A 53,863-nucleotide genomic window follows, 5' to 3' on the forward strand; every position below is an offset into this window, starting at 1 on the left:
ATTGAAGAGAACTAGAATATCAAAGAGGGATCTGCTCAAGCAGATTCTTTTTTTTTTGTTTATTTATAAATAAATTAATCAATAATTGTTTACACTAGAATATACTGTGGTATACTTAAGATAATATAAAAACTAAGGGAGCGATAACATATGGTACACGATCTGTACGATTACTTAAAACGGAATCTTGAAAAGATGGATGATAAGCAGCTTAGAAAAATGGAACGAGAACTACAAGGAATTGTATTTCTGATTAAACAACAAAGAGCTAGTTAATAAATTATACGATAGGGAGTGTGATTTGGGAATGTCAGCAGAAAAAGTTGTAAGGTTAACTAATGAGAAGTTATTTGACGATATAAATTCATTTTTTGTAGAACTTGATATGAATAAAAAAGAAGGAGAAAAGCATTCAAGTACACGAGTGTCATATGAAAGTACTATTAGACAATTCTTTAAGATAATGACACCAGCTAAAAAGGATTTAGAACATTTAACAGAAGCTGATCTAAATTTCTCTAAAGCTGATATCAAACATTACAGAAGTCATATGAAAGAGAACCTGGGATACAGTAATTCCACAATTAATAAGAAGATGACTACCATGAAATCTTTATATGAAGAGTTGAGATCAATTGATTACGATGTTAATCCGTCAATATTTAAACTAAAAAGACTTAAGACGGTAATTAATAGTTACGGTGAGTTATCTCATACAGAAGCTGATCGTTTTGCTGAAGCTGCGTTATCTGAAGCTAAATTAGGATATTTAAAGCATTGTATGATTTTATTTGCCACTAGAACAAGTTTTAGACTGAATGAAATACTCAATATCAAATGGAGTGACTTTGAACTTGAGAACGGAGTTTATAAGGTTAAAACAGTTTTAGCTAAAGGAAACAAAGAAAGAACAACTTCTATATCTGAGAAATTATATAACAAGATATTAATTTTAAAAGAAGAGAATGAGAAATTCGAACAAACTAAACAAAGTGAATATGTATTTCCAATCTCTGAAAAATCAATAAACAGAATGATGACAAGATTAAAGAATGTTTTAAATGTTAGTCCTGAAAGAAATGTAGTATTTCACTCATTTCGGGCTGTAGCCATTGATTTTGCTTTCGAAACAGAAGGGGTTGAAGCAGCCATCAAACATAGTGGGCACAGCAATTATGACGTTCTCATCAAGCATTATATCAAGAATAAGAAGGACTATACACAAACACCTGGAGTAAAAATGGATGAAGAAATGGATTGGAGTTTTATGGATCAAATGAGTGTGGAAGATTTTAAGGAATTTTTTAAACAATCAAATCAATATAAATTGTATACAGATCTGAAGAATTTCAAAAGACTCGACAAATAGTGGTAAAATAATCCAAACTTTTTAGAATAAATTTATCAAAAATTGTTTACAATTTAAACAAACATAATTAAAATTGAAATTAGATAACTGGAAAGGTGAGATATGAATGATTAAAGAAAGAGAAATTCTTGAAGAGAATTTGATACAAGTTTTAGATTCTATAAAAACTAAAAGAAAATTGGTAAATCAAATTAAAGAAGAACTTTCTCAATATGACATTATGCACGGTGAAACTCAAGGATATATTGGGAATGCAAATGAAGTGGTTCCAGAATTAGAAGTCTCAATATTAGCTTTATTAACAGAAGCTGTTTACAAAGCAACAAAATCTCATTCTATATATCCCAAAGAGTATTTTGGTGAGTCAGAATTAAAACAAGCAAGACAATATGATGCTTCTTTAGAAAGACCTAGTGATCAAGTTACACTTCCTTACACAATTGAAGGAGCAACACAAGTTGGTAATAATGCATACTTAGTAACGATGGACATTAGAGAGATATATAAATTCATTCCTAGTCTTTATTATAATTTTGAGGTTCAACGTGAAGCATCTTACATGAGAAAAAATGATGAAATTATTCCAACACAAACCGTAAATATGCAGAATGTTAAAGAGATTGCTGAGCATTTAAAACAAGGTACGTTAGTGCCGACTGTATTGGTCTGGAATTGCGCGACTAGAACGGCTAATAGTAATTTAGGTGAGATAGTTTTTAATGCAAAAAAAATGACAATTGAAATTCAAAGCGGTACTAGAATTGATATTGTTGATGGTTATCATCGTATCTTAGGATTGCAAAAAGCATTAGATCTAAACCCTGATTTAGAATTCAGGTTTGGGATTTTAATCACAAATTATTCACAGAAAAAAACGGCATCTTATCAAGCTCAACTCGCTAAACAAACACCCATCAGCAGAACTCGTGTTCAAGAACTTGAGGCAAATCGTTTTAGTGACACAGTTGTGCAGCAACTGAGAGATGAATCTGATTTAAAAGGAAAAATCTCACAAACCCACCGAATTCACTCTTTAAATAGTGAAGTAGTTACTTATAATGTTTTAGCAGATACGATTGATGAAGAATTTGGGAAGCAAATGAAAACCAAAATGGATGCTTTGGATGTAGGTGATTGGCTTACAAAATATTTTGATTATATAGTAGGCTCATTTCCACAACAATTTATTGAGGATGTGCCTGGTAGTAGAAAAACATCATTGGTAGCAGACAATAACTTTTTTATAGGCTATATAGTTTTGGCTCGTAGAATGATGACTAATAATATTGATCCAAGTAAAATAAGAGATATCTTAAAGGGAATAGATTTTAATAGAGATAATCCAAAATGGAAAGAACTTGGAATAGTAAATGAAGATAATACACTAAATAATACAAACACAATAAGAAAAATTATTAAGAAGTATTTTGAAGAAATTGATATAAATTAATTATTTATAGAGGAAGTGATTGTAATGAATTCACTATACAACGAAGATATTAAACGTAAATTCCTTGAAACTTATGAAAATGAACAAACTAGAACAACTATTGAATATATTTTATATAAAGCACAACCTATGGAAGAAATATTAGGTAAGGACATCTACGACTTTACTCGCAGCGAACTCGGAGTTGTCATTCAGAATACCGATCCTTTAAATTTAACAGTAGCTAGATCAACAGGTAGACATTTAACACAATATATAACATGGGCAATGAAATATAGAACTAGTTCAAGTAATTTAAATCCGTTAAAAAGTGCAGATGCAGAATGGTACGAACAATTTGTAAGCAAGAAGAAATTATATATGTCATTTGAAGAGTTAAAGGAACTTGAAAACAAATTAGTAAATGCACAAGATGTAGCACCAATGATTTTATTATTTGAAGGCGTAAATGGTCAAGGTTCATCTGAATTACTAAATCTCCGCAAACAAGACGTTGATGCTAAAACAAATGTATTGCAATTAAGAGAAACAGATAAAAATGGTCAACTTATTAAAGAACGTGAAGTTACTGTATCTGATTATTGTATGAGAATATTACAACAAGCAATGAAAGAAACAACTTATAAGAATAAGAATGGTAACGCTATTCGTGGTGGAGAAGTAGAACTTGTAAATAATGAGTTTGTTATTAGATCAGTGAACAGAAGAGTTAAAGATGTAAACGCTCCAGCAGACAAACACGCTATATTTAGACGTTTAACAGCTATTAGTGAAATGTTTGACTTACCATACCTTACACCTAAGTCTATAGAACGTTCAGGAATGATTTATATGGCTAAAGAGCTGTATGTAACTGAGGGTGAACTTGAGAAGGATCAATACTATAAGATATGCGAACAATTTGGAATGAAGAAAGCTAAAGTAGGAGATTGGATAGGATACAACCTGTCATTCATGAAAGAATACGTAAATATGCAAAACATTACAGAATTATACAAGTTAGATATTGCCAAATAAAATCTATTAAGTTATACTCTATTTAAGCCAAACGTTTGTACTGGCTTAAATAAGATTACATAAGTAAAATACACAATAGTTCCTGTTATCGAAACATAAAATATTGGAATTTTTTCAAATAGATAATATACCCTCATAAAAACAATTTGAAACACGAAATATTATAAATTTGAAAAAATACTACTATTCGACAAAATTAGTCAAAGACAACCATTGATTTATGGTATAAAATGTTATAGTAGTAGTTTGTTTAGTACAACAAATAGTGTACTTATAGGTAGGACAATAATCCTAAAACTATTGTCCCGATGCCTACTTTACTTGATTGTCATAGAATACAGATCACTCATGTCACATTTTAGTACGAAAGCAATTAAATAGGCTGTGCTAAACGACATTTTTCGAGTGCCACGTGTATAATCTGATATTTGGGATTTAGCGATTCCAGTCTTATCAGCGAGCTGGAGTTGTGTCCATCCCCTACTATCAAGTAGATCTTGGAGTAAGCATCGTCCGATGATGGCTTTCATTAAATCGGATACCTCCAAACTACTCAAAGTATATTAATAATAGCAGATAATCAGAAAAAATGGAAAGATTTACACGTTGACATGTCATATTTAAGCAAATTTAATGCTAAATTAAGTCAAATAAAAATAATTTCCATTAAGCTAGTATTTCCAGTATGTACGTTATATAATAGATTTACGAACAGACGTTCCTATTTCAAGGAGGTGAAGATCTAATAATGAAAGATACAACGTATGGGGTTTGGGGAACAAATAATGAGGAGTGTGTTGTAATGAAACAATATGAAGCAACTTTTGATCTGGTAATGCCTGTGACAATGAGGTTTAATGCTGAAGATATGGAAATGGCTGAAGAATTTATGAGCAACCTTCAATATAGAATTTTGCACGAAGGAACTAGCTTTTTAAAAATGATTGAAGGAAGTGTACATAAGGTACAGCATATAAGCGACCCAGAAGTAGATGTTAAGGATATAGAAGAAATAGAAAAAGTCGCTGATCTTTTGGGGAAGACCAACGACAAAAAGTAAGGATATGTAATTTGGTATTTGTTTGACAAACTTATAATAACATAAAGACAATGAGAAATGCTATCACTTGTTTACTTATTTTACACAAATGTAATATTTGTTTCGAAATAAAAGTGATAGCATATTTACTGTCGTCTGACCTCTTTATATCTTCGATATACTCTCAAATGCTCTTATTCTTACAACGAATATTCAGATAAAACATCTATTTTACATTAATTAAAATAAATTATTCAAAAGTGTTGACGTGGGATTGATAGTGGTTTAATATCAAAGTATAAACATTAAAGATAATAAATGGAAAGGAGATAACGATGGATTTAGCAACAAAGAAGATACATAGTGCTATGGAAAGTTTACAACTGGCAACAAACAACTTAGAGAACGGTAATAAACGTTTATGTGTTGGTGATCTGGATTTTGCAGAATCAAAAGTATTTGCAGCTAAGATGATACTTATCAATCAGGTTAAGGATGAAGAAGGGAAATTTTAAGGAAGATTTGAGACAAAATGCGACATAAAGGGGATGTGAATTTATGAAGAAAAAAGAATTGGAAGATATTCAGCAACATTATAAATGGGAGAACATTACGACTTTCCCAAGAATGAATGATGATATAAAAAGAAAGCTTGAATATGGAGATTATTACTCAAGATACGCTATAAAAAGAATTACGGAATTAGAAAGTTCTGTAGACCAAACTTTTAATAAATTACAAGACCTAGCAGACAAAGATTTAATAAATTCGAAAGTATTGAATGAGATTTCTCAATCACTGTGTAGGGTTGATTAAGATGGAAAAAAAGTATTTTTATAGCAATTGTTTCTTGGAATCTGTTAAAGCCTGGGTTAAACAACCAATGAATATAACAATCAAAAAAAGAGGCACTTGGAAAATGCTATATCGAAAGAAAAAGTTCCCTCATTTTTATTGGTTAGACAAACAAACAGGAAAACATTACGATTTTGCAAGAGATAAAGAGTTTCTAACCTTTAAGGAACAACTTTTATTCAAAGGTTTTGTAAGAGAAATAAGATACATGATGTTTTTTGGTCATTAAGGAGGATTAGTTTATGTTTGGACTTAGAATTGAGTTTAGGCACGAAACACAAAAAGCATATGGTAAGTATTGTTCTCATACTCGTGGCAACGGAAAAGAACCTATCCCTTATCATTTGTTTTCGGATTATTATTCAAAAGGTCTAACAATTAAGGAAATTTTTCAGAAAGTGAATGTAAGATAAATTTTTTGTTATTACGCAGTTCGAAGAGAATCTGTCATAGGAGGTTTTAAGATGGATTACTATTTTGATGAAGATTTTACAAATACATCATTATCACAAGGCTGGGAAATTTGGATTGATGAAAATGGTAATACATTAATACCAGTTGAAGGTGCTTTGCATTTCTAACACAATAAAAGTTAAATTTTATTCAAAATATGGGTGATGGAAAACAAGAGGAAAACGGAGATATACGAAGAAAATAAAAGTTGTGACAAATTAGAAATGAGGGATTAAGATGGGATACATTAGACACAACTCAATTATAGTTACTGGAGGTGGTTATCCAGAAGCAGATGAAAAGTTTTATCAGGCTCACAAAAAAGCAAGGGAGCTTTTCGATTCTTTAGTATCAGAAATAATCGAGGGATTAACAAATGGTTATAAATCATTTTTTGTAGCTCCTGATGGAAGTAAGGAAGGCTGGGAATTATCAAATCATTATGATATTAAGAGGCAAGAACTTTATTCATTCATTGATCTACAACAATATGGAGATGGTTCTAATCCAACTCAATTTGTTGATATTGGATTTGATGAATGTAATGAAGTAGAAGTAGACAGAAAGAAACGTAATCTACGTAAATGATGCATCTTTTACATTGAAATGAGTTTTTATTTATATGATAATTATAAAACGAATATGACTTAGTATTATTGAAGGAGGATTAGGTTTGTATTATGTTTATGAAAATCATTTAGACGGTTCATTTTATATAAGTGACCAGAGTTATAACTTTGAAGAACTATATTGTGACAGATGTGGAGATTCAGACAGGTTGATTGAAGAATTTGATAGGGAAGAAGAAGCATTAAAATTTGTAAACAATGAGGAGGATTTATAATGGACAAAGAATTTAAAGAGCAGTTATAATGCTCATTTTTTGAATGATCATTATAATATTGAAGTACTGGACAGTGAATATGTTCAATCTGTCGTTCAAAGACTTTATGATGAAGTTATTGAACTTAACCGAAGACTTGAGGACGTTACTCTTCAAAGAGATCAATATAGGAAAGAACTAGTTATAATGGAATTTAGAAGGAATCCTTCTAAAAAATATTAGACAAAACACTTTTTGTAGGAGGTTTAATAGATGAAAGAAACAAAATATGATGCAACCTATAAGTTAGGTAATACAACAGTTAACATAGTTGCACCAAAAAATCAGACCAAGGAACAGATTGATAAAGTGTTAGAAGAATATTATTCAGCAGGTAGAGCTATTGTAAAAGAAATGCAGGAGAGAGAATATGCAAAATATCTCAACAGCAAAAAGTAATATTGGATTCCTGTTAAAAAAGATTAGAGGTAAGGATTCACAGTTAAGAGTATCAATGAAATTGAAAGATGTTCTTAACTGTGAAATTTCAAGAGAAGCAATATCTGCATATGAAAATTATAGAGCAATCTTACCTTATGACATCTACATGGCTTATGGGCAATTATATGGAAATACTCAGTTAATTAAAGAATTGGGGCAACTACTGGGATATACTGATGAGACGTTTAGCAATCTTTGTATCGGAGATAGAGTGGCAATTAAGCAGAATGATAAATACCGTATAGATGTTGTAAGCAAGATTAATGAGCGCAAAAGTATTATATTAAAATTCTCTAAGTTAAGTTTTAATTTTAACGGTGTTCTAGTCGATAGTAATAGTCAAGGCTTAATGATTGTCCCTGTTACAAATGAAGTATTAGATCATATTAAATACGAATCATTGCTGAAGACAATTGAGAATTTTGACTTTAAGAAACTATCCAAAGAGAAACTGAAAAGAGTAATGGAAATAGTAAACGAGTGAAGTGTTTGGATGTTTTTTATAAATAAACGGAAATTCAAATAAATTAGACAGAATGGAGGAAATAAGATGATTTACTTATTAGCAATAGCTGCTGGTGCAATCTTGCCTAAATTCCTTTTCCCAAAAGTACCTTATTTTTGGGAAGAAAATGGATTTACTTATAAACCAAGACATTCTGCAAAAGAGGACGTTCATGAATAGATTAAAATTTAGAGCATGGGGTCAAGAACGTCACGATTTGTACGGTAAAGGTATATCGTATTCTAATCTAGAACTGATGGATGATTCAATTCTGTTTAGATTTAATCATTTTGAAACAGACGAACCCATTATCATGCAATTTACTGGAGTTTACGATATGAATAACAAAGAGGCATATGAAAACGATATTGTAATTGTTCATCATATGATGGTTGAAAACATACCCTCTTATAAGGCTGAAGTAGTTTGGGATAAATACAGATTCGCTTTAAGAAATTTGGAATATGATAAGTTAAATGTAAACAATACTGGATACGGTTTATTCGGAGGTATTACAACTTACGCAAATTTAGATTTATTTGGGGTTAACTTAAATATTATCGGCAATAGATATGAAAATCCTGGATTATTAAAAGAAGGTGATTTTAATAAATAATCTAATTGAACGAGCTAGACAATTGAAGACTGGGGATAAGATTACTATAACTATGAAAGATATTCTAGGTGATTATTACACTGAAAAAATCACAATCGCAAGAGATGGAATTGAACATCATGGTTATATATCTGAAACTGGTGGATCATGGGGCTTATATCAAGTAGGTGAGACTAAAATCCCTTGTTATGAGGTCATCGTTAGACGTTATCGGAAACAGAGTCGCACAAAGATGAGACTTAATTATCATGTATATGATTTTAAACATGGATGGGAGGAATAAAACATGGAAAATTATTTAGATCTTCAAATAAAAATTGAGATTTATGAAGAAGCACTTGAAAAGTTAAATGAATTAGCAATATATTATGATTCTAGAGGATGGGCTCTAAACCCTGATAAAGTCGGAGAGATTGTTGCTAATGCATTAAAATTTAAAGATTAATAAATTAGAGGCACTGCAAAATTGTTAGTAATTTAATAAAAAACGGAGGCGTTACAATTGAAAATTAAAGTAGAAAAGGTAGAATTTAAGCAAGCAAACATGGATGGTGTAAACGTTCAAGAGTGTGCAGATATTTACTTTTATGTTAATAAAGAAAGACTTAGATTTAGCGGAGTCTTTAGAATGAGCTTAGAAGAGTATAAAGAGGAAATTGAATGGATAGAGAAGAAAATTGAAAACGCAATATTTATCCGAGAAAAATAAAATATTGAGACAGGCATCCATTTAGAAAAAAAAGAATAGGAATAAATTAAACAAAAATAAGGAGGAATTAAAATGAATCAAGAGCAAATTAATGAGTTAATAAAAACACAGGAGTTTAAATACAAAGAAACCTATGACAAGTTTGAGATTGGGGGATCATGTAGAGTTGTTGATGTCTAGTAGTTATGAAGATACATTACCAGTTGGTGTAGAAGGAGTAGTACTTGATAAAAGTTATAATAAATTCGGATGCGATTTGAGAGTAGATTTTGAAGGATATGAAACTTGAGGGGACAAATGTCAGTCCCCTTCTATATGACTTTTATATAAATTAATCTATAAACTTATTCATTTGTGATAGTAGGTGAAGGTTTGCATACATTATTGATACTAATTATGATATACATATTATTAGGTATTATTACAGTTTTATATTTAATAAAAAATTCCAGAGATGGATGTTGGCTTTTAATTCCGATTTTCTTTTTGGTATCCATTGTTTGTTTCCCATATATGATTTATTACTATATTCAAGAAAAAAGAAAATACAAGAATGGTTGATTAACTGAATAAAAGCATTCTTTTAAAGAAAGGAGAAGAATTACATGGGTAGAGAAAAACGAAATCAAGAGGATTTGTTCAATGATATTGTATCGTTAAGTTATCAAGTAGGTAGCTTAAAAGGAATTGTTCAGAACGCTGGAGTACCAGTGGAACAAGAAGAACTTTATCAATGGTCTGAAATGGTCAATGATGCAATCAATAATCTCAGTTCGCTCAGAGAAGATGTAATTAGATTTTACCAAGATTGAATAAAGCATGGATTTTAAGCAGAGTAAATTAATTAAAAGGGAGATGAAACATTTGGATATAACTTTAGAAGAGATAGTAACACGAGGCTGCATGACATGCGATCTAATGGGTGATGACTTTATCGGTGTGAAATTCGTTGGGGAGGATTCTCAGTTTTGGAACAATTTAATCCAGGATAAGACTAACACAATGGAATGGGATGACATTATTGACTTCTTCACCTTAAAGAATCTGCAAAATAAATTCAAAGTGCTTGAGTATGATTATGATACTTGGAATCAAGCTGATTAGATAAAAACAATACTTTACTTTAACTCAGGAGGTGAATAGCATAGCTAAAACTGATTTAACAACTCAACTGGAAAGACAGATTTATTCAGCCACCTCCAAACAAGGAACATTCGGCTGCTTTGAGGTTACAATTGGTTGGTTTGGTAATGAACGTGTGGACTATATTACATATGATACAAAAGGAATATGGAGATGTTTTGAGGTTAAAGTGTCTAAAAGCGACTTTTATAGTAAAGCAAAGAAGACATTTGTTGGTCACTTTAATTATTTTGTCTTACCAGATAAGGAATTGTATGAACAAGTTAAAGATGACATTCCAAAGCATATAGGTGTTTACATAGGTAATTGGTGTGTTAAGAAACCAAAGAAGCAGGAGTTACTAGTTGATGAGCAGGTTTTGAAAGATTCAATGATTAGATCATTAGCTAGAGAATTTGACAAACAGTTTAGAAGTGGAAATCCTAATGTTGTAGATTCTCTTAATAGGCAAATTAATTATGAAAGAAAAGAGAAGGACACCTATAGAATCAGGTATCAAGAAATGCACAATAAAATATATGCGAAATACGGTAGAGATTGGGATAGGGATATTCTATAAAAGTAAAATAATTAAAAGGAGATAATCATATGAAAGTAAAAGCACTAGGAGTAAACGGAGCATTCACTCAGTATTATCATAATAATTTTGTATTTGAATTAGGAGATAGGAAGCTATTAGTCGATGCTGGTACAACTTTACGATACAGCCTGAAAGCATCCAAGTATAAAGAAACAGACATTACAGATGTATTTATCACACATTTACATAGTGATCATGTTGGTGGGTTAGAAGAATTCGCTCAACGTTGCAAGTGGGTACACAACCATAAGCCTAACCTATGGATTCGTGCTTCAATGAAAGAGAAGTTTGAAGAAGTAGTTGGAAAAGGATTGTTTACGGATGGATTAACACTTGATGACTACTTCAATGTATATCCTGTTGAGGTTGGATATAAGAACGCTTTTAAGATCGGTGATTATCTCATTGAACTGATTGTCACCGATGAATTACATGCTCAAAATATGATGTCTGTAGGACTTAGAATTGATTCACCTGACAACAAGAACATTATCTACACAAGTGACATTGCTAAACATGAGCAAGCAGCATTTTATGGCTTGATTGATTCAGAGACAGTTGCACTATTCCATGATGTTTCAATGATAAAGAACCCTGTTCATTCTTATATTGAAGATGTTGTTGACCATTATAAGAACTGGATTTCACTTGATAAGATTTATGCTATGCACTACCAGGATGATACTAACCTATTTGAAGCAACTGACAAGTACGGTATCAATTTTGTTGAAGAAGGTTTCTATTACGAGTTTTAATTAAAAGTAATTTTTTATTCAGAAAGGAGAAGTAGCATGAAAGACTATGAAAAAGTTTACGATGAGTTCTGGAAAGACCTAGTTGAAAATGAGGATGGTAGCCTAAACTTAGATCAAGTAAAAAGAGAATTAGCCGACTTCAGATTATTAATTCAAGAAGTACCAAAGGTATATGAAGAACTAACAGGATTAAGTAAACCACTGACACGAGCTGAAGCGATTTTGAGTATTGTAAATGATAAATACATAAGGAAAGAATACATGCTTGATGATATTTATGATATGGCTGATGAAGATGGAAAAGTAAGCGTTGAAACTCTACAACATTATTTAAAGTAAAAGGCACGATTTATCCAGTTATAGGAGGTGTTAACGGTGAAAGGAATTGAATTACCTTATGAAGAATTCATTTTAAAATCTATGCAAGACACTCTTAATAACTACTTTCCATACAGAACAGAAGGATCAGCTAGGATTAAAGGAAAGTCTAAGATTTTCACTCATGACCAGATACATAAATTAATTAATCTCTTACATCCAGTTTATCATGATTTAGGAATTGAAATTAGAATACAAACTTCAAAGTTTAAAACTTTCATAGAGTTGTTTGATATGAGGTATGACTCAACCTTTTTAAATCTTAACGCCATCAAAAAATTTAATGGTCAAGGTGCATATGCAGAAATTGATAATAAACTTTGGATGTTTGAATACAACATACACAAAAAAGAAAATTCAGATCTTAGAAAACTATGTGCTTTAGCAACGTTATTTCATGAAATACGTCATGCATGGCAATCTAAATATAAACCTCATCTTTTTGAGATTCCGTATATAAACGTAGGGGAACATGGTTATAAGTCACAACCTATAGAAGTTGATGCTGAAAGCTTTTCAGCAAGAATGATGACAAAGCATAATAAAGAGATCAGTGAGATTTTAGGTATTGATTTCAAATGGAGCTATGTTATGTGGAATCTAAATGTTTAAATCATATTAACTTTTTATCTTAACTAAAGGAGAACAAATTATGCAATTCCAAAGTCGCAAAACTAAACATACTAATAAAGGGAGCAAATTACATATGAAAAAATCAGTTAAATACACAGCAGTAGGATTAACAGTGCTTGCACTATTTGGAACAGGAACATTTGTAGGAGCTAACACAGATTGGAAATCAAAAGTAATTAATGATTCATACTCAGGATTTTTAGACACAGCATCAGACAAAACGGATGAGCTAACTAGTGATGTGTCTGGAGATATCAATGAGAAGGTACAATCTGAAATCTCAGGCACCGTAGACAAACAACATGAAGAACTTGAAAGGTTACTAGACGAGTATTATAAGCTAAAGCTCGCTGGATACACGAACAGCGAAGAATATAAGCAGCTTGAACAACAGATCATAACCATTCGTACCAATGTCTATGAGAGCTATAAGAAACGTATTGATGAAGCGTTTGTTGGAAAATAGAACTTCTTTTTTCTCGATTATACTCGCTCTAGCTCACTAGCACGAAGATAAATACACGATAAAATGATGATTTTACTTAAATATAAATTATTTAAAAATATGAGAGTAGGAGATTAAAATTAATGATTATCAATAAAATAATTAATGATGATGCTTATAAAGTTTTGCAGACTATTCCTGATTGTTCAATAGATGCAATTGTAACAGATCCTCCATATGGATTGAGTAAGGAGCCAAATATTTATGAAGTATTAGAAAAATGGATGAACAACAAAGAATATAAGCATCCTTCTAATGGATTTAACGGTAATGAGTGGGATAGTTTTGTTCCTAACCCTTTATTTTGGAAAGAAGTATACAGAGTATTAAAGCCTGGAGGTCATTTAATTAGTTTTTCAAGCACAAGGACTTATGACTTATTGGGTATTAGTTTAAGACTGTCTGGTTTCGAGATTAGAGACATGATCGAGTGGTTGTACTTTAATGGGATGGTCAAGAGTAATGATATAGGTAAAATGTTTGATAAAAAAGATAACAAACAACCTGAAACAATCGGATTTAAAGTTGAATTAAGTGGTAGATGCATGGCTATCGAACCCAAAGCCAAAGAAATAAAATGCAATCCTGACAAAACTGATAGAAAGTATGGTGTAGATAATCGTACTTCCGCAGAAAGAAAAGTTGTTAAAATACCTACAACAGATGAAGGAGTCAAATGGGATGGTTGGGGAACACTTCTCAAGTCTGCTCATGAACCAATGGTACTAGCTAGAAAACCTTTAGAAAAAGTTGGTTTATGTGAAAACGTATTAGAGTATGGAACAGGAGCTTTAAACATTGATGAATGTAGATTTAAAGAAGAAATAAACCATGATGTAGGTGTTTATAAAAAACTTAATTTAAAACACTCAGAAACAATTAATGAAAAATACAAAATACATAAAGATGATCAAGATAGAAAATTCGTTGAACCTTTAGGGAGATTTCCTACTAACTGTATTACTTTGGAAAACAATGAATTCTATAGTGAATTTTACAACATAACCCCCAAACCCTTATCAAAGAAACCAACAAGCAAAGACAAAAATTCAAACTGGCAAGGAGATCAAATTAATCTAAAAAATAATCACGTTACAGTTAAACCAGTAGATTTGATGGCATGGTTAATCAAATTAATTACACCTAAAAACGGTATTGTACTTGATCCGTTTGCTGGGAGTGGAACAACACTAGTCGCTGCAAAAAGAGAGGGTTTCAATTTTATTGGAATAGAAATGGATGAGAAATACGCAGAAATCGCAACGGAGAGAATTAAATAAAAGTAAACGTTCATCAAAAAGGAGGAATGAAATTAATGAAGGAACATGAATCGAAAAAAGAGTGTATTAAAAACTTACTAATCATCGGAAAGATTCTTTATTGGACTGGAGCTTTAAAATTAATTCCAAACAATAGTACATATTGTAATAAGAAGCGTTTCGGCACAAGATTCAGAGCTTTTCATCCGTTATCCTGGCTAATGATTCTATTAACTTTAGTATTAAATGGGTTTAACAAAGAGAACTTCAAAGACATTAAAAAGGAAATTGTTAAGTGGTAGATCAGTAATAAAAATAATTCCAATAAACTTTCCTAAAACACTTTACATAAATGAATTATTCAATTATTATAAGAGTAAACCTATTGAGAGGAGGTGAGAAAATGCAAGCGAATATTCTTAAGTTGACTCCAACGGCATATCAACAGTATATCAGTTCTGTGAATGGGAATGAAAACATTTCATTTGATCAGGCAGCGAGGAAACTGTCTAGAAATGTACATTATGTAAAAGATGTCACGCCAGACAAAAAAGTTAGAAGCTGGTTCGATGTTACTTACTTATATGGGAACTTAGATATAACGGTTAGATTCGGGAAGATTGTCAGTGTAGTAAATTATAAAGGGGCAGGAGCAACATTGGAAATTGATAAAAAGTACTACAATACACTGAGCAAACTGTACCAAGTTGAATCTAAGTTTAAGTACAAATATAAGAACAAATTAAGTAACAGAAAGTAATACATATGCAAGTTTCATCGAAACAAGAATTTTATACAGAAATTAAACTATTAATGGGAAAATCAAGGAGGAAACATATAAATGGCAGAAATTAAGACAAAGCACGGATTACCTGAAACAAAAGGACAATTTAAACTACGTGGGAAAGCAACTGGATTGCAACGTGATAAAGCGTTTCAACCTAAAACAACTAAGACTAACAAGAAGATGCGTATTCTAAACTTTGGTGTTGAAACAGCTCCAGAATCAACTGTTTATGTAACACTTCAAGGTATGGAACGAGATGATGTTTACTACGGTAAACGTTCAGAAGTAAAAGGTCAAAAAGGTGAAACTCGCAAAGTTCCATGGGCTGATCGTCACACGCCACCAGGAGAAGGATTCCGATTAATGGGAATCGGTGTAGGGCTTGAAAAAGGCGAAGATGGAAGAAATGTAACAAATACGCTTACTGAATTTGACGCTGCTGAAGAAGTATACAACACTCTAAATGATGATGAATTTGTGTTTGTTCGTGGAGATATAGAGTTTTCTTCTTTTAAAAATGAGAAAGATGAAGTATCTCGTAACAAAAAGTTTGCAATTAAGAACATTTATGGCTCAAATGACATTGACTTTGATGCAGAGGATTTTGCGGAAACATCAGAATTCAAACAAAAAATCATCTTCATGGGAATTCAAAAAGCAGAAGATGCAAATGATCCACACTTCATTGTAGAGGCTCAAATTGTTACATACGGTTCAATTGAACAAACTGAATTCACTGTTCGCAATAACGCTCTTGCTAACCAATTCCGAAAGATACTAAAACCTTATACAGCAATTGAAGTTTGGGGTAAAATCTTCAACAAAGTAGATACAGATGAAGTTGAAGAGGCGAGTGGTGCTGTATGGGGAGAAGAAGACTCTTTCAAAAAGGTTACTAAAAATTACATTCGTGAATTAATGATTGTAGGAGCAGATCCAGAGACGATTGATACTGAAACTTATACAGAAGAATCAATTGAAAAAGCTATTAAAAAGCTTAACTCTCAAGGTCAGGTTGAGAAGAAGAAAGAACAAAAGAAAGAATCAGCAAGTGATTCATGGGGTGAAGGCTCATCCGATATCCAAGATGACGATCTTCCTTGGTAAAATATAAAAAAATTATACAATAATACATAACTAAAATTCGGAGGTAATTGAATGGCAACAGCTAAACGTGGCAGTACAGTAAAAAAAGGACTTAAATTCTTCTTATATGGTAATCCAGGAACTTGGAAATCATCATTCTCTTTGGACTTCATGAAAATGAAGTCTGAGGAGGGCAATCCTCTTAGAGTTCTTTACATTGACTGTGAAACAGGGAGTGTAGATAACTACTTGGAAGATTTAGAGGCAGAAGGAGTAAATCTTGATAATCTTCTCTTAGTTTACACGACTAACTATTCTGAAGTTGAAGAATGGGCAACAAAAGCAATGAATGATGAAGATCTATACATAGATGACGATGAAGGTAATTCTGAATTAGTACTTGATGCTGATGGGAATCTGTTCCGTGCAGATGTAATTGTAGTAGATGGTATTACAGTAATTTTTGATAACGTAAAGTTCGCTGCTATCAATGTATCAGAAAAACGTGCCAAACTTAAAGCGAAATCTCAAGATAAAACATCTACTGAGCAATTCGTTGCAGAAGCTACAGCAGGACTTGAGTTTAAGGATCATGACAAGATCAAGATGAAGGGTAAGCAGTTGTTACGATCACTTGTTACTGGCACTGATAAATATGTTGTAGTAACTTCTCGTGAAAAAATGAAGAAGGCTATGCAGAATGTTGATGGTAAAATGCAGCTTGTAGAAATCGGTAAAGTACCTGATTGCTTTGACGGTGCTGAATATGAATTCTACACAATTCTTAACAACTTTGAGGATGATGATGGAACAATCAAATCTCAAATCATGCGTAAAGACCGTACAAAAGTATTTGCTCAGAATGAGATTATTGATGCTCCTACCCCTATCTACTGGCAGTCAGTAATTGATGGGAATAAAGGCAAAAAGACAAATGTACTTAAAGATAGCTTTGCTGACAGTGTATCAAAAGACGAGGAAGTTCTTGCAAAAGGAATCAATAAACAACAGAAAGAATCTACTCCTGATACAACTGCTGAAGTTAAATTGGAGACAGTTGAGGATTATCAAAAGGAAATTGATCGAATTATCAACTCTTTAACTCCTCAAAAGAAAAAGGCAATGTTACCAAAAGTTAAAGCTGCTAAATTAAATCCTAAATACCAGGAAACAACTGACCTTGAAGAACTAAAGAAGTTCCACTCATTATTAACTGAATAAATAAATTAACTAAATAAAGGGGAGTAATAGAAACATTGTTCTCCTTTATTCTTTTGTAGAGGTGTACTTATGAAGTATAAATGTAATTTCTGTGATCCCACGGTTACAAAGAAAATGAAAGAAGAAGGTATTAAACCAACAAAGTCTATAGATACAGAGAAAGACGAATTTGTTAAAGATGACAAAGGGAAATATTATCATCTTAATTGTTTTAAAAATCATTTAGCTAAAAGGAAAAAGTTAGATGAATCTGAAATTGAAAAACTTCTTTTTGAACGATTAGAAATTACTAAACTTGAAAATCAAGAAAATGAAGAAAAAGATAATTTTCTGCAATGGATTATGGATTATTATGATGGTTCGTTGCCAGCATATTTTTTAAAGAAGTTACAAAGTGTTAGAGATGGAAGTCATCAAGGGTTAAATGAACCGATTGACTACTCAACATTGCTGGACATCTACAATCACATGGAAAAATACTTAAGAAAAGTTGCTGCACAAAAGAACATTAGGAATGTGACACAGCAAATGAATTATGATTTAGCAGTTGTAGTGGGAAATTATGGTGACTATAAACGCTACAAAGCTAAACAAAAACTTGAACAAGATAAAACTGAAGTAGCAAAGAAAGCAGTTAACGAACAATCAAAAATTAAAACTGCATTGGATAAGAAAAAAAATAACGATGGAGACAGTTTCAGTCTTCACGATGTACTTGATGATATTTTACTTTAAGAGGTGAACAAATGACCACAAGCGTTGAACCATTTGATTTAGCAACTGAAGCTCTTTTTATTGGATCACTTTATTCTAATCCAATTCTGATTGTAGAGTATGAAAGCTTAGTCAAATCTAAATATGATTTTTATGATGAAGACACTAAATTCCTATACAACTCATTTGAGTTATTTTATAAAACATTCTCCCAGGAAGTAACTGAATCAAAGGTTACTATGTTCATGAAGCAAGATGAGGAAAGATGGAGTAAATTTCGAGAAATTGGTGGATGGAAAACAATTGAAAGACAAATGGAATTAGCAGATACATCTGACATCCTTAATTACTTTCACATTGTAAAGAAATATTCTCTTATTCGTGAGTTTGGCAGAAAAGGATTCCCAGTAGAGAAACTACTAAATAACAAGCATTTTCACAAAATGAAACCTGACGATATAGTAAATTTTATGAGTTATAACATTAGCAATATAAGTACTGTCATAGGTGGAGGTAATTCTGCTGTAGTATTAGGAAATGATGCCACAAGGAAAATTGAAGAATGGAGTATAACACCTGATATGGGTGAAGAATTTCCTTTTGAAGCATGGACTAACCTTTTCCGTGGATGGAGAACAAAGAAACTTATACTTGATGGAATGTTAAGTAATGAAGGTAAATCTAGAAAAGTAGCAAGGATAGCAGCATACATGAGCTTACTCAAAAAACAACCCATGCTTATACTAGCTAATGAAATGGATGAAGATGAATTCTTTGCAATGATGCTTTCAACTGTTATGAATAGTTCTGAATTTGGATTTAATTACAACATTCCAGAGAGAAACGTTTTGCTTGGAAGTTATGATGATGACGATCAGTATCAAAAGGCTTTAGAAGTAGGTAAATACATAGAAGAAAATACAAAGGTTTACTTCCTTGAAATGAATTCTTACTCAGATGAAGACTTGAAGCGTGAGATTAAAAAGTACTCACTATTAGGAGTGAAATACTGTTTTTACGATACACTAAAGGGCTATAAAACTGATGCTTGGGACACGTTAAAGCAAACTGCAACCTTATTAAAAGATATTGCAAAGGAATTGGATATCGGTGTATACGGGAGTTTCCAATTATCAGATGAGGCATCGAGTTTAGATATTGAAGATTTCACATCAGGAGTAATAGCCAACAGTAAACAAATGAAGCATATCTGTGACCACATGCTAATAGGTAGACGTATTGAGAAACATAAATATGATAAGTACTTAATTACAAATGAGTGGGGAGAGTATCCGCTTGATCAAAACAAAATGTACTACGGTACAAAAGTCGAAAAGAATAGGGGCGGAGCCAAAGGTTTAATTGTCTTATATGAAGTAGACTTAGATATGAACACTTGGGTCGAAGCTGGATACCTCAAAATAGTTAAAAAGGATAAGAAAAAGAAAGAAAAGTAGAGTGGTGATTGTATGGATGCTCAGGATTTAAAAGACAAAATCATAAGTGATGATAAAGTAATTGATATTCTGGAATCACTTGGTATGCATCACATAAAAGAAGTAAACGGAAAGTATCTTACCTGTGGAATGCCTGATGGGAATAGGCAAAACAGTACTACAGTATATTTAGATAATCTCCGTGTAGAAGCTTACACTAGAAATATTGTAGATGCTTATGGAAACACCGACATTATTTCATTAGTATCTTTTATTAACGGTACATATTTCTCTGAAAGTATGAAATGGATATGCGATGTTTGTGGTTATGATTATTATGGTCAAGAACAAAAGAAATCCCGATTAGCAGAATGGGTAAAAGACATGTGGAAGGTTGCCAAAGAAGGGGGAGAAGATGACGGAGAGAAACTAAAGCCTATTGATGAAAAAATATTAAACTACTTTGGGAAATATGGTAATCCATTATTCTTTAAAGATGGTATAAATTATGAAACACAATGGGAATTTGGATTGGGTTATGATCTTAACTTCCATATGATCACTATTCCCATTAGAGATGAACTAAACTTCCTTGTTGGGGTAAAAGGGAGACTATTTAAAGAAGAGATTGAAGAGTGGGAAGATAAATATCTCTACATACAGCCTTGTGCTAAAACTAAAGTTTTATACGGATTAAATAAAACTAAGCCATACATAAAAGAAATGAATGAAGTTATCGTTGTTGAGAGTGAAAAGGCAGTTATGCAGCTTTGGTCAAGAGGAATAAAAAATGCTGTTGCTATCTCTGGACATAAATTAAGTAAAACACAAGCACAAAAACTTACTCATCTTGGAGTACCAATTGTTATAGCTTATGATGAAGGTGCTGAGATTGGTAAAGATGATAAGATTGATAAAGATTTTTATCCTAATGAGTTTAATAAATTCCTAGACACTCAAGAGGTTTACTGTATCTATGACCGCACTAAAAAAATTCTTGATGAAAAGGAAAGTCCGAGTGATAATCCTGTTAAATGGAATGAATTATACAATAATTATAAAATGAAAGTAAGAGGGTGATTGAATGTTTAAGTACCGTTTAGTTGGTGATAATGATTACACTTTTGATATACAAGGAACTTTATTTAAGAACAGAGGTATCAATGATATTGATGCCTTTTTGTCTTTATCTAAAGATGTCACTCATGATTATCGTTTATTGAAGAATATTGATAAAGCTGTTGAGTGTCTAGAAAGACATTTGGAATTAAAGAGCAACATTCTAATTATTGTAGATCCAGATACAGATGGATACACGAGTGCAGCAATAATGTATCAATACATCAAGTTAATAGATAACAATGCAAAATTGGAATATGCCTTACATAATGATAAAAAGCATGGATTCGATAATATAAGTATTCCTGATAATATTGATTTGGTCATAGTACCAGATTCGGGAAGTAATGATTTTAAGCACCATAAATCTTTAAAAGAAAAAGGAATTGACATCATAATTCTTGATCACCATGAAATTGATTATGAGAGCCATGATGCTATAGTTGTGAATACTTTGCTAGGTGATTATCCCAATCATCAATTAAGTGGAGCAGGTGTGGTTTATAAATTTTGTCAAGCTCTAGATGAATTATATTGGAGCGATTATGCCGATAGATTCCTTGATTTAGTGGCATTAGGTAATATAGCTGATTCTATGTCAATGATGGAACTTGAAACTAGATATTATGTGCAGCAGGGATTAAGAAATATAAAGAATGTATTTTTTAAAACATTGGTTAACAAACAAGAATACTCAACTAAAGGAAAAATGAATACTACTAATGTTAACTTCTATATATCTCCTTTAATAAATGCCGTAATCAGAGTAGGTGAAATGAGTGATAAAGAAGATATGTTTAAGTCGTTTATTGGTATGAATTATCTTGTTGACTATACACCTAGAGGTAAAGATAAAGATACAATTCAAGTTCCTCTCACTGAAGATATGGCTAGAAGATGTGCGAATATCAAGGCTAAACAAGGGAGAATGGTAGAAAAAGTAGTAAATGAAGTTGAGAAACTTATAGTAAATGATCAGTTGAATAATAATAAGGTGATTTTTATACATCAAATAAAGAATGTTGATGGTGGACTTACAGGATTAATAGCAAATAAAATTGCTGATAGCTACAAAAAGCCCACTATTCTACTAAGTCATTGTGATGACAAAGGCTATTTCAAAGGTAGTGCAAGAGGTTATGACAAAAGCAAATTAAAGGATTTTAAAGAAGTAGTATTGCAATCAGATTTATTTGAGTGGGCAAAAGGACACGCAAATGCTTATGGACTTTGTATAAACAAAGAGAAATTAACTGAAGTTAATACAAAATTAAATGAAAGTCTTGAATCTTATACCTTTGAGGATGAGTATGAGGTGGACTTTGAGATTCCAGGAAGATCACTTAATAAGGACATTATTTTTGAAATTAGTGAACTTGTAGATGTTTGGGGTAAAGGCGTTGAAGAACCTTATATATTGATTAAAGATATTCAGACAAGTGATTGTGATGTTTTATTGCAAGGAAAAAACGAGGATACAATAACTATTTATTTAGATGATATAAAGTTAATTAAGTTCAAATCATCTAAGAAATTTTATGAAGAAATTATAAATTCAAAAACTATAGATGTACTTGGAAGAGCGAATATAAATGAGTATAACGATAATCAATATCCACAAGTAAATATTGAAGCAATAAATATTTATAAATAAATTATTCAATTGTATTGACTTGTGTTTATTTCCGTTATATACTTTAATTACCAACTGAAAGGAGTGAATGAATGAGATACAACAACTACCATAAACACACTCATTATTCCAATATCATTACACCTGATTCTATTGTAAAACCAGTCGATTATGCAAAACGAGCTGTAGAGTTGGGACATACAACACTCTGCACAACTGAGCATGGATATGCTGGAAACGTCTTTGAATACTATGATGTTGCTAAAGAATACGGTCTAAAGTTCGTGTTCGGAATTGAATTTTACTATGTAAATGATCGGTTTAGCAAAGACAAATCCAACAGTCATTTAATGATCTTAGCAAAAAATCATCGTGGAATGAAGCAAATGCAACGAATAATGTCTGAAGCTAATAAAACAGGATACTACTACAAGCCCAGAATAGATAAAGAGTTATTATTCTCGCTAGATCCAAAGGATGTTGTTGTGACTTCAACTTGTGTCATCAGTTACGTGAGTAAGCATGAAGATTATGATTTAAATTTTATCAAACCTCTTCATGACTATTTTGATCAAAACTTTTATCTTGAGTTGCATGACAATACTCACCCAATGCAAGTTGAATACAATAAAAAGATTTTAGAGTTACATAATAAATATAATATCCCATTCATACACGCTACTGATTCACATTACATTTATCCAGAACAAGACAAAGACAGAACTGAGTTTTTGAATGGGAAAAACATTTATTATCCCGAGGAAGATGGTTTCATTCTCGACTATCCTGATTCAGATGCAATATTTGAAAGATATGAACAACAAGGAGTCTTTACAAAGGATCAGGTTGAAGCAGCATTAAAAAATACTTTAATCATTGATGAATTTGAAGATATAAAACTCGATAAAGACGTTAAAATGCCTTCAATTTATCCGGGATTATCTCATGAAGAGAAAGTTAAAAAGTTGAAAACTATTCTTAAAGAAGAATGGGAAAAAGATAAAATTCACATTCCTTCGGAAAGACATAAAGATTATATTGAAGCTATCAAATTTGAGACAGAAATAGTTGAAGAAACAGCTATGGAAGATTACTTTCTACTCAACTATGAAATTGTGAAACGTGCAAAAGATAAAGGAGGAGTACTTACAAGGACTGGGAGGGGTTCAGCACCTTCCTTTTACATCAATAAGTTGCTTGGTTTTACTGAAATTGACCGAGTTGATTCACCTGTAACACTTTATCCAACACGCTTTATGAGTAAATCAAGAATTCTTGAGACAAAATCTCTTCCTGATATCGACTATAATACAGCAAATCCTGATCCTTTTATCGAAGCGTCAAAAGAAATCCTTGGAGACGACAACATTTACTACATGGTCGCATATGGAAAGATGAAGGATAGTGCAGCATTTAGAAATCTTTGCAGGGCAAGAAATCTTAAAATGCAAGAATACAACGATGTTGCAAAGGATCTAGATAGATACAAAAATCATGAAAAGTGGAGAGAGTTAATTGAGGAATCTAAGAAATTTTTAGATGTAGTGGATAATATCTCGCCTCATCCATGTGCATTTCTTCTGCTAGACAAACCAATTACTGAAGAGATTGGAGTCATTAAAATTGGAGATGAACATTGTGCTTTAATTGATTCAGGAACTTCAGATTCATGGAAATACTTTAAGAATGATTTTCTTACGGTAACTGTATGGCAGATCATTTCAGAAGTATATGAAGCAATAGGAAAACCAATTGATGATATTCGTCAATTAAATAAATTAACCTATAATGACGAAAAAACGTGGGAGCTTTACAAAGAAGGGATAACTGCAACACTTAATCAAACTGGAACAGATTCAGCAAAACCACAGGTAATGCAGTATAAACCTCAGTCAGCAAGAGAATTATCAGCGTTTGTTGCAGGGATTAGACCTTCATTTGAGAGTATGAAACATTTATTGCTCGAAAGAAAACCCTTTTCCTATGGTATTCCAGCGTTTGATGCCATCTTAAAAGAATCTGACAACTTTGTACTCTATCAAGAAAACATTATGTCAGCTCTTGTATATTCGGGGTTTCCTGAAGATGAAACCTATGGATTACTTAAGGCAATTGCCAAAAAGAAACCAGGAATTATTGAACCAATTTATGAACGTTTCATTAATGGGTTCGTCAAACAAACAGGCAGTTTAGAACAAGCTGAGAAAGTATGGAAGATCATTGAGGATGCGGTAGGATACGGATTTAACTCAAGTCATGCTCTATCTGTTGCATATGATTCGCTTTATGGAGCATATCTAAAAGCTAATTATCCTTTAGAGTATTACACAGTGATTCTAAACAAATATGAAAATGATACAACAATGACTGATAAAATCTATAAGGAATTACCGTACTTTGGCATTAAAGTAATTCCAATACGATTTGGTAAATCAAAAGCTCAATATTCACCTGACAAAGCTAACAATAATATTGTTAAAGGAATAGCTTCAATCAAGTTTTTAAATGAAACAATAGCAGAAGAATTGTTGGAGATTGCAGAAAATGAATATGAATCGTTTCTTGATGTGCTGATTGATATAGAGGAGAAAACATCCTGCAACTCAAGACAAATGGAAATTCTCATTAAACTAGGATTTTTTGAACAGTTTGGTGGAAATAAAACGCTGCATGAATTGTATCTAAAGTTTAAAGAACGATACAAGAAAACACATAAGGACAAAACAAAACAACAACGTATTGATGAAATTAAAGAATTTGCTTCTCAATTAATAGATGAAAGTATTCCAGTACAAGATCAGATACTTTTTGAGAAGGAAGCATTGGGCTATGGTCAGACAGCATTTCCAAAAGTACATAAGTCTTATGTAATGGTCACAGAAATTGATACAAAATATTCTCCAAGAGTAAGCCTGTATCTAATGAATGATGGAACTGAACGACAACTTAAGGTCAGCAAGAAACACTTCTACAATGAGCAAGGTGATCCTTATTTAGAGGTAGGAGATATAATCAAGGTTCTAAAAGTTAAACAACAACCAAAAAAGAAGCTCGTTGATGGTAAATGGGCTGATGGAGAAGTGATGGAAGACTGGCTACATGCTTGGGAGATGTCTAAAAAATACAAAAGCAACTAGAGGAGGAATTCATGAATAAACCCATTAGAAGTAAATTATTTAAAAATATAATTTTATCCAGTTTTGTAATCAGTATATTGATTGTTTTGTGGTTCATAGCACTATATGTAGTGGTAGAAAGTAGAGAAAAACCAGAAGTAAAACAACATAAGACTATTCAACCACATAGAATCACTAAAACTTATCCTGATTATAGTGTAAACGAGCAATACATAAGCACATTGAAACAAGTATCACACGAAGCAAAACTAAAAAAGCTATCTGATGAGAAAAGGAAGGTGATGAAAAAGGCTGTTGTGGTGAGTAGATCCAAGAAGCCTGAAAAATGGTACAAATCAAAGCACACAGGTTCAATAACTTTTTATACCGCAGGGTACGAATCGACTGGTAAATCACCTGGAGATAAAGGATATGGAATTACTGCTTCAGGCAATCAAGCAATTGAGGGAAACACGATAGCTATGTCAAAACAGTTCCCATTTGGGACTAAGGTGAAAATTGAAGGATTCCCTCAAACATTTACTGTGCAAGATCGTGGGGGAGCTATACAAGGGACAGATATAGATGTCTTTGTCACTAGTTTAGACAGAGCAATTGAGTTTGGGAGACAGGAGAGAACGTTTTACATTCTAAATTGAGGAGGTTATATAATGCCTAGAACATATAAATATAGAATTGGTGATTTAGTAATAGTTAATGATAAAGCTGGTTATGATTTACCGAACACAGTAGGTAAAATTGGCACTATCACTGAAAAGCTAAACAATATTAGCTACGATTACTTTGTTCAATTTGATAATGGTAACGGTACTAAGTTCTTAGAGTCAGAGTTAGACAGACTGTATTATACTCCAGGACAAAAAGCAAAACATAAAATAAATGAAGAACTAGTCACTGTAACTTATGTTGATTATCCAAACAAGCAAGTTGAAGTTATGTTTGATAATGGAGCATATGCGGTAGTTGGAATGTTAGAAATTGAGAAACTTGAGGAGAGTGTTACTTTGGAAGATGTAAGCATGGGTAAATTTCAAAAGTTAGCTAATGACATTGGAGCTTTCACAGATAAGAAGAATCAGCAGTATGGATCTAGTGTGGATGCTACATATAAGATGATTCAAGTATTAATGGAAAGATATACATATGATGAAGGTCAATACTTAATCCCTAAAGAGTTATTACAGCATCTCTTACTTACTGTACGAGTAATGGATAAGCAAAATCGTATCTTCAACAATCCATCTGGTAAAGGTGACTCAGAATCACCATGGAAAGATGTTACGGGTTATGGACTAATCGGAATCGACATGGTTGAAGGTAATGAACAAAATAAACAATAATGTTGAAATGCTGTTAGATAAATATGGAGACTTAGATGATATACGTCTATGTCTTCTGTACTGGCAGCAGATTGATCAAGTAGAAATGAATAAAGAGTTCATATCTACTAAACCAGTTTTAAATGCCACTTCTCCAAAATCTATATTGGATGCTAAAAGGTGGATTGAGGTAACTAAGGAAGATAATGAATGAGATATGAATTATGCCCTGAAGCAGAGGCAACTCATGTACGAGTCACAGAAAACATACATGAAATGGATCTGACTGTTGGCGAGGTTTACGAAATACATAGAAATGAAGAACCAGGTTTTGAAGGAGAAGAAATGATTCGTGACAACAACGGAGTATACAACTGTAGCTTTTCTCTGGTTGTTGAAGTTGATTGGCTAAAGAAAATCTGAATCAAACATTGATTTTAATTAGAAAAAAGGAGTGATTTATTATAGAAAACTTAAAAGTAATCGAATTATTTGCTGGAATTGGTGCATGGAGCAAAGCTTTAGAGAATTTACAAATCCCACATGAAATAGTGACTGCGGTAGAATTTGATGAGAGAACAATAAATAACTACAATCTAATACATAACTCAAATTTTGAAGCATCTGATATAACTAAAATAAATGAAAAAGAATTACCTGACTGCGATATAGTTTGTTACTCCCCTCCTTGTCAAGCATTTAGCCTAGCAGGTAAACAATTGGGGTTTGAAGACAAAAGAGGAGTTCTTTTCTTCGATGCACTAAGAATAATTAAAGAAAAGAAGCCAAAATACGCATTAATGGAAAATGTTAAAGGGCTAACTCAAAAGAAATTTAATGCAGAATTTAAAGAGATGCTCCTAGAACTAGAAGAAGCAGGTTATAAAAACTATTGGCGAGTATTAAATGCGAAAGACTATGGGATTCCTCAAAATAGAGAAAGAGTTTTTGTAATTAGTGTAAGAGAGGACATTTTGAAAGACTTTTCGTTTCCAGAGAAATTTGATAGCCCATTAAGATTAAAACATTTACTTGAAAATGACGTAGATGAAAAATATTACATAAGCGAAGAACGATTTAAAAAACTGTTGGAAACAGTAAAAGAACAAATTAAACCAGCTCCAAGTGGAATCACTCAAGTTACGCAACCTAAATTCTCTCAGCAAAGAGTCTACAGTTCAGAAGGTATTGCTCCTACAATAGCAGCAGGAAATTTAGGCGGAGGTAAGGAACCTTGTAAGATTATTCAAATAGGGTTATTGGATATGAAAGGCAATGAGCAAGTCAGAAGAGTATACGATCCAGAAGGTTTATCTCCTACATTAAATACAATGCAAGGAGGGAATAGGCAGCCGAAAATAATTGTAAACGACACTTATTTTGACATTGATAATGACAATCTTGTTTTATCAACCGCCACTGAACCAAAAAGAAATTATAAACTTAGAATTCGTAAATTAACTCCTAAAGAATGTTTAAGATAGATTAATGGGCTTTTCTGATAAAGACTACTTAAATTTGAGGAACGGTAAAGTTTCAGATTCTCAAATGTATAAAGTAGCTGGTAATAGTATTGTAGTAGATGTGTGCGAATCTTTATTTAAACAATTATTAAAGTAAATTATACATAAGATTATCTGTATAAAATTCTAGTTTTAACGAAAGAGGTGAAAAAATGATAAATGCAGTAGCTTTCGGCATGTTTTTAACTTTCACTATGGATAATCTGGAAAAACGTCAGTATAAATGGGCTTTTTTAACTGGTAGTCTGACTTTAGTTAACGCATTTGGAATGTACCTACATATAGTTTAGTTAAAAGAACACTTTTATGCAGAAATAGAGGTGTAGAATGAGATCATTAGAATTAATTCTCGGTGCTTTCATCATGATCTGTTATAAACAAATTAAACAAAAGGAAGGTGTAAAGTAATGTGGAAATTTGAAATTGGAGAAAAGATTATAGTTGTAAATTCTGAGGTGACTGGCACTGTCTTGCAAATGAGAAATAATCATTTTGTCTGTAAAGACTTTGAGACTCATGATCGTGAATACTACATTCAATTAGCTGAACATAAGCGTATGTGGTACAAAGAAAAGATGATTGATAATCTGGATAAAGACATTGTTAGAAAGTTGATTAGTCATTCACTTGAAAAAGCTGAACCTTTCTTAAAACAAAATCAGATTGATCACATGCTTGATAATCGTAACTTTGATGGTTTGAAAGACCTTACATAAAACGATTGACACTTTTACCACTCCTTTATATAATATAAGTAAATTACACAATAATTATAAAGAGGTGGTAAAAGTGTTTAGTGAAAATGAAGAAGTCGTATTCTTAGATAATGGTATTATCGAAAATGGAATTATTGTTCAAATTATCAAGGATAGTGCTCTGATAAGTTTATCAGAAAGTCGGATGTGTGTTAAGCCATTATCAAAACTATACAAGAAGGAGATGACTAATTGAATAAAAGAGTAGTGGAGTTGTTCGCAGGTGTCGGAGGATTTAGATTAGGATTAGAAAAGAATGGATTCGAGGTTGTATTTGGATCACAGTTTGAACCTGGTAAAAAGAAACAACATGCATTTGATTGTTACTCAACAAGATTTACAACTGGCATTCACTCTAATCAAGATATTGCAACAGTAACTTCAGACGATATTCCAGAGCATGAAGTATTGGTAGGAGGATTTCCTTGTCAAGATTATTCAGTAGCAAGAACACAAGCAAATGGATTAGAAGGTAAAAAAGGAGTTCTGTTCTGGGAGATTGAGCGAATAGTAAGGGAGAAGAATCCAAAGTTTGTATTACTTGAAAATGTAGATCGTTTGCTTAAATCTCCTGCTAAACAAAGAGGAAGAGATTTTGGAATCATGTTGGCAGCTTTCAACAATTTAGGATATGGTATTGAATGGAGAGTTATCAATGCTGCTGATTATGGATTTGCACAACGTAGACGAAGAGTATTCATTTTCGCTTATAAATTAAATACAAATTACGCAAGTGATAATGACGAGTTCTTTGATTCGAAGTTTCCTGTTGAGTTAGTCAAGTCAGAAAGTGAAACAGTATTACATAATGATTTAGTTGAGATGAGTGAAGAGTTTCAATACAATTTTATGAATTCTGGAACTATGGTGAAAGGGAAAGTACATACATATGAAATTGTACCAAAAACTACACCTTCATTAACTTTAAGAGATGTTTTAGAAACAGAAGTTGATGAGAAGTATTATCTAAGTGGAGACTTAGAGAAATGGCAGTATCTTAAAGGAGCTAAGAAAATCGAGCGTGAAAGTGCTACAGGTCATAAATACATATTCTCTGAAGGTGCTTTAGCATTTCCAGATCCATTAGATAGACCAGCTAGAACGATGCTAACAAGTGAGTCAAGTAAGAATAGAAGTACTCATGTAATCGAAGATCCACAAACAAAACGACTAAGAGTATTGACTCCTGTTGAATGTGAACGATTAAATGGATTTCCTGACAATTGGACTGATTCAGGAATGACTGAAAAATTTAGATACTTTACAATGGGTAACGCATTAGTAGTTGGATTGATTGAAAAGATGGGTAAGAGATTGAGTGATATCATCGACAATGAAAAGTAAATACCTACAAAGAGGTGACACATGAAAAAACGTAGAAGACTAATTTTGTTCTTCATTGCTCTGACAATAGCAGTAACTACATATTTCAATTTAATACAAAATAGATTAGAAGCACAACCAATCGTGCAGAAACAATTTCAACAAACAATAAATGTAAAGACTATCCTAAATAAACTACACAAAAGAGCAACTTTAATCTCATTAGAAGGATCAGTCTCAAAAACATATGGTCAAACAGATGACATGTTCAATACAGGTTGGAATTGGATTGATAAGTTAGGTAATAAGCAATACATTATTAAAGCAAAAGGTAAGTTTACAATGGGTATGGATTTATCACAAATCACTCAAGATGATATTCTCATAGCTGGCAGCACAATCATTGTTAAACTACCTGAAGTTAAACTACAAACACTTGAGTTACCATATGAGAAAATGACAATACATAATGAAGATGGAATACTACGAAAAGAGTTCACACAGAAAGAAATCAAACTCATACATACTGAGATGACAAGTATTATTATGAAGGATATCAAGTCTGACAAAGACATTTATGTCAATGCAACTGAAGACGCAAAGAAGTTTCTACGTATATTCTTGATGTTAATGCCTGGAGTAGATGAAGTTAAGTTTTCATATTAGGAGGTGTTAGGATGAATGATTCGCAGCGAGAGAACATTAGTCACCTGCTTGATCATGTAGAAGACCGTCTATTCAAGTTATCCGACATATTAGAAACTGAACTCGAAGATGGAGAAACATATAAAAAACTTGATGCTCTTTTAATTAAAGTAGGAAATGAGATTAACGAGATTAAAGATTGGCTGTATTAGTCTTAGATTAATATAATTAGAATATTCACAACTTTTATTTACTCTTATTATCATTCGTTTACTCTGTTTTTCGTTAATTAATTTTGTATAAAACAAATATTTTATTGAGTGAAATTCGTGATTGGCTTTACTAAAAATAAATTGGAAAAAGTTTCTGAAACAGGTTGACTTAAATAACTTATTCAATTATTATAAAGGTAACGACAAAAGAGTAGGGGTTAAAACTTCTGCTCTTTAATTATAAGAAAGGAGGAAAATGAAATGTATACAGAACAAGAAGCTAAACAAGTTAGTCAGGATAGCATTAGTTTTGGATACGATACAGCAAAAACCGAAGCAATTACATGGATGATCAACAGAATTAGAACACTGGATGTCATGAAAGATACATATGAAACGTTTGGGAATAAAGACGCAGCAAGTGAATGTGAAACTAGAGCAGATGAGTTGTTTAAGCTTTTTGATTATTTAACTAAAGATTAACAGTAGAAATAAAATGCGGAAGCAAAGGGGATAAAAAAATGGAACATTCAAATGCAGGTAAATGGGTTTATAGTACAAGCGACGAGATTTTTAGAACTAACGATTACTCTGATACAAAGGAACAAGCAATCGAAGCAGGAAAAGTGGATTTAACTTGGGAAGGCGAATGTCCAACATTTTATGTAGGACAAATCGAGAATGTTGATTTTGCTTTATATGTAGACCCCGATGGAGTTTTAGAAAATATAGCTCAAAGCGTGTATGACGAAGTTGGAGAGGTTGCAGAAGATTACTTGCGCCATGTTGATGAAGAGCATTTTAAAACATTAGAAGAGGACTTGAATAATGTTTTACGTCAATGGATGGATAAATTCGGCTATAATCCTAATTTCTTTAAAGTGACAAATATCGAAAAAATTACTGCATAGTTCGTTGAGAATCTACACGAAATACATCTTTTAAACAAATTAAACTAAAAGGAGAAATGTAAAATGAAATCACATACTGCTGTATTTATGGGAGTAAAAACTAGAGCATCATACTATGTAGATAAAGGTGGTTACAATAAGTTTTGGGATGAATGGAGAGAACCACAGGTTGTAAAAGACTATCAAAAAATAGGAGAAGTTGAAATTATTAGAGTTGAACTCGATGATCCTCCATTAAATCAAGAAGATTATATTTTCATAAATAAAATAAGCAAAAAAGTAAGAGTTAATCAAAAGGTACGTTCAACTAATAATGAGTTTATCTATTATGTTGACCATGTTGTAGAAATTGTAGAGGATGCGTCTACTGAAGAAAGCAAAGTTAAAGCAGAAGAAGAACTAATTGAAAGCATGGAGATTTTTAATAAGAAAAAGCTAGAATCTTCAGTGGTCGAAGTTCAGACAGACCAAGCAAGGAAAAAATGGTACGAAATCTGGAAGAAAACTAAATAAAACAGTTATTTTAAAGTGAGGTGAGTCAATGTATAAGTCATTGCAGACAATCATTTTGGAAGATACATTCGGTAGAGATAATCAATATCTTAAAGGACACACTTACGACTTGAATCACAGCTACTGGACATCTGAAAACATTAACGGAAGAAGTGTTCAATCTTTTCACTCTCAAAAAATATTGTCTGATGAAAATATAAAACAATACTTTACTTACATAGAGCCACAAATTATTCGTGGTGGGCATGGACATAGAACTTTGGGGAGTGATTAGAATGATTATAGGTGGTCGAAGAGGTTGTGGAAAAACTACTGAGTTAATTCACATTGCAAGTGAAAAAGATTTATATATTGTTTGTGCCAGTTATCAACGTGTAAAACATGTAGCAAAATTAGCAGATAAACTTGAATTGAAAATAAAGTACCCTATCACGATTGAAGAACTTCCATTGAGGAGTAGTTTTATTAAGGAAGTGTTAGTGGATGATATGGAAGATGTACTATGCAGCTTGATTGGTAAACCGATCTACAAAGCTTCAACTAGTATGGAAATACAGGAAATGTAAAGTAAAATCTCTATTTTATCAAAAAGGAGTGAGGACATGTCAAAAGAAAATTGGCAAAAAGGCTATAAAGAAGTTAAGAACGTTATACACAATGATATAGGTTTAACAAAGGAAGAGATTAATGATGTGTTTCGTAAAATTGCAAAAGAAGAGATTGGTAATCTTGTATCTTTAAAAAGCGATTTTATCTATCTTGTTTTACGACAAGTTATTCGTGAAGAAATGGTGAAGGCAGTTTCAGAGCATAGGTATCCTAGAGTATCTGGCAATATGTTTAGTTATGGTATGAATGGAAAAGGTGAAAACTCATTCAAAGACTATATTAGTGGTGTTATGAAAGAAGAAATTACTAATGAGTTAAGAAAACAGTTTGATATTAGCTTGAATATTGATAAAAAGATTTGATAAAATTCTCATTTTCTACAGAACCAGAAGGGAGTCGTTTAAATATGTATACAGAATTGCTAGCGATAAATGAAAAATTAGAAGAAATAAAGAAAAAACAAAATAGTATGGACGAATTATGGTCTAGTGAGTATCGTGCATTAATTGATGAAGAATTAGATTTAATTCTACAAAAGAAGAAAATTTTAAAACTAGATGAATAAAAAGTAAAATACACAATAAGGAGCGTTGCTAATGACAATCGAACAACGATTTGAACACTTTCACAATACCAATCCCCATGTCTATGAAACTCTGGTTAGATTAACTCGAACTGCTAAGTTAAAAGGTAAAGAGAAAATTGGCATTGGAATGTTGTGGGAAGTACTACGATGGGAAAGTTTCATACATACGCAAGATGATAAGTTTAAACTAAACAACGATTATCGTAGTCGATACGCAAGAATGATTATGGATAATGAAAAGGATCTAGCTAACATCTTTGAGGTACGTGGACTTAGAACAAACTAAGGAGGTGTGAAATGACTACAATTATTCTGTGTTCATTAATTTCATTCATTATTCTTTTATTGTTTGAACTACGTACTCAGAAAAAAGAACAATACAGTAAGGGATATTGGAAAGGTGTAGAAGATACATCTGTATCATATGGAATGTTATTTAAAGCTATTGAAGAGGAGGAATTTGATGAGACAACTAAGGATTACGAATAAGAAAGTTGAGGATATTCTAACACAATATCTAACTAACATAGGATACGAAGTAGTTGGGACATTCTCACATGTAAAAGGTGTGACTGTAGATGTGTTTAATGAGGATGTATTTGAGGAGTTTGAAAAGTCACTCGTTGAAGAGGAGGACTATCATTGAGAACTGGATTGTTTACAGATTCAAATGGTGTGAGAGTAGAGATACATATTGAAGAGTTACTGAACTTGCAGCAAACGTTGAATCAAATTGATGGAACTAATCTACATACATTCATTACGCAAGTACATAATGAGCTGAAGGTTAAGTTTAATCATGCGTATCTGTGATATTTGTGAAGAACCTTGTAATGATGTACACGGTATTCAATTCTCAGATAAGTATACTAGAGTAGAGTATCTTGGTCATGCCAAGTGTGTTAATGAACGCTATGAACAGATCAATAAGATACGTGGAGATAAGTCAGTTCAAGCAGTTTTAAAGAAATTAAAATTAATTGATTAAAAGGCTTGTTTTAAACAAATTATTCAATTATACTCAAGGTAATAACTTAAGGAGGTGATTGGATTTGAGCTTCAGAGAAATCATGGAGGAACAATTGTTTGACGCTGATAAGCATACTAAAAATGAATCTATCAGACAATGGGTAACTGTTGAGAAAGCAATTGAATTACATGTAAGCATGTACTGGGAATAACTAAATAATGAAGGGATGAGGGTGGGCATGAGTAGATTATTTGTTCCAAAGAATTCAATCGTAAAGATTGAGCAAATGAACGAATCGTTTGAATTAGAAGATCAATATGGTAAATATCAAGGTCTTGAATCTGATTGCGTTTGTACCAGAGAAGAAGACAAAGGTAAATTCATCTTAGCGAAAGATTACATAAGTGAAAATTATGTTGAAGTAAAGAAGGTTGAACAACCTGAGAGAAAGTTTACATATGAAGACATGGCTAAAGGTTATGCAGAAATGGCTAACTTAGATCAGGAAGAAACTTGGACTTACATAAAGAAAAGTGACGATGAACTAACAAGCAACAAAGCGTTTTAAGAAAGTAAACATATATAAATTATACAATAGAGGAGTTGCTGAATACAGTGACAGTCATTACAAAAGACAGAAAATCACACATTTCCAGAACGCAGTTTGATAGAGAGCGTTTTGACAGATTTATTGATGAAATAATCCAAGACAGCCACAGAGAATACAATCAATCTGACATTGAAGATTTAAAAGTTAAAGTGGTTGACAGTGTTCTAACAAAGAAAGAAATTGAAGCCGTGAAACTATTTGATCTAATTATTCGTGAATCTAACGACTTAATTTCACCCAAATCACCAGAATACACATATTTATCTGCTTCAGCTTTAAGAAGAAAGATTTACAAGCAAGCGTCTAAAAATCGGGGATTTGATTATCACAAAGGGTATGGAGATTACTATTCTCTTATCATTCAACTAACTGAGCAGGGTTTGTATTCAGACCAAATTCTAAAAGCATATACAGAACAGGAAATTAGAAAAGCTGGGAAGTTTATTGATATGGAAAAAGATAAGCTTTTCAGTTATGCAGGACTTTATATGATGCAAAACACTTACCTTGTAAAAGGTTACAACGGAGAGTTTTTAGAGCTTCCGCAAGAAAGATTTTTATCTACTGCATTATATCTAATGAAGGATGAAAAGAAATCCAAACGACTTGATCTTGTTAAGGAATCTTACTGGGCATTGAGTAATCACTATATTGGATTAGCTACTCCTTCACTAAAAAACAGTGCAACGCCACATGGAACATTATCATCTTGTCATATCGTAACAATGGGAGATGATTTAGATAGTATTATGAATTCACTACACCAAGTAGCTAAATTTAGTCAAAATGGTGCTGGCTTGGGAATTTACCTCGGATTTTTAAGAGGTAGTGGAAGTTGGATTAGAGGATTTAAAGGTAGAGCAACTGGTATAACTCATCCATCAAGATTGTTAAGCGTACTTGCTGAGTATGTAAACCAATTAGGAGCAAGAAAAGCAGGAATTGCTGCTTACTTACCAGTATGGCATTTAGACATCTTTGACTTTTTAGATTTACGGTTAAAAACAGGTAGCCAAGAAAAACGAGCACATTCAATTAAAACTGCGGTTTGTTTACCTGATGAATTTATGAGACGTTTGCAATCTAAAAAGACATGGACGATTGTAGATCCTTATGAAGTGAAAAAGAAGCTTGGATTGGACATTAATAAATTGTATGACAAAAAGAAACTTCAAAGCGGAGAAGAGCCTAATGAAGAGTATCATGCATTTACATATTTCTACCGTAACGTAATTGAAACAGCAGATTTAGAACTCAAGAGAGTAATTGCTGCCACTGAAATCTACAAAGCTATTTTTACAGCACGTAAAACCAGTGGGACACCTTACCTCTACTATAGCGATACTGTAGCTAGAACAAATCCTAATTCACACGCAGGTATGCCTTATGGATCAAACTTATGTAGTGAAATTTGTCAGAATATGTCATATGACGTATTAGAGGACGATGAACTATTGGAAGATGGTTTTGTGGTAACTAGGTCATTAGGGGAAGGATTAGTTACTTGTAACCTTAACTCACTTGTTCTTCACAACGTGTTTGGTGATGAGAATGTTGACTTACAAAGAGTTGTAGACATACAGTTCCGTATGCTTGACAATGTAATCTCTTTAAACCGAACAGTAGTTAAACAAGCAACTCAAACAAACAACTTATATCGAGCTGTCGGCGCAGGCGCATTGGGCTTAGTAACTTTAATGACTGAAAAAGGTATCAAATGGGATTCTCCCGAGTCAGCAAAGTTTACAGATGAACTGTTTGAAAAGTATGCAAAAGCAGCAATTAGAGCTTCACATAAATTAGGCATGGAAAAAGGTAGCTACCCTAAATTTGAAGGTTCGGAATGGAACACTGGTGATTACTTTGATAAGCGTGGATACGATTCTCCAGAGTGGCAAGAGTTGAAGGAATTGGCTAAAAAGTCTATGCGCAATGGTTATTTAATGGCTATTGCTCCAACATCTTCAAATAGCATTATTATGAATGGTTCACCTAGTATTGATCCTCTTTATGAAGTTGTTTATCGAGAAGAAAAGTCAGGCTTAAATGTAATTATTGTACCTTCTAATTACAACAACAAAACAAAGTGGTATTATCAGTCAGGTTTCCAGATGGATGAAATGTGGGCAATAAATGTAATATCCGCAGCACAAAAACACATTGATCAGGCAATTAGCCACAATATGCACGTATTAAAATCAATTAAAGGTTCTGAGATGCTACGCTTAGATATTGGAGCGTGGGAGAAAAACTTAAAAACAATTTATTACACATATACAGAAGACTATGAACGTGACGAAAGTTGCATCAACTGTGAAGCGTAAAGGAGAAACAAAATGACAATACAACCTTTTAGAGTGTTTGATGGTGGCAAACCTAATGTTGCTTCAAAAGTATTTGGCGGAGATGCAAGTGGAATAAGAGACTGGGATAATATTAAATATCCTGAAATGTTAGAAATTAATAAACAACTATTTGCAGAATATTGGATTGAAGATGAGGTCAAATTAGGAAAAGATTTAGAGGATTATAAGAACAAATTAAACAATAATGAACGAGAGGTGTATAACTATATCTCTGGTAAGTTAAATTGGCTAGATTCAATTGCAACTGATTTTAATTTTATTCTTGGCTATCTTTGTACAGATCCAAGTGTACGCTCTAACATTGCTCTAATAAATTCTTTTGAGCAATTACATAATCGTTCTTATCAATACCTAACTGCAACAATGCTTACGCAGGAACAGAAAGAACAAGCGTTTGAACATATTAAAACTATTCCTCAATTGGTTAAAAGAAATGAGCATGTAATTAGTAAAATTCAAACGTTGGTTGATGAAACTAAGCTACACATTCAAGAAGACGCAGAGTTAAATCAAGAGTTTTTACAAACTATCTTTGAAGGCATCTTGGCTAATCTTGTTCTTGAAGGACTTTATTTTAGTGGAGGATTCGTATATTTCCACTCATTAGCACGAGATCAGAAGATGATTGAATCGAATAATATGATTAATCTTATTCGTGCCGATGAGACACAGCACTCAGTTTTCTATGGAATGTTGTTACAAATTCTGATGAAAGAAAACCCAGGATTAAACACCAAAGAGAATATGAATTTCGCAGTGGAGTTTGTAAAGAAGGCTGTTGAATTGGAAAAAGAATGGGCTACCCATATATTTGCCAATATAGATACTTTACAAATCAAAGAGTACAACGATTATGTAGAGTATTTAGCAAATGTGATTTGTAGGAATGCAGGGATTGAACAGCCATTTCCTAATAATGCTGAGATTAAATCACGCTGGATTATCACATATGGAAGTAAAAGCAGAAGCGACTCTAGTCAGATAGTAACAAGAACAGACTTCTTACAAGGCAATGCAATCAATTACACACATGAAAGTGGAGAGGACTTTGACCTCTAAAGCGTTAGTATATTACTCCTTAAGCGGAAATACAAAAGGATTGATTGATACATACAAATGGGATGGATTTGATGTTTACAATATTAAACAATCTAAAACTATTCCCTTTAATGTCTATGAAACAATTATTATTGGGACTTCAACATGGGGGAACGGTGTTCCTCCTAAACCTTTCTTTGAAATAAGAGACGAGTTAATAAGTCTAAAAGAAAAAGAGATTGGATTGTTCGGGAGTGGTAATTCTCACTATGAACACTACTGTGGAGCCTTAGATTTACTTGAACAATTGTTAGGAATCAATAATAAAATTATCTTCAAGTACAAATTTGAAAGTTACCCTACAGAAGTAGCAATTAGTAAATTTAAAAGAATAATGGAGGTGGTAATTTGACCAAAAAAATAAACCTGTCTAACGGTGGATTCGCTTTAGTTGATGATGAGGATTTTGAGTGGCTGAATCAATGGGTTTGGAGAGAAGAAGAGGGATACGTTGTAAGATGCTCCACATATTCAAACGGAAAAAGAAAGAAAATTAGAATGCACAGATTAATAATGGGATATCCCGAAGGACTTGTAATAGATCATATTAATCGAATAAGACATGACAATAGAAAAGAAAATTTACGCATCTGTACTATTGCTCAAAATGCAATGAATATAGGTAAAAATGAAAATCTTGGAACTGCTTCAAAATACAAAGGTGTTAATTTTCGAGAAGAAACGAAATGTTGGAGATCAAAAGTAAGAGTTTATAAAACTACAATCGAGGCTGGTAATTTCACCAATGAAGACGCTGCTGCGAATGCATATAATTACTATGCTAAACTTTACGGGGGAGAATTTGCAAGTTTAAATGATGTTCCCTATATGCCTAGAAGTGAGTGGGAAAAGTATAAAACAAGCAGAAAGAAAGCTAAAATCACTTCAAAGTATAGGGGTGTCGGATGGAATATTATTAGAAAGAAATGGAGAGCGTACGTTGGGTATAAGAACAAACAATATGATGTCGGTTTTTTTGAAGATGAGCATGAGGCAGCAAAAGCAAGAGATAGGTTTATAGTTGATAATGGTTTTGATTTACCACTTAATTTTACATAAACAAATTATTCAATGGAGGAAACAAAAATGAAACTAATTAAATTTGAAAAACAAAATTGTCCAGCATGTACTATGGTTGAAAACTTCTTATCTGACCAAGGGGTTGAAACTAAAAAAATCAATCCGTTTGATAATCCTGATTTAGCTGCTCAGTATGAAATCGGTTCAGTACCAGTTACCATATTGTTAAATGAAGAAGGAACGGAAGTCGAGCGATCAATCGGATTCAAACCTCACGAGTTAGAACGTATTATTTCAAAACTTTAAAAATAAATTAAACAATAGAGGAGATACATGTATGAAACAAAACGACAAAGTGTTTATTCACAAAACTAAAGAGTCTGGAAAGATTAAATATCTAAATGATAAAGAGGTGGGAGTTGAAGTTATTATCAGTGAAGATAAGGAACAGCAAACACGTACAGTTAAATTAGTAAAAGTTAAACCTTCAGAAGTATCGTTATATCGTGAGAAACCTAAGAAGTATAACCCTAATGAAATGTTCTACATGGTTCAAGACTTCCATAAAGCATTTGGTCACATTGTAACTGATAAACCTACTCCTATCCCTCTTGAGGTTGCATTACCGAGAGCAATTTGGACAGCAGAAGAATTGGTTGAATTCTTATATGCAACTGTTGAGGGAGACGTTAATCAATTCGTTCCTACAGTAGATAAATTTATTGAAGGTATTAACAAAGCAGCAAATAAACTTGTTTCTAAAGCTGATCCAATTGAAGATGTATTAGTAGCTCAAGCAGATGCTCTTACAGATGTTGAATATTTCAATCAAGGTTCATTTGTTGTAGCAGGAGTTAAACCATTCCCACTATTCAACATTGTTCAGCAAGCTAATATGGGGAAATTGTGGGAGAATGGAAAGCCACGCTATCGTGAAGAAGATGGAAAGATTGCTAAACCGCCACACTGGGAGGAAAGATTCGCTCCTGAAGGACGTTTGAAGAAGGAAATAGAACGTCAATCTCGTTCACTTTAAAACAGCAATTTTACATTGAATCTGAAAGGAGGTGATATGATGAGTGAAAAATTTGATATTGCATTTCAATCTTTATTTGACAACATCTTTGATTTAGGAATGCACTTGCAGGACAGAAACAAATTAACCGACATAGAAAGAAAGTTTCTAAACGCATTAGATAACTATGTTGATGCTTTAGATGAGCTAGAACAAGAACAAAAGTAAATTATTTAATACATATCGGGTGACGACCTATCGTCAAAGGAGACAAATTAATATGAACGATTTTAAATTTGCAATGGAAACTACAGGTTCAATTATTGAAAAGATGAAACAAACTCGGTTGGAAAATGACAACCGAAGCTATAAAACGCTATCTAATACACTTCAAGAAATTATGCATATATTTTGGTCTTCCAGAGCAGCTTTAGATAAAGTTTTTCTGTCAATTCTTAGCGAAAAACTCGAATCAGAAGTATATCGATTGCAAAAAGTAGCAAATGAATCTATCGGGAAAGGCGACTATAAAAGTCATCATGATTGGGTAATAGCGTATCAAAAAATAACGAAGCAGCTAGAAACTATTCAAACCTATCTTAGAAGAGAAAAGTCTCATGAAAAATTAGTTAGTGCCAAAAGAATTAACCATTCCGAACTTCAATCAACACATAAAGACTGCACTATCGTATCCAACACTCAAAGCGAAGCATTTGAATTGGGCTTAAGGAATATAAAAAATACAGATTCTCTTGTTTGGAATGCTACAAGTAGAAGCAGACTAGAAGCGGACGGGATTAAGTATACTTTTCATGGACTAAACAAAGATTTATTAAGAGGGAAAAAAGGAGATTTACTTTCAGTTGATAGAAACATTCCAATTAGATCATACATGGAAGTGATTTTACCTATAAAAGAAAACTTCACTGAAGTAAACATCATTAAGTAAAACCATACTTTTAAACAGTTGGAGAGGAAAAATCTCCTCAGTTTTGGAAATTCCCTCTCCAGTGTGATTACTATAACGATTGATGTAGCAAATAGTGCTACGAAATTAATATTTGTAATAAACATTTTTTTTATTCATTTAAAAATAAAAAAAATGAAAGCTACAATTAACGGCATTGTAGTTGAAGGTACACCAGAAGAAATTGTTAAATACGAAAATCTCAAAAAATGAAGTAAAACAATCAACAATAAATATTAGCCCGATTAAAATTGATAGCACTGATGCTTCTAAGTTTTTTAGAACTGTAGAGGCTGGAATTTCAGCGAAATACTAATTCAATAATACATAGAAAATTAGAGAAGGGGATATTCTCCTTCTCTTTTAATAGGAGGAAACAATGAGTCAATTTGACCAACAATACAACGAAATTATACAAGACATTATCGACAATGGTATTTGGGATAAGGATCAACAAGTCAGAACTAAATGGATAGACGGAACTCCAGCCTATACAAAAAGTGTAATCAGCAAACAAATCACATTAAACAATTCAGAAGTTCCTATCCTCACAACAAAGAAAGTTGCCTGGAAAACAGCAATTAAAGAAATGTTGTTGTTTTGGCAGCTTCAAACTGTTAAAGAGAAAGATTTCCATGAAAACAAGGTCTACATTTGGGACGAATGGTTTAAAGATGGTTCAATTGGAAGGAGTTACGCTTATCAATTTGAAAGTCATAGACATCACATTAGAGAAATAGTAAAGGTTGAGAAACGAACTAAAGACTTTTACGGTAAATTAAAAGAAATTGTTGTAGGAGCTAAAGAATACCCCAATCCAAATTGTGACGATGAATTATGTGGTAAAGTAATCAGGAGTCAAAATAGTGGAGATTTTATTGTTCTAGATGTTTCTAAAGGAGACAGAGATAATCACTATTCAAAGATCGCAAGAGTTCAGTTTTTAAAAACAAATTATGTGACAACCGCAACTAAAGGTAATGCTGTAAAGGGAAAGGTAAAGGATGTATATTACAGAAGAGTAAAAAATGTTGGTTACGAAGGTAACTTTGAAAGTGTTAAAAACTATTCTAAAGAAGAAGTGGAAAAGCATAGAAGAAGATGGACTTGTATGTTGGGGAGATGCTACGATCAAAATAATAATAGATATAAAAACTACGGGGGCAATGGCGTTTTTGTAGACGAAAGATGGCACTCGTTTGAGAACTATCTCAGAGATATTAGAGTCCTGCCTCAATACATACTGGCAAAAGAGAATGATTTTGAAAACTACCAGTTGGACAAAGATTATTATGGCTCAAATTGCTATAGCAGGGAAACGTGTGTGTGGATAAGTTCAAAAGACAATGTAACATATAAATATAAGCCTTTCATGCTAATTCATCCAGACAATACCGAAGAATTATTTCTAAATATCACAGATGCACAACTAAAATACAATATTAGTGACTTATCTCCTATTTTAGCTGGGAAAGTCGGAAGAAAATTTACGAAGGGCTACACAGCTAAATATATTAATGATGAATTAAACTTATATCGCTATGAATTGTCCAAAAATCAAGTTTTTGAATTACTACATAATATCAAAAATAATTCATCATCAAGACGATTGTTAACAAGTTTTTGGAATCATGCAGACGTTGATAAAAAACAATTGCAGGAATGTGTGTGGCATACTCAGTGGTTAGTTAAAGAAGGTAAACTACATCTAATTGTTGGTATCAGAAGTAATGATATGGCTTTGGGGAATCCGTTCAATGTGTTTCAATATTATGTGTTGCAGCGTATGATTGCTCAAGTTACTAGTTATCAACTAGGCACACTTACCTTTAACATTAATGATGCTCATGTATATGAACGTCATATAGGATCATTGAACGAACAAATACTCAGGGAACAATTTGAAGCACCTACACTATGGATTAACCCTGATGTGAAGAATTTTTATGAATTTACTATTGATGACTTTAAACTTGAAAACTATAAGCATGGAGATAAATTAAACTTTGAGGTGGCTTTATAATGATTACGTTAATCGGTGCATGTGGTCTTAATCGTGAGATTGGACGTAACAATAAACTACTATGGCATTTACCAAATGACTTAAAATATTTCAAGCAACAAACAGAAGGAGATGCAATCGTAATGGGTCGTAAGACGTATGAATCAATTGGCAGCAAACCTCTTCCTAACAGAGCTAATATCGTCATGAGTGGAAATCCTTTTTGAGATGACCATAGAGTAGTTACTTCAATGTCAATTGAACAAGTTTTCCAAGCTACTAAAAAGGATTTGTATATTATTGGAGGACAGTCTATCTATGAACAATTCCTACCTTACGCAGACAAAATCCTACTCACAATTGTAGATCACAAATTCCCTGAAGCAGATTCATTCTTTCCAGAGTTGCCTTATGAATGGATTGTGGAAGATTCTACTCGACACTTAGCTGATGATAAACACGCTTATGATTATTACTTTGTCACATACAGAAAGAAAAAAGATTTACTACAAAGAAGAAAATAGCTTCCATTTTCAGTTGACTAAACTAAATTATTCAATTATTATTAAGGTACAAGATAACTCTTGTGCCTATTAACTTTATATTAGGGAGGTGAGGAATTGTTATACGACATCAATAAATTACTTCAATCACAATATAAGCCAGTTAAAAAGTTCGCTTGGTTTTTGTTTGAAAGAGAAGAAAAAGATGTTTTAGATCAAAACGACATAAATGAATTAACCAACATGATAAATGAGTTAGATACATACATAGATAAGAAAATAGAAGAAGCATTTGAAAATGGCGAGGATGAAATGCTCAGAGCACATGCATATTACGATAGATGTGATTGTTAATTAACTGGGGGGCTAAGTGACTTATGAAAGGATCAACTAAATACCAACTATTAAAGTCTGATTATGAACATGCAAAGGCAGAAATTAGTCTTAAAAATAAGTTAATTAAAGAATTAAGAGAAGAAGTTAAACAATGTGGATATAAGTTACAGTATGAGGAATATCTCACTGACGAAGCTAATAATTACTCAGATTATTTAGTAGGACTGTTAGATAAAACGTTCAGGCATTTAGATAAAGATACCCCATTATATTTATTAGATGAAATTGCAAATGTGATTAAAGCAAATTCGGTATAGGAGGAAATGTAAAATGCATGGAAGAAGTGAAGTAGAATTCAAAATAGTAAAGGATGATAGAATATGTTTAAAGCAATGAAAGAAATTCACTTGTACTCAAAAGTTAACTTAGAGGACGCAGTTAAAGCTTGTGAAACACTTGGATTAGCATATCAAATTGAAACTTTAGTTCAAGATGCTCCCAAAGGGCAGTTCTTTTTTAATTATAATATCACTGATAAGCATCGTTACAAGATAAAGATAGGGGAATTACTTACAGAGGAGAATAAGTAGAAATGGCATTTATTAAGGACGAAAAAGTATTAAGTAAACTATTTAACAGTATAATCAATGAAGATGAAACTAAGCCGTTTGATCAAGTCGTAAAAGAGCTTTACGAACAAATTGAATATACCAGAAGAATGTCTTACAAGAATGGATATGAACAAGGTAGATTTGATGAAAAAGCTGAATTTATGAATCAAAAACATGAAGATTATGAAAGGAAGTAAAATAATGAAATTACATTTAGAAGGAATGAAAACTTACTGTGACATGTACTGGGATAATGAGGAAGTTAATATAGATTTAGCTAATAGAATTATTGTCAATGTCCCACATCTTATAAATCACATAAAGCATCTAGAAAAAGAAAACTCATGGCTATATGGAAGACTCAACTTAATCTCTGACATTATTGAAAATGGTCGCAATGAGGTCAAGAAATTTCAGGAATAATAATTACCATCTCGAAACTCTTTATGCTAAAGTCTCAATAATTTATAATAAGACTAAAATGAGTTGGAGGGATTATTATGATAGAAAGAAGAACATTAACTGTATTAGAAATTGCTGAGTACTTGGGAGTTTGTGTAGATACTGTATATACCATGGTTAAAGAGAAACAGATTCCTTACATAAGAGTTAGAAGAAGGATATTGTTTAGCGCAGAAGCTATAGACCAGTGGATAAGAGATCAAGAAAAAAGGTCTTTAATGTATGAGTAATCAGACTTGGAAAGAAGTAGGAAAGTATTTAAAATTATTACGAGGAAACATGACGCAACAATCCTTTGTTATGAAATATAATATTCCTTATTCTAGAGAGTCAATTTCTAAATATGAAAATGGTACTAGAAAATTTACCAAAGAATGTTTAAAGTACTATGAGTTAATTTTCAAAAATGCAGATGAGGTTAACTGTCTAAAGTTAATACTGTCCCAATCTGAAGGTAAATTAGATGAATAAACTTAATAAACTGAACACTAAAGAAGTAAAAGATACGCATGAACTGCTCTCGCACATTGAAGATGAAATTAGGAAAGTAGAACAAAATGTAAAGAAATTTGAACCCGGAAGTATGAACTGTTCATATGAGTACGGCAAATTAACAGCCTTTGTAAGTATGTTTTGGATTATTCATAAAATGATCGAGGAGGAAGAAAAATGAAAAGATTAACTGACGAGGAAATAGACGCTATTCGTAAACGTGTTGAATTGGCTTCAGCTTCTCCATGGTCTGTCGGAGAAGACTCATATCTATGCAATGCTGGATTTTGGACTGATGATATTGTAATATCGCCAGGAATTACTGCTGAAGTATATGATAAAGATGATGCTGAATTCATAGCAAATGCACGACAAGATATTCCTTTACTATTAGAAGAAATTGATCGGTTAAAAAGACGTATCGAGCGGTTAGAGAATCCACAATGCGACAGTCAAAAACCGATAGTGGGTGAAGTTTCATCTTCTGATAGAATGATACGTGAAATTGAAGGTATTGATAATGCGTATCTTTGCTCAGTATGTGAAAACGTCTACGAAGATATTCAAAATGCTATTGATTGTTGTCATGAATGTTGGTCTGAAGATAATGAAACTATTGAAGCGATGAATGATTACTACGAAAATACAAGCGAATATCCAGATGAGGATTAATTATGAGTCTTGCTATTTTCTTTTACTTCATTGTAGGTTCTCTAGCAATATATGTAATACTTTGGAATATTGTATATAAAGTTAATACAATGCGAGCTAAGAAAGGGGATAATTCTATGACTAGAGACAGGTTACCAAAAATAGAAAAGAAACTTCGTACCCTTGATGAAATTCAAGCACATGATATTCGGTGGTTAGTTTCAGAAATTAAAAAACATAGAGAAAGTCTTGATACTCCTTTCAGCTTAGAAAATCAACTAAATGCAATAAAAGATATAAACTCACATTTAAGTAAGAAAATACAGAAATTAGAGCTATGGTTAGAAAACAAAGAAATCAAATTAGACGCTGTAGAATTTGCACACACAAACGCCCTTATAGAAATTGAGTATCTTTTAGACACACTAAGAAAAATTGATACGCATATTAAATCAGCCGAACAACCGCTACCATATATTATTAATACACTACAAGAAACATTGCCTGAATACAAAGGAGATAAATGATGGATTTCAAAAAAGTTACAGAAATGTACATAGACGGAAGTATTGGAGCGACCGAGATCGGACTGTTAATTAAAGAATATGATAAAATGCAAACCAGACTAAGAAGGCTTGAATTTGTAAAGTTGCATTATAAAAGTTTATCCGAAATGTATCAAGACGAATGCTACAAATGGTATATAAACTATCATGATATATACAAAAGTAATGTCGATTTTGTTAATAATCCATTTGATTTACTCATTGGAATCTTGGAGGAGAATTATTCCGAAATTGATTTTAAAATAGTCATCGGAAATCAATTGACAGATGGTAAAAGAACATTAGGATATACATTGTTTCCTGAAGATGGGTCAACCCCGTTAATTGAAATTCACCCAAGTCTAAGTATCCAAGATGCTACTGAAGTTCTTGCTCACGAGGCAACTCATGTTATTACTGGTGAGAAAGTCGAACATGGTGAGGAATGGAAGAAAGTTTTCAATAGAATTCATGAATTGTTTGAAGAGGGAGTCAATGAAAGGTTTTAAAATAATAAATTAATTAAAGGAGAAAATATAAAATGATTAAAAAATTTAAAGCAATTATAGAGGTTGAACTAGAAATACATGAGTATGATTTTAACGAACCAGAACGAATCGAAAACATGGAAGAATATGATTACTTTGTAGGGCTATGCAGAAATTCGACTGCATCTTTTGTAAAAATACAAGAAATTTAATTAAAGGAGATAGGTTGTATGGAATGGAGAATCGGATATGAAATAAGACCAATGAGAGGTATTTATTTTCAAAATGTAATAGCAAACACTCAAGAAGGTGCTATCGACTTCTTACAATCGTTAAACGACTACGATTTAAATATTATTAGTGTTCATGAAGTAAATAATAGAGAGGGTTGACTAATTTATGAAGATTGACCTAATGTATGGATTGGAACAGGAAGTAAAAAGGATTGCTCAAGAAGTATACAATCAGAATAATTTGAGTACAGGAAGTCAAATTACCGCAGAACAAAAATTACAAATTACCAACCTAGTAAATTATTTAAAAAAGAGCATTGATGAAGAAATTAAAATACATAGTATTGCTAGTGATTATAAATTGATCAGATTACATGGACAATTAAGTGGGATAGAAAATGTTTGTGAACTGTTAGGCATAAAAGTATAAGATATGTAAAAGAAGAAGTAAAAAGACTAAAACCTTCTTCTTTGGGATGTGGTTGTCCCCCGACAATTCTATCACTTTGAACCCTTATACGATGTCTTTTGTGTTAATTTTAACATAATATCTAACAAAATATATAAGCAAATTTATCCAAATATAATACCAGTCAGTGGATTCATAATACAATCTAAAAGTTTGTGAAAAACAACACTCAAAAAAGCCTGTTATATCAACGTTTTTAAAATAAATTCACAATCTTTTTTAGTGTAAAATGGGACTTTTATTCAAAGTTAGAAAGGAGATAACGTTATGGAGAAACTAATGGAAAAATGTGAAGAGTTGTCAAGTCAACAAGTAATAGACATTATTAAAGCGTACTATACGAAATACGGAAGAAACTGGGATGATTTTGCATATCTCCCTAAGATTGAAGATGGAATGTTTCATGGATTGGATGTATATAAAAAATTAAAGTAAATCGTGAATTTTAAATTGAAAGGAGATATATATGGAAGTATTGGCGACTGCAAAACTAGGCTACTGGACAGGTGAATCAATTATAGCAGGAAGAGAAAGGCTTGAGCTGATTGTTAAGTTTAAAGAAAAAGGACTATTCAAAACAAAACTCAAAAAGACTCTAGTTTCCACTTGGCAAATCAATCAACCTCTAGCTATTAAAGAATTAAAATCTATTGACGATTACTTTGACGAATGTGAGAAGTATTTGAGAGATGAACATCTAGTTAGAAAAGAGGCTGAAAAAATGGTTATTAAATACTTCAAAGAGAAGTTTGCTGATAATAAACGGGATATTAGATCGGGTAATATTCAGGACAGAGTACATAAAAGAGACAAGATTGAAGTAAAAGTTTCGATCAAATAATAGTTTTTTACAGAAAGGAGAATACAAATGAAATAGATTAAGCCGAACTCACATCTTGAATTAAAGACATATGGTGAATTAAGATTTTACGGTTTCGTAATGGCACTAATAGGATTTGCTATCGGGAAGGCTATATAAAATGAATGACGCTTTAAGCAAATTAATTAAAGGAGATTAGATCATGATTACAATTGAATCTGAAGTAGGAAGGTATATGAACTTTACTGATTTTGACGCTGCAATAAAATTTTCTGAAGTTGAATATGGTTATGAAGGTGAAGCATGGAAACAAGTCAAAAATTCAAATGACTTTTATCAACTTGAGATGTTTTTAAATGAAGATGGAATCTTCGCAGACGTAGAAGAAAACTGAACAAAAACTAAATTTTAATTAAAGGAGAAGAAAAAATATTATGACAGTCTATAGTGGTGAATACCAAGATAAATTAAAAAAGCAAATCAAAATTTACAAAAAGAAAAAACGTTTAATACAATTTTCGGCATTGCTAGCTAAACTTAATGAAAAAATTTTCGATAAGATTGAAAAAGCCAATGAAGAATTATCTTTAATTGAAAAAGAATATGGATCAGACGATAGCTTAATGATTTCTACATATAAAATACATAATAAATAAATTAAACAATAACTAAATAAAACTGATGTTTTAACACACATGAAACACATTATTTGTGTACAGGAAGGAAGAAATAGTTTGAATAGATGTAAAGTAGAATTTTTTCTTAACGATAGGGAAACTGCAACAAAGTTGTTCACTCATTGTAATGAAATATTAGATAATAAAGAGCTTGATAATGCAATTGAAGTTATGTATAGAATTATTAGAAGTGATGTAGATAGATATTTGCAAAAGTAAGATTAATGAACATTTCGGGATGATGTAAAAGAAGTCTTTTAAACATATACATAAGAACGAACGTTCGTGTTATACTGTTTTTAGAGGTGAATTGTTTGAAGCATAAGTACGCAGGATTACACACTTACAAATGCAGAGGAATCATGAAGTGGGCACCATTCCAATCAATTCCTGGTTATAGCAAAATGGTTCATGATGCGGTTCACAACTTTGACGATGAGGAGTTGACTTATGATGATGAGTATCGTATTTCTCTTGATTATGCTCTTAGCTCATGCAATGAGAGCAGTAAGAAAGCTGCTGTAAAATATCATGATGGCAAAAGATATAGATTAATCACAGGATATATCTCAAGCTTTGATAACGGAGTTTTAGAAATAGCATCTGAAGAAGGTATATATGTTGAAATAGAAGCAAGTAAAATCTCGAATATAGAGCCACTTTAGTTAGTGGTCATTATAAGTAAATTACGCAAATGTAAAGGAGTAGTAATTAATGTCCTTGCAAGCATATGAAAACTATTTAGTTTACATGATTCAGACAAAACTACAATGCGAAGTACCAGAAAGTCTAAAGCATGACATAGTGACTTCCTTATATGAATACGGAGAATTTGTAGGTTCTACATATAAAAATGAAAAAGATTATTGGCAAGATAAATTCTTCAGAGGGAAGGGGAAACGCTAATTGGCAAAAGGAACAGGCAAACTCTTTGAGGAGGAAATTCAGACTAGTAGTGCAGAGCAGAGAATATGGTTCTTTAGGGTTCGAGATGTGAATCCAATGGCTATCAAGCCTGGCTATAAGACTGCTGAGAATCCTTATGATTCGTTAATATATTACGATGGTCACTTATTTCCAACAGAACTCAAATCAACTAAAGGTAAATCATTACCGTTTAAGAATATCAAGGATCACCAAATAGAAAGTTTAATCAAGTCCAATACATATGATAGACGAATTATTCCAGGTTTCATTATTAACTTCTCAGATTTAAATCGAGCATTCTTCTTACAGATTGACGACTTCATGGAATACATGGAACACGCCAAAGATAACCAAAAGACATGTAGAGGCTTTAGTGTAAACGATAAAAGTTTAACGTTAGATTACTGTGAAGGAATCGGAATTGAAATCACTGGTCACAAGAAGAAGGTTAAAATGAGATGGTATGTTAATGAATTATGTAAAAATATAATTAATAAATACAAGTAATAGGACAATCAATAAATCGAATACATACATATTAGAGGTGAGGAGAATGGAAAAAGACAAAGTGTCCAAAGGTGGTTTTAACTTTAGTTTTACATATACGAATGAAAAAACCTATAACGATTATGTTAAAGAATGTTTTAAAAATGTGAACGTAGAAGATTTATTAGAGAAAAACAGTGTAAATGTGTCAAAAGAAACAATCGAATAGTGACGATTCATATACCATAATGCTATAATTTTCTTATGGTATTTTATTTTGAAACGGAGGAGTATGAAATGAAAAAGGCAGGGATATACGCACGGGTATCTACAGATAAGGATAGTCAGGCTTTAAGTAATGATCACCAGATATCATTTTTGAAAAAGTGGGTAGAGAATGAAGGGTATGAGGTTTACGATGTTTATATAGACGAAGGATTGACTGGTACATCTACTACTAAGCGATTAGCGTTCAGAAGACTATTGAAAGATGCGAAAGAAGGGAAAATTGATTTTATTGCTGTAAAGTCCATTACACGTTTTGCACGTAATCAAATTGATTCTATAAAAATTGCTCGTGAATTAAAAGAGCACAATGTAGGTATATATTTTGCACAAGAGGCTATGAACACCCTTATTGACGATAAGCAATTAGGATTGTTTGCTTGGTTAGCTGAACAAGAAAGTAGACAGACATCTGACCGAAGAAAATTTGGTGGAAGAGAAGCACAAAAAAATGGAAGGTTTATTAGCAATAGACCTCCTCTGGGGTATAAGTCTATAAATCAAAAATTAGTAATTGATAAAGAAGAAGCACCCATTATTACAAGTATTTTTGATTTATACGAATCTGGCTACGGGTTTGCAAAAATCGCATCAACATTAAATGAATTAGGGTACAAGACAAGAAGAGGATATCCATTTCGAGCCGATAAAGTCAAATATATACTAAAAAATCCTGTTTATAAGGGACAGTTTATAGGAAATAGATTTACAAAAACGGATATGATGAGTAAGCAAATTATAGAGAAATCTCAAGAGGATTGGATCATCATTGAGGATAATCACCCTGCGATTATTGAAGGTAAACAATATGAAAATGTTCAAAAATTAATTAGTGACAAAAGTTTTATTCAAGGGAAAAAATCTAAGGCATTATTCTCAGGAATTATAAAGTGTAAAAATTGTGGGAATAGTTATTTCAAAGTTGGAAGTAGAAAAACTGTTAGAGGAAAAGAATATGAGCATTTTTATTACGCTTGCAGTGGAAAAAAACAATTAGGTAAATCTGTGTGTGATTCTAAAAACATTCCCGAAACTTTATTGAAGGAAGTTATCAGTCATCGCATAAAACATCTACAGCAAGATAGTGAAACTTTGCAGCAAATAATTGATGGGACTCAAAGTAAGATTATTACTAAAAAGAGTCAAATGAATTCCAACTTAGATACCATCGAAAAAGAATTAGACAAAATTGATAAAATTCGTAAAGTCATGTTAGACAAATTATTAGAAGGTGTAATTACAGACGATGTATACAAAATGAAAGAAGCTGAAAACAAACAAAAAGCAACTGAATTAAATAATAAGAAAAATCAAATGCAATTTACGGATACAGAACAATTATTTAAATTAAACATGAAAAAGTTTATGAATGCCATCGAAGGGTTTAAAGATATTGAAAAAATGAGTAACTTAGATATGCGAAACCTAATAGATGTGATCTATGTGGATGGAGAAGACATTGAGATTGTTATGAAGATCCAAAAGAGCGAATTTGACGCTAAAGAGTTCTTAGAGTTTGACCCAATCGTTAGTACAATTGGTTCTTCTGCTACTCACAAGAAAGTACTTGAGAATCCAGATCTGATCTCACAGACAGTTTTATCAAAAGGACTAGATGCAGGAACGGCTTTTGAGATTCTGTCCATTGATATTGCTGACATAGATATTGGCAAGAACATCGGAGCGGAACTTCAAACAGATCAAGCAATGG

Annotated in this window: 89 protein-coding genes and 5 pseudogenes (2 of these 94 cut by a window edge); 93 read left to right on the forward strand and 1 reads right to left on the reverse strand. The window is 32.3% G+C overall.

From position 1 onward, the window contains the following. From P4V41_RS07615 to P4V41_RS07635, 5 genes are all read left to right on the forward strand, one after another. Positions 1-15, forward strand: the 3' end of a protein-coding gene (locus P4V41_RS07615) for a hypothetical protein (RefSeq protein ID WP_328084267.1). The gene continues 174 nt to the left of window position 1, outside the view; 15 of the gene's 189 nt are visible here — the last part of the coding sequence; the start codon falls outside the window, past its left edge; its stop codon occupies positions 13-15. 135 nt (positions 16-150) lie between these two features. Beyond that, positions 151-276 (forward strand): hypothetical protein, encoded by a 126-nt coding sequence (locus P4V41_RS07620; RefSeq protein WP_328084268.1) that lies wholly within the window; start codon positions 151-153, stop codon positions 274-276. Positions 277-307: 31 nt separating this feature from the next. Further along, positions 308-1,369 carry a tyrosine-type recombinase/integrase gene (locus tag P4V41_RS07625; RefSeq protein WP_328084269.1) on the forward strand — a complete coding sequence of 354 codons (1,062 nt, stop codon included), beginning with the start codon at positions 308-310 and terminating at the stop codon, positions 1,367-1,369. A 106-nt stretch (positions 1,370-1,475) separates the two neighbouring features. Beyond that, positions 1,476-2,819, forward strand: coding sequence for a DNA sulfur modification protein DndB (locus P4V41_RS07630; protein WP_328084270.1), 1,344 nt, complete (start codon positions 1,476-1,478; stop codon positions 2,817-2,819). Between the two features lie 24 nt (positions 2,820-2,843). After that, on the forward strand, positions 2,844-3,836 hold the full coding sequence (locus P4V41_RS07635) for a hypothetical protein (RefSeq protein ID WP_328084271.1): 993 nt from the start codon (positions 2,844-2,846) through the stop codon (positions 3,834-3,836). 317 nt (positions 3,837-4,153) lie between these two features. Here the strand turns inward: P4V41_RS07635 and P4V41_RS07640 are convergent, their stop codons facing one another. Beyond that, entirely contained in the window at positions 4,154-4,366 is a 213-nt protein-coding gene (locus P4V41_RS07640; protein ID WP_328084272.1) for a helix-turn-helix transcriptional regulator, read from the reverse strand. A 218-nt stretch (positions 4,367-4,584) separates the two neighbouring features. Between P4V41_RS07640 and P4V41_RS07645 the strand changes: the two genes are divergently transcribed. The 88 genes and pseudogenes from P4V41_RS07645 to P4V41_RS08080 form a co-directional block, all read left to right on the forward strand. Beyond that, positions 4,585-4,896, forward strand: coding sequence for a hypothetical protein (locus tag P4V41_RS07645; protein WP_328084273.1), 312 nt, complete (start codon positions 4,585-4,587; stop codon positions 4,894-4,896). A 314-nt stretch (positions 4,897-5,210) separates the two neighbouring features. Then, entirely contained in the window at positions 5,211-5,390 is a 180-nt protein-coding gene (locus tag P4V41_RS07650) for a hypothetical protein (protein ID WP_328084274.1), read from the forward strand. Between the two features lie 43 nt (positions 5,391-5,433). Further along, positions 5,434-5,691, forward strand: a complete 258-nt coding sequence (locus P4V41_RS07655; protein WP_328084275.1) for a hypothetical protein — start codon at positions 5,434-5,436, stop codon at positions 5,689-5,691. A gap of 1 nt (position 5,692) precedes the next feature. Next, positions 5,693-5,959, forward strand: coding sequence for a hypothetical protein (locus tag P4V41_RS07660; RefSeq protein ID WP_328084276.1), 267 nt, complete (start codon positions 5,693-5,695; stop codon positions 5,957-5,959). Between the two features lie 13 nt (positions 5,960-5,972). Next, entirely contained in the window at positions 5,973-6,143 is a 171-nt protein-coding gene (locus P4V41_RS07665) for a hypothetical protein (protein ID WP_328084277.1), read from the forward strand. A 277-nt stretch (positions 6,144-6,420) separates the two neighbouring features. Beyond that, complete coding sequence (locus tag P4V41_RS07670; protein WP_328084278.1) at positions 6,421-6,771, forward strand: hypothetical protein; 351 nt, start codon at positions 6,421-6,423, stop codon at positions 6,769-6,771. A gap of 85 nt (positions 6,772-6,856) precedes the next feature. Then, complete coding sequence (locus P4V41_RS07675; RefSeq protein WP_328084279.1) at positions 6,857-7,027, forward strand: hypothetical protein; 171 nt, start codon at positions 6,857-6,859, stop codon at positions 7,025-7,027. Positions 7,028-7,279: 252 nt separating this feature from the next. Beyond that, entirely contained in the window at positions 7,280-7,465 is a 186-nt protein-coding gene (locus tag P4V41_RS07680) for a cell division protein FtsZ (protein WP_328084281.1), read from the forward strand. Then, entirely contained in the window at positions 7,437-7,991 is a 555-nt protein-coding gene (locus P4V41_RS07685; protein ID WP_328084282.1) for a hypothetical protein, read from the forward strand. The genes P4V41_RS07680 and P4V41_RS07685 overlap by 29 nt, the downstream gene beginning before the upstream one ends. 66 nt (positions 7,992-8,057) lie before the next feature. Further along, positions 8,058-8,192, forward strand: a complete 135-nt coding sequence (locus P4V41_RS07690) for a hypothetical protein (RefSeq protein WP_328084283.1) — start codon at positions 8,058-8,060, stop codon at positions 8,190-8,192. Beyond that, on the forward strand, positions 8,185-8,628 hold the full coding sequence (locus tag P4V41_RS07695; RefSeq protein WP_328084284.1) for a YopX family protein: 444 nt from the start codon (positions 8,185-8,187) through the stop codon (positions 8,626-8,628). The genes P4V41_RS07690 and P4V41_RS07695 overlap by 8 nt, the downstream gene beginning before the upstream one ends. Before the next feature lie 22 nt (positions 8,629-8,650). Beyond that, positions 8,651-8,911, forward strand: a complete 261-nt coding sequence (locus tag P4V41_RS07700) for a hypothetical protein (RefSeq protein ID WP_328084285.1) — start codon at positions 8,651-8,653, stop codon at positions 8,909-8,911. A 3-nt stretch (positions 8,912-8,914) separates the two neighbouring features. Next, positions 8,915-9,073 carry a hypothetical protein gene (locus tag P4V41_RS07705; RefSeq protein ID WP_328084286.1) on the forward strand — a complete coding sequence of 53 codons (159 nt, stop codon included), beginning with the start codon at positions 8,915-8,917 and terminating at the stop codon, positions 9,071-9,073. A 57-nt stretch (positions 9,074-9,130) separates the two neighbouring features. Beyond that, positions 9,131-9,337, forward strand: coding sequence for a hypothetical protein (locus tag P4V41_RS07710; RefSeq protein WP_328084287.1), 207 nt, complete (start codon positions 9,131-9,133; stop codon positions 9,335-9,337). A gap of 605 nt (positions 9,338-9,942) precedes the next feature. Continuing rightward, the gene (locus tag P4V41_RS07715; RefSeq protein WP_328084288.1) at positions 9,943-10,149 is read left to right on the forward strand and encodes a hypothetical protein; all 207 of its coding nucleotides are present in this window, start codon (positions 9,943-9,945) and stop codon (positions 10,147-10,149) included. A 52-nt stretch (positions 10,150-10,201) separates the two neighbouring features. Further along, on the forward strand, positions 10,202-10,441 hold the full coding sequence (locus P4V41_RS07720) for a hypothetical protein (RefSeq protein WP_328084289.1): 240 nt from the start codon (positions 10,202-10,204) through the stop codon (positions 10,439-10,441). Positions 10,442-10,472: 31 nt separating this feature from the next. Continuing rightward, on the forward strand, positions 10,473-11,039 hold the full coding sequence (locus P4V41_RS07725; RefSeq protein WP_328084290.1) for a hypothetical protein: 567 nt from the start codon (positions 10,473-10,475) through the stop codon (positions 11,037-11,039). A 29-nt stretch (positions 11,040-11,068) separates the two neighbouring features. Beyond that, a complete protein-coding gene (locus P4V41_RS07730; protein WP_328084291.1) occupies positions 11,069-11,815 on the forward strand; it encodes an MBL fold metallo-hydrolase in 747 nt (248 codons plus the stop codon). A gap of 36 nt (positions 11,816-11,851) precedes the next feature. Beyond that, entirely contained in the window at positions 11,852-12,154 is a 303-nt protein-coding gene (locus P4V41_RS07735) for a hypothetical protein (RefSeq protein WP_328084292.1), read from the forward strand. 36 nt (positions 12,155-12,190) lie between these two features. After that, the gene (locus P4V41_RS07740) at positions 12,191-12,805 is read left to right on the forward strand and encodes a hypothetical protein (protein ID WP_328084293.1); all 615 of its coding nucleotides are present in this window, start codon (positions 12,191-12,193) and stop codon (positions 12,803-12,805) included. A gap of 94 nt (positions 12,806-12,899) precedes the next feature. Continuing rightward, the gene (locus P4V41_RS07745; protein WP_328084294.1) at positions 12,900-13,292 is read left to right on the forward strand and encodes a hypothetical protein; all 393 of its coding nucleotides are present in this window, start codon (positions 12,900-12,902) and stop codon (positions 13,290-13,292) included. Between the two features lie 122 nt (positions 13,293-13,414). Beyond that, entirely contained in the window at positions 13,415-14,611 is a 1,197-nt protein-coding gene (locus P4V41_RS07750) for a site-specific DNA-methyltransferase (protein ID WP_328084295.1), read from the forward strand. Positions 14,612-14,646: 35 nt separating this feature from the next. Beyond that, positions 14,647-14,892, forward strand: coding sequence for a hypothetical protein (locus P4V41_RS07755; RefSeq protein WP_328084296.1), 246 nt, complete (start codon positions 14,647-14,649; stop codon positions 14,890-14,892). 101 nt (positions 14,893-14,993) lie between these two features. Then, complete coding sequence (locus P4V41_RS07760; protein ID WP_328084297.1) at positions 14,994-15,350, forward strand: hypothetical protein; 357 nt, start codon at positions 14,994-14,996, stop codon at positions 15,348-15,350. An 81-nt stretch (positions 15,351-15,431) separates the two neighbouring features. After that, entirely contained in the window at positions 15,432-16,484 is a 1,053-nt protein-coding gene (locus P4V41_RS07765; protein ID WP_328084298.1) for a hypothetical protein, read from the forward strand. A 51-nt stretch (positions 16,485-16,535) separates the two neighbouring features. Beyond that, on the forward strand, positions 16,536-17,684 hold the full coding sequence (locus tag P4V41_RS07770; protein WP_328084299.1) for a hypothetical protein: 1,149 nt from the start codon (positions 16,536-16,538) through the stop codon (positions 17,682-17,684). A gap of 69 nt (positions 17,685-17,753) precedes the next feature. Then, on the forward strand, positions 17,754-18,419 hold the full coding sequence (locus P4V41_RS07775) for a hypothetical protein (RefSeq protein WP_328084300.1): 666 nt from the start codon (positions 17,754-17,756) through the stop codon (positions 18,417-18,419). 11 nt (positions 18,420-18,430) lie between these two features. Beyond that, a complete protein-coding gene (locus tag P4V41_RS07780; RefSeq protein ID WP_328084301.1) occupies positions 18,431-19,855 on the forward strand; it encodes a DnaB-like helicase C-terminal domain-containing protein in 1,425 nt (474 codons plus the stop codon). Positions 19,856-19,867: 12 nt separating this feature from the next. Then, the gene (locus tag P4V41_RS07785) at positions 19,868-20,914 is read left to right on the forward strand and encodes a hypothetical protein (protein ID WP_328084302.1); all 1,047 of its coding nucleotides are present in this window, start codon (positions 19,868-19,870) and stop codon (positions 20,912-20,914) included. 4 nt (positions 20,915-20,918) lie between these two features. Next, on the forward strand, positions 20,919-22,607 hold the full coding sequence (locus P4V41_RS07790; RefSeq protein WP_328084303.1) for a DHH family phosphoesterase: 1,689 nt from the start codon (positions 20,919-20,921) through the stop codon (positions 22,605-22,607). Positions 22,608-22,678: 71 nt separating this feature from the next. After that, positions 22,679-25,723, forward strand: a complete 3,045-nt coding sequence (locus P4V41_RS07795; RefSeq protein WP_328084304.1) for a PHP domain-containing protein — start codon at positions 22,679-22,681, stop codon at positions 25,721-25,723. Positions 25,724-25,734: 11 nt separating this feature from the next. Next, on the forward strand, positions 25,735-26,361 hold the full coding sequence (locus tag P4V41_RS07800; RefSeq protein WP_328084305.1) for a 3D domain-containing protein: 627 nt from the start codon (positions 25,735-25,737) through the stop codon (positions 26,359-26,361). A gap of 12 nt (positions 26,362-26,373) precedes the next feature. Next, positions 26,374-27,063 carry a YorP family protein gene (locus P4V41_RS07805; protein ID WP_328084306.1) on the forward strand — a complete coding sequence of 230 codons (690 nt, stop codon included), beginning with the start codon at positions 26,374-26,376 and terminating at the stop codon, positions 27,061-27,063. After that, positions 27,044-27,256 (forward strand): hypothetical protein, encoded by a 213-nt coding sequence (locus tag P4V41_RS07810; protein ID WP_328084307.1) that lies wholly within the window; start codon positions 27,044-27,046, stop codon positions 27,254-27,256. Before P4V41_RS07805 ends, P4V41_RS07810 begins: the two co-directional genes overlap by 20 nt. After that, the gene (locus P4V41_RS07815; protein ID WP_328084308.1) at positions 27,253-27,465 is read left to right on the forward strand and encodes a hypothetical protein; all 213 of its coding nucleotides are present in this window, start codon (positions 27,253-27,255) and stop codon (positions 27,463-27,465) included. The genes P4V41_RS07810 and P4V41_RS07815 overlap by 4 nt, the downstream gene beginning before the upstream one ends. 59 nt (positions 27,466-27,524) lie before the next feature. Then, a complete protein-coding gene (locus P4V41_RS07820) occupies positions 27,525-28,526 on the forward strand; it encodes a DNA (cytosine-5-)-methyltransferase (RefSeq protein ID WP_328084741.1) in 1,002 nt (333 codons plus the stop codon). A 4-nt stretch (positions 28,527-28,530) separates the two neighbouring features. Beyond that, a complete protein-coding gene (locus tag P4V41_RS07825; protein ID WP_328084309.1) occupies positions 28,531-28,662 on the forward strand; it encodes a hypothetical protein in 132 nt (43 codons plus the stop codon). Between the two features lie 310 nt (positions 28,663-28,972). Then, complete coding sequence (locus P4V41_RS07830) at positions 28,973-29,281, forward strand: hypothetical protein (protein WP_328084310.1); 309 nt, start codon at positions 28,973-28,975, stop codon at positions 29,279-29,281. A gap of 231 nt (positions 29,282-29,512) precedes the next feature. Beyond that, positions 29,513-30,664 (forward strand): DNA (cytosine-5-)-methyltransferase, encoded by a 1,152-nt coding sequence (gene dcm, locus P4V41_RS07835; RefSeq protein WP_328084311.1) that lies wholly within the window; start codon positions 29,513-29,515, stop codon positions 30,662-30,664. Between the two features lie 21 nt (positions 30,665-30,685). Continuing rightward, positions 30,686-31,309, forward strand: a complete 624-nt coding sequence (locus P4V41_RS07840; protein ID WP_328084312.1) for a DUF4230 domain-containing protein — start codon at positions 30,686-30,688, stop codon at positions 31,307-31,309. 11 nt (positions 31,310-31,320) lie between these two features. Next, positions 31,321-31,500, forward strand: a complete 180-nt coding sequence (locus P4V41_RS07845) for a hypothetical protein (RefSeq protein WP_328084313.1) — start codon at positions 31,321-31,323, stop codon at positions 31,498-31,500. 261 nt (positions 31,501-31,761) lie between these two features. Then, entirely contained in the window at positions 31,762-31,983 is a 222-nt protein-coding gene (locus P4V41_RS07850) for a hypothetical protein (RefSeq protein ID WP_328084314.1), read from the forward strand. Between the two features lie 38 nt (positions 31,984-32,021). After that, on the forward strand, positions 32,022-32,411 hold the full coding sequence (locus P4V41_RS07855; protein ID WP_328084315.1) for a hypothetical protein: 390 nt from the start codon (positions 32,022-32,024) through the stop codon (positions 32,409-32,411). A gap of 63 nt (positions 32,412-32,474) precedes the next feature. Beyond that, on the forward strand, positions 32,475-32,924 hold the full coding sequence (locus P4V41_RS07860; RefSeq protein WP_328084316.1) for a hypothetical protein: 450 nt from the start codon (positions 32,475-32,477) through the stop codon (positions 32,922-32,924). Positions 32,925-32,952: 28 nt separating this feature from the next. Beyond that, positions 32,953-33,198 (forward strand): hypothetical protein, encoded by a 246-nt coding sequence (locus P4V41_RS07865; RefSeq protein ID WP_328084318.1) that lies wholly within the window; start codon positions 32,953-32,955, stop codon positions 33,196-33,198. Position 33,199: 1 nt separating this feature from the next. After that, a complete protein-coding gene (locus P4V41_RS07870; RefSeq protein ID WP_328084319.1) occupies positions 33,200-33,490 on the forward strand; it encodes a hypothetical protein in 291 nt (96 codons plus the stop codon). A 36-nt stretch (positions 33,491-33,526) separates the two neighbouring features. Continuing rightward, positions 33,527-33,895, forward strand: coding sequence for a hypothetical protein (locus tag P4V41_RS07875; protein ID WP_328084320.1), 369 nt, complete (start codon positions 33,527-33,529; stop codon positions 33,893-33,895). A gap of 44 nt (positions 33,896-33,939) precedes the next feature. Beyond that, entirely contained in the window at positions 33,940-34,098 is a 159-nt protein-coding gene (locus P4V41_RS07880; protein ID WP_328084321.1) for a hypothetical protein, read from the forward strand. A 31-nt stretch (positions 34,099-34,129) separates the two neighbouring features. Beyond that, a complete protein-coding gene (locus tag P4V41_RS07885) occupies positions 34,130-34,405 on the forward strand; it encodes a hypothetical protein (RefSeq protein ID WP_328084322.1) in 276 nt (91 codons plus the stop codon). Positions 34,406-34,416: 11 nt separating this feature from the next. After that, positions 34,417-34,608: a hypothetical protein gene (locus P4V41_RS07890; protein WP_328084323.1), complete on the forward strand. Its 192-nt coding sequence runs from the start codon at positions 34,417-34,419 to the stop codon at positions 34,606-34,608. Beyond that, entirely contained in the window at positions 34,583-34,765 is a 183-nt protein-coding gene (locus tag P4V41_RS07895; protein WP_328084324.1) for a hypothetical protein, read from the forward strand. Before P4V41_RS07890 ends, P4V41_RS07895 begins: the two co-directional genes overlap by 26 nt. Beyond that, entirely contained in the window at positions 34,762-34,932 is a 171-nt protein-coding gene (locus tag P4V41_RS07900) for a hypothetical protein (protein WP_328084325.1), read from the forward strand. The genes P4V41_RS07895 and P4V41_RS07900 overlap by 4 nt, the downstream gene beginning before the upstream one ends. Before the next feature lie 239 nt (positions 34,933-35,171). Continuing rightward, complete coding sequence (locus tag P4V41_RS07905; RefSeq protein ID WP_328084326.1) at positions 35,172-35,300, forward strand: hypothetical protein; 129 nt, start codon at positions 35,172-35,174, stop codon at positions 35,298-35,300. Positions 35,301-35,327: 27 nt separating this feature from the next. Beyond that, positions 35,328-35,657 (forward strand): hypothetical protein, encoded by a 330-nt coding sequence (locus P4V41_RS07910; protein WP_328084327.1) that lies wholly within the window; start codon positions 35,328-35,330, stop codon positions 35,655-35,657. A 47-nt stretch (positions 35,658-35,704) separates the two neighbouring features. Further along, positions 35,705-38,023, forward strand: a complete 2,319-nt coding sequence (locus P4V41_RS07915; RefSeq protein ID WP_328084328.1) for a ribonucleoside-diphosphate reductase subunit alpha — start codon at positions 35,705-35,707, stop codon at positions 38,021-38,023. Positions 38,024-38,035: 12 nt separating this feature from the next. Beyond that, positions 38,036-39,124: a ribonucleotide-diphosphate reductase subunit beta gene (locus P4V41_RS07920; RefSeq protein WP_328084329.1), complete on the forward strand. Its 1,089-nt coding sequence runs from the start codon at positions 38,036-38,038 to the stop codon at positions 39,122-39,124. After that, on the forward strand, positions 39,114-39,515 hold the full coding sequence (locus tag P4V41_RS07925) for a flavodoxin family protein (protein ID WP_328084330.1): 402 nt from the start codon (positions 39,114-39,116) through the stop codon (positions 39,513-39,515). Before P4V41_RS07920 ends, P4V41_RS07925 begins: the two co-directional genes overlap by 11 nt. Further along, positions 39,512-40,222: an HNH endonuclease gene (locus P4V41_RS07930; RefSeq protein ID WP_328084331.1), complete on the forward strand. Its 711-nt coding sequence runs from the start codon at positions 39,512-39,514 to the stop codon at positions 40,220-40,222. Before P4V41_RS07925 ends, P4V41_RS07930 begins: the two co-directional genes overlap by 4 nt. A gap of 27 nt (positions 40,223-40,249) precedes the next feature. Continuing rightward, on the forward strand, positions 40,250-40,489 hold the full coding sequence (locus P4V41_RS07935; protein WP_328084332.1) for a thioredoxin: 240 nt from the start codon (positions 40,250-40,252) through the stop codon (positions 40,487-40,489). A gap of 31 nt (positions 40,490-40,520) precedes the next feature. Continuing rightward, a complete protein-coding gene (locus P4V41_RS07940; RefSeq protein WP_328084333.1) occupies positions 40,521-41,219 on the forward strand; it encodes an HAD family hydrolase in 699 nt (232 codons plus the stop codon). 39 nt (positions 41,220-41,258) lie between these two features. Continuing rightward, entirely contained in the window at positions 41,259-41,426 is a 168-nt protein-coding gene (locus P4V41_RS07945; RefSeq protein ID WP_328084334.1) for a hypothetical protein, read from the forward strand. Between the two features lie 52 nt (positions 41,427-41,478). Continuing rightward, entirely contained in the window at positions 41,479-42,147 is a 669-nt protein-coding gene (locus P4V41_RS07950; RefSeq protein ID WP_328084335.1) for a hypothetical protein, read from the forward strand. A gap of 397 nt (positions 42,148-42,544) precedes the next feature. Beyond that, positions 42,545-42,937: pseudogene (locus P4V41_RS07955) on the forward strand (thymidylate synthase); the annotation flags it as partial. Between the two features lie 783 nt (positions 42,938-43,720). Next, positions 43,721-44,188 (forward strand): annotated as a pseudogene (thyA, locus tag P4V41_RS07960) (thymidylate synthase); the annotation flags it as partial. After that, positions 44,188-44,691: pseudogene (locus P4V41_RS07965) on the forward strand (dihydrofolate reductase). The pseudogenes thyA and P4V41_RS07965, both read left to right, overlap by 1 nt. A 96-nt stretch (positions 44,692-44,787) precedes the next feature. Continuing rightward, positions 44,788-45,024, forward strand: a complete 237-nt coding sequence (locus P4V41_RS07970; protein WP_328084336.1) for a hypothetical protein — start codon at positions 44,788-44,790, stop codon at positions 45,022-45,024. A gap of 23 nt (positions 45,025-45,047) precedes the next feature. Further along, positions 45,048-45,323 (forward strand): hypothetical protein, encoded by a 276-nt coding sequence (locus P4V41_RS07975; protein WP_328084337.1) that lies wholly within the window; start codon positions 45,048-45,050, stop codon positions 45,321-45,323. A gap of 63 nt (positions 45,324-45,386) precedes the next feature. Continuing rightward, positions 45,387-45,596, forward strand: a complete 210-nt coding sequence (locus P4V41_RS07980) for a hypothetical protein (RefSeq protein WP_328084338.1) — start codon at positions 45,387-45,389, stop codon at positions 45,594-45,596. Positions 45,597-45,598: 2 nt separating this feature from the next. Then, positions 45,599-45,814 carry a hypothetical protein gene (locus P4V41_RS07985; protein ID WP_328084339.1) on the forward strand — a complete coding sequence of 72 codons (216 nt, stop codon included), beginning with the start codon at positions 45,599-45,601 and terminating at the stop codon, positions 45,812-45,814. A gap of 4 nt (positions 45,815-45,818) precedes the next feature. Then, on the forward strand, positions 45,819-46,040 hold the full coding sequence (locus tag P4V41_RS07990) for a hypothetical protein (protein ID WP_328084340.1): 222 nt from the start codon (positions 45,819-45,821) through the stop codon (positions 46,038-46,040). Positions 46,041-46,120: 80 nt separating this feature from the next. Next, positions 46,121-46,309, forward strand: coding sequence for a helix-turn-helix domain-containing protein (locus P4V41_RS07995; protein ID WP_328084742.1), 189 nt, complete (start codon positions 46,121-46,123; stop codon positions 46,307-46,309). Positions 46,310-46,542: 233 nt separating this feature from the next. Further along, complete coding sequence (locus tag P4V41_RS08000; RefSeq protein WP_328084341.1) at positions 46,543-46,752, forward strand: hypothetical protein; 210 nt, start codon at positions 46,543-46,545, stop codon at positions 46,750-46,752. Further along, positions 46,749-47,243 (forward strand): hypothetical protein, encoded by a 495-nt coding sequence (locus tag P4V41_RS08005; protein WP_328084342.1) that lies wholly within the window; start codon positions 46,749-46,751, stop codon positions 47,241-47,243. The genes P4V41_RS08000 and P4V41_RS08005 overlap by 4 nt, the downstream gene beginning before the upstream one ends. 2 nt (positions 47,244-47,245) lie before the next feature. Further along, positions 47,246-47,749, forward strand: coding sequence for a hypothetical protein (locus tag P4V41_RS08010; protein WP_328084343.1), 504 nt, complete (start codon positions 47,246-47,248; stop codon positions 47,747-47,749). Continuing rightward, a complete protein-coding gene (locus P4V41_RS08015) occupies positions 47,749-48,276 on the forward strand; it encodes a hypothetical protein (RefSeq protein ID WP_328084344.1) in 528 nt (175 codons plus the stop codon). Before P4V41_RS08010 ends, P4V41_RS08015 begins: the two co-directional genes overlap by 1 nt. 32 nt (positions 48,277-48,308) lie before the next feature. Continuing rightward, a complete protein-coding gene (locus tag P4V41_RS08020) occupies positions 48,309-48,467 on the forward strand; it encodes a hypothetical protein (RefSeq protein WP_328084346.1) in 159 nt (52 codons plus the stop codon). An 18-nt stretch (positions 48,468-48,485) separates the two neighbouring features. After that, complete coding sequence (locus P4V41_RS08025) at positions 48,486-48,647, forward strand: hypothetical protein (RefSeq protein ID WP_328084347.1); 162 nt, start codon at positions 48,486-48,488, stop codon at positions 48,645-48,647. 7 nt (positions 48,648-48,654) lie between these two features. Continuing rightward, complete coding sequence (locus tag P4V41_RS08030; protein WP_328084348.1) at positions 48,655-48,918, forward strand: hypothetical protein; 264 nt, start codon at positions 48,655-48,657, stop codon at positions 48,916-48,918. A 306-nt stretch (positions 48,919-49,224) separates the two neighbouring features. Next, a complete protein-coding gene (locus P4V41_RS08035) occupies positions 49,225-49,392 on the forward strand; it encodes a hypothetical protein (protein ID WP_328084349.1) in 168 nt (55 codons plus the stop codon). Between the two features lie 31 nt (positions 49,393-49,423). Beyond that, positions 49,424-49,798 carry a hypothetical protein gene (locus tag P4V41_RS08040; RefSeq protein WP_328084350.1) on the forward strand — a complete coding sequence of 125 codons (375 nt, stop codon included), beginning with the start codon at positions 49,424-49,426 and terminating at the stop codon, positions 49,796-49,798. A gap of 181 nt (positions 49,799-49,979) precedes the next feature. Beyond that, positions 49,980-50,171: a hypothetical protein gene (locus P4V41_RS08045; RefSeq protein WP_328084351.1), complete on the forward strand. Its 192-nt coding sequence runs from the start codon at positions 49,980-49,982 to the stop codon at positions 50,169-50,171. 40 nt (positions 50,172-50,211) lie between these two features. Further along, on the forward strand, positions 50,212-50,433 hold the full coding sequence (locus P4V41_RS08050) for a hypothetical protein (RefSeq protein ID WP_328084352.1): 222 nt from the start codon (positions 50,212-50,214) through the stop codon (positions 50,431-50,433). A 335-nt stretch (positions 50,434-50,768) separates the two neighbouring features. Further along, positions 50,769-51,119 (forward strand): hypothetical protein, encoded by a 351-nt coding sequence (locus P4V41_RS08055; RefSeq protein WP_328084353.1) that lies wholly within the window; start codon positions 50,769-50,771, stop codon positions 51,117-51,119. Positions 51,120-51,168: 49 nt separating this feature from the next. Further along, positions 51,169-51,360, forward strand: a complete 192-nt coding sequence (locus tag P4V41_RS08060) for a hypothetical protein (RefSeq protein ID WP_328084354.1) — start codon at positions 51,169-51,171, stop codon at positions 51,358-51,360. Then, entirely contained in the window at positions 51,361-51,888 is a 528-nt protein-coding gene (locus P4V41_RS08065) for a Holliday junction resolvase RecU (RefSeq protein WP_328084355.1), read from the forward strand. Positions 51,889-51,934: 46 nt separating this feature from the next. Further along, complete coding sequence (locus P4V41_RS08070) at positions 51,935-52,096, forward strand: hypothetical protein (RefSeq protein WP_328084356.1); 162 nt, start codon at positions 51,935-51,937, stop codon at positions 52,094-52,096. A 68-nt stretch (positions 52,097-52,164) separates the two neighbouring features. Then, positions 52,165-53,205, forward strand: a pseudogene (locus tag P4V41_RS08075) (recombinase family protein); the annotation flags it as partial. Positions 53,206-53,676: 471 nt separating this feature from the next. Beyond that, positions 53,677-53,863, forward strand: a pseudogene (locus P4V41_RS08080) (flotillin-like FloA family protein); its annotated part runs 281 nt beyond the window's last position; the annotation flags it as partial.

The sequence above is a fragment of the Fictibacillus nanhaiensis genome (assembly GCF_036213205.1).
GTDB classification, from domain to species: Bacteria; Bacillota; Bacilli; order Bacillales; family Fictibacillaceae; genus Fictibacillus; species Fictibacillus nanhaiensis_E.

Excerpts from the sequence above, each read along its gene's own strand:
- P4V41_RS07985 (WP_328084339.1), top strand. The coding sequence starts at position 45,599 with ATGGCATTTATTAAGGACGAAAAAGTATTAAGTAAACTATTTAACAGT.
- P4V41_RS07855 (WP_328084315.1), top strand. The coding sequence starts at position 32,022 with ATGGAACATTCAAATGCAGGTAAATGGGTTTATAGTACAAGCGACGAG.
- P4V41_RS07625 (WP_328084269.1), top strand. The coding sequence starts at position 308 with ATGTCAGCAGAAAAAGTTGTAAGGTTAACTAATGAGAAGTTATTTGAC.
- P4V41_RS07940 (WP_328084333.1), top strand. The coding sequence starts at position 40,521 with ATGAAACAAAACGACAAAGTGTTTATTCACAAAACTAAAGAGTCTGGA.
- P4V41_RS07755 (WP_328084296.1), top strand. The coding sequence starts at position 14,647 with ATGAAGGAACATGAATCGAAAAAAGAGTGTATTAAAAACTTACTAATC.
- P4V41_RS07870 (WP_328084319.1), top strand. The coding sequence starts at position 33,200 with ATGATTATAGGTGGTCGAAGAGGTTGTGGAAAAACTACTGAGTTAATT.
- P4V41_RS07790 (WP_328084303.1), top strand. The coding sequence starts at position 20,919 with ATGTTTAAGTACCGTTTAGTTGGTGATAATGATTACACTTTTGATATA.
- P4V41_RS08015 (WP_328084344.1), top strand. The coding sequence starts at position 47,749 with ATGGATTTCAAAAAAGTTACAGAAATGTACATAGACGGAAGTATTGGA.
- P4V41_RS07635 (WP_328084271.1), top strand. The coding sequence starts at position 2,844 with ATGAATTCACTATACAACGAAGATATTAAACGTAAATTCCTTGAAACT.
- P4V41_RS07850 (WP_328084314.1), top strand. The coding sequence starts at position 31,762 with ATGTATACAGAACAAGAAGCTAAACAAGTTAGTCAGGATAGCATTAGT.
- P4V41_RS08040 (WP_328084350.1), top strand. The coding sequence starts at position 49,424 with ATGGAAGTATTGGCGACTGCAAAACTAGGCTACTGGACAGGTGAATCA.
- P4V41_RS07935 (WP_328084332.1), top strand. The coding sequence starts at position 40,250 with ATGAAACTAATTAAATTTGAAAAACAAAATTGTCCAGCATGTACTATG.
- P4V41_RS07660 (WP_328084276.1), top strand. The coding sequence starts at position 5,693 with ATGGAAAAAAAGTATTTTTATAGCAATTGTTTCTTGGAATCTGTTAAA.
- P4V41_RS07620 (WP_328084268.1), top strand. The coding sequence starts at position 151 with ATGGTACACGATCTGTACGATTACTTAAAACGGAATCTTGAAAAGATG.
- P4V41_RS07695 (WP_328084284.1), top strand. The coding sequence starts at position 8,185 with ATGAATAGATTAAAATTTAGAGCATGGGGTCAAGAACGTCACGATTTG.
- P4V41_RS07650 (WP_328084274.1), top strand. The coding sequence starts at position 5,211 with ATGGATTTAGCAACAAAGAAGATACATAGTGCTATGGAAAGTTTACAA.
- P4V41_RS07770 (WP_328084299.1), top strand. The coding sequence starts at position 16,536 with ATGGCAACAGCTAAACGTGGCAGTACAGTAAAAAAAGGACTTAAATTC.
- P4V41_RS07880 (WP_328084321.1), top strand. The coding sequence starts at position 33,940 with ATGTATACAGAATTGCTAGCGATAAATGAAAAATTAGAAGAAATAAAG.
- P4V41_RS07685 (WP_328084282.1), top strand. The coding sequence starts at position 7,437 with ATGCAAAATATCTCAACAGCAAAAAGTAATATTGGATTCCTGTTAAAA.
- P4V41_RS07810 (WP_328084307.1), top strand. The coding sequence starts at position 27,044 with ATGAACAAAATAAACAATAATGTTGAAATGCTGTTAGATAAATATGGA.
- P4V41_RS07815 (WP_328084308.1), top strand. The coding sequence starts at position 27,253 with ATGAGATATGAATTATGCCCTGAAGCAGAGGCAACTCATGTACGAGTC.
- P4V41_RS07775 (WP_328084300.1), top strand. The coding sequence starts at position 17,754 with ATGAAGTATAAATGTAATTTCTGTGATCCCACGGTTACAAAGAAAATG.
- P4V41_RS07735 (WP_328084292.1), top strand. The coding sequence starts at position 11,852 with ATGAAAGACTATGAAAAAGTTTACGATGAGTTCTGGAAAGACCTAGTT.
- P4V41_RS07800 (WP_328084305.1), top strand. The coding sequence starts at position 25,735 with ATGAATAAACCCATTAGAAGTAAATTATTTAAAAATATAATTTTATCC.
- P4V41_RS08010 (WP_328084343.1), top strand. The coding sequence starts at position 47,246 with ATGAGTCTTGCTATTTTCTTTTACTTCATTGTAGGTTCTCTAGCAATA.
- P4V41_RS07730 (WP_328084291.1), top strand. The coding sequence starts at position 11,069 with ATGAAAGTAAAAGCACTAGGAGTAAACGGAGCATTCACTCAGTATTAT.
- P4V41_RS07830 (WP_328084310.1), top strand. The coding sequence starts at position 28,973 with ATGTGGAAATTTGAAATTGGAGAAAAGATTATAGTTGTAAATTCTGAG.
- P4V41_RS08045 (WP_328084351.1), top strand. The coding sequence starts at position 49,980 with ATGATTACAATTGAATCTGAAGTAGGAAGGTATATGAACTTTACTGAT.
- P4V41_RS07745 (WP_328084294.1), top strand. The coding sequence starts at position 12,900 with ATGAAAAAATCAGTTAAATACACAGCAGTAGGATTAACAGTGCTTGCA.
- P4V41_RS08025 (WP_328084347.1), top strand. The coding sequence starts at position 48,486 with ATGGAATGGAGAATCGGATATGAAATAAGACCAATGAGAGGTATTTAT.
- P4V41_RS07780 (WP_328084301.1), top strand. The coding sequence starts at position 18,431 with ATGACCACAAGCGTTGAACCATTTGATTTAGCAACTGAAGCTCTTTTT.
- P4V41_RS07750 (WP_328084295.1), top strand. The coding sequence starts at position 13,415 with ATGATTATCAATAAAATAATTAATGATGATGCTTATAAAGTTTTGCAG.
- P4V41_RS07845 (WP_328084313.1), top strand. The coding sequence starts at position 31,321 with ATGAATGATTCGCAGCGAGAGAACATTAGTCACCTGCTTGATCATGTA.
- P4V41_RS07885 (WP_328084322.1), top strand. The coding sequence starts at position 34,130 with ATGACAATCGAACAACGATTTGAACACTTTCACAATACCAATCCCCAT.
- P4V41_RS07670 (WP_328084278.1), top strand. The coding sequence starts at position 6,421 with ATGGGATACATTAGACACAACTCAATTATAGTTACTGGAGGTGGTTAT.
- P4V41_RS07825 (WP_328084309.1), top strand. The coding sequence starts at position 28,531 with ATGGGCTTTTCTGATAAAGACTACTTAAATTTGAGGAACGGTAAAGTT.
- P4V41_RS07875 (WP_328084320.1), top strand. The coding sequence starts at position 33,527 with ATGTCAAAAGAAAATTGGCAAAAAGGCTATAAAGAAGTTAAGAACGTT.
- P4V41_RS07975 (WP_328084337.1), top strand. The coding sequence starts at position 45,048 with ATGAAAGGATCAACTAAATACCAACTATTAAAGTCTGATTATGAACAT.
- P4V41_RS07655 (WP_328084275.1), top strand. The coding sequence starts at position 5,434 with ATGAAGAAAAAAGAATTGGAAGATATTCAGCAACATTATAAATGGGAG.
- P4V41_RS07795 (WP_328084304.1), top strand. The coding sequence starts at position 22,679 with ATGAGATACAACAACTACCATAAACACACTCATTATTCCAATATCATT.
- P4V41_RS07640 (WP_328084272.1), bottom strand. The coding sequence starts at position 4,366 with ATGAAAGCCATCATCGGACGATGCTTACTCCAAGATCTACTTGATAGT.
- P4V41_RS08070 (WP_328084356.1), top strand. The coding sequence starts at position 51,935 with ATGGAAAAAGACAAAGTGTCCAAAGGTGGTTTTAACTTTAGTTTTACA.
- P4V41_RS08000 (WP_328084341.1), top strand. The coding sequence starts at position 46,543 with ATGAATAAACTTAATAAACTGAACACTAAAGAAGTAAAAGATACGCAT.
- P4V41_RS07630 (WP_328084270.1), top strand. The coding sequence starts at position 1,476 with ATGATTAAAGAAAGAGAAATTCTTGAAGAGAATTTGATACAAGTTTTA.
- P4V41_RS07840 (WP_328084312.1), top strand. The coding sequence starts at position 30,686 with ATGAAAAAACGTAGAAGACTAATTTTGTTCTTCATTGCTCTGACAATA.
- P4V41_RS07990 (WP_328084340.1), top strand. The coding sequence starts at position 45,819 with ATGAAATTACATTTAGAAGGAATGAAAACTTACTGTGACATGTACTGG.
- P4V41_RS07680 (WP_328084281.1), top strand. The coding sequence starts at position 7,280 with ATGAAAGAAACAAAATATGATGCAACCTATAAGTTAGGTAATACAACA.
- P4V41_RS08020 (WP_328084346.1), top strand. The coding sequence starts at position 48,309 with ATGATTAAAAAATTTAAAGCAATTATAGAGGTTGAACTAGAAATACAT.
- P4V41_RS07760 (WP_328084297.1), top strand. The coding sequence starts at position 14,994 with ATGCAAGCGAATATTCTTAAGTTGACTCCAACGGCATATCAACAGTAT.
- P4V41_RS07665 (WP_328084277.1), top strand. The coding sequence starts at position 5,973 with ATGTTTGGACTTAGAATTGAGTTTAGGCACGAAACACAAAAAGCATAT.
- P4V41_RS07920 (WP_328084329.1), top strand. The coding sequence starts at position 38,036 with ATGACAATACAACCTTTTAGAGTGTTTGATGGTGGCAAACCTAATGTT.
- P4V41_RS07910 (WP_328084327.1), top strand. The coding sequence starts at position 35,328 with ATGAGTAGATTATTTGTTCCAAAGAATTCAATCGTAAAGATTGAGCAA.
- P4V41_RS07895 (WP_328084324.1), top strand. The coding sequence starts at position 34,583 with ATGAGACAACTAAGGATTACGAATAAGAAAGTTGAGGATATTCTAACA.
- P4V41_RS07785 (WP_328084302.1), top strand. The coding sequence starts at position 19,868 with ATGGATGCTCAGGATTTAAAAGACAAAATCATAAGTGATGATAAAGTA.
- P4V41_RS07805 (WP_328084306.1), top strand. The coding sequence starts at position 26,374 with ATGCCTAGAACATATAAATATAGAATTGGTGATTTAGTAATAGTTAAT.
- P4V41_RS08005 (WP_328084342.1), top strand. The coding sequence starts at position 46,749 with ATGAAAAGATTAACTGACGAGGAAATAGACGCTATTCGTAAACGTGTT.
- P4V41_RS08030 (WP_328084348.1), top strand. The coding sequence starts at position 48,655 with ATGAAGATTGACCTAATGTATGGATTGGAACAGGAAGTAAAAAGGATT.
- P4V41_RS07865 (WP_328084318.1), top strand. The coding sequence starts at position 32,953 with ATGTATAAGTCATTGCAGACAATCATTTTGGAAGATACATTCGGTAGA.
- P4V41_RS08035 (WP_328084349.1), top strand. The coding sequence starts at position 49,225 with ATGGAGAAACTAATGGAAAAATGTGAAGAGTTGTCAAGTCAACAAGTA.
- P4V41_RS07860 (WP_328084316.1), top strand. The coding sequence starts at position 32,475 with ATGAAATCACATACTGCTGTATTTATGGGAGTAAAAACTAGAGCATCA.
- P4V41_RS08060 (WP_328084354.1), top strand. The coding sequence starts at position 51,169 with ATGTCCTTGCAAGCATATGAAAACTATTTAGTTTACATGATTCAGACA.
- P4V41_RS07645 (WP_328084273.1), top strand. The coding sequence starts at position 4,585 with ATGAAAGATACAACGTATGGGGTTTGGGGAACAAATAATGAGGAGTGT.
- P4V41_RS07950 (WP_328084335.1), top strand. The coding sequence starts at position 41,479 with ATGAACGATTTTAAATTTGCAATGGAAACTACAGGTTCAATTATTGAA.
- P4V41_RS07945 (WP_328084334.1), top strand. The coding sequence starts at position 41,259 with ATGAGTGAAAAATTTGATATTGCATTTCAATCTTTATTTGACAACATC.
- P4V41_RS07890 (WP_328084323.1), top strand. The coding sequence starts at position 34,417 with ATGACTACAATTATTCTGTGTTCATTAATTTCATTCATTATTCTTTTA.
- P4V41_RS07715 (WP_328084288.1), top strand. The coding sequence starts at position 9,943 with ATGGGTAGAGAAAAACGAAATCAAGAGGATTTGTTCAATGATATTGTA.
- P4V41_RS07765 (WP_328084298.1), top strand. The coding sequence starts at position 15,432 with ATGGCAGAAATTAAGACAAAGCACGGATTACCTGAAACAAAAGGACAA.
- P4V41_RS08050 (WP_328084352.1), top strand. The coding sequence starts at position 50,212 with ATGACAGTCTATAGTGGTGAATACCAAGATAAATTAAAAAAGCAAATC.
- P4V41_RS07705 (WP_328084286.1), top strand. The coding sequence starts at position 8,915 with ATGGAAAATTATTTAGATCTTCAAATAAAAATTGAGATTTATGAAGAA.
- P4V41_RS07690 (WP_328084283.1), top strand. The coding sequence starts at position 8,058 with ATGATTTACTTATTAGCAATAGCTGCTGGTGCAATCTTGCCTAAATTC.
- P4V41_RS07980 (WP_328084338.1), top strand. The coding sequence starts at position 45,387 with ATGTTTAAAGCAATGAAAGAAATTCACTTGTACTCAAAAGTTAACTTA.